This window comes from Actinopolyspora lacussalsi subsp. righensis, from assembly GCF_900116555.1.
In the GTDB taxonomy this organism is placed as follows: Bacteria; Actinomycetota; Actinomycetes; order Mycobacteriales; family Pseudonocardiaceae; genus Actinopolyspora; species Actinopolyspora lacussalsi.
On sequence record NZ_FPAT01000007.1, the window covers coordinates 172,291 to 228,698 of the forward strand.

Sequence of the window (56,408 nt, forward strand, 5' to 3'; positions counted from 1 at the left end):
CACCGGGCAGCAGGCCCGCTACGGGCGGAATCCCGACGGCAGCTACGCCACCCCCTCCGGCCGCACCGCCACGCTGGTGCGCACCGAATCGGACGGTTGGACGCTGCGCACCCAGGGCGGCCAACGCTACGAGTTCGACTCGAACGGACGGCTGAGCCGGATCGTCGACGCGCAGGGGCGCGAGCAGCACCTCTCCTACGACGACTCGGGCAACCTCGCCACGGTCACCGACGCCACCTCGGGGCGCTCGCTGAACCTGACCTTCTCCGGCGGGCACGTCACCGAGGTCAGCACCGCGCCGGATCCGGTGTCGACCTGGTACTACCACTACGACGGCGATCGGCTCACCAGGGTCTGCGACCCCACCGGGGCCTGTGACAACTACACCTACACCGACAGCTCGCACTACCGCTCGGTCACGCTCGACGCCAACCCGCACGCCTACTGGCGACTGTCCGAACAGTCCGGCACCGCCGTGACCAGCGAGGTACCCGGCTACTGGGAGTCCAAGGAAGCCACCTCCCACAACCTCACCCACGGCAGGCCCGGCCCGATCGCGGGCGGCTCCACCACCGCCGCCGGTTTCGACGGCTCGTCCAGCTACGTCCAGCTGCCCGACGACATGGTGCGCAACTCGCAGTACCTGGCCGTGGAGATGTGGTTCAAGACCAGCAGTTCCAACGGTGAGATCCTGTTCTCCACGGGCTACGACCGGCCGGGCACCTCGAACCCGAGCGACGCCGCCATGCCGGTGCTCTACGTGGGCACCGACGGCAAGCTGCACGGCCACTTCTGGAACGGCAAGACGGCCGGGATCGCCACCGGTTCCACCGTCAACGACGGTGAGTGGCACCACGTGGTGCTCTCCGGCGCCCGCGACACCCAGACGCTGTTCCTCGACGGGCGGACCGTGGGCAGCCAGAGCGGAGAACTCGCCAACGTCGACCCGCTCAACCACGTCGGCGCGGGCTGGTTCAACTCCCGCGACTGGCCCGCCGCCCCCAACGCGACGTGGGACTACTTCGACGGCGACATCGCCGAGGTGGCGATGTACCACCAGCCGATGGGCCGAACCGTCGCCGCCGAGCACCACGCTGCCCGCACCGCCACCGAACAGCTGACCTCCATCAAGCGCGCTGGCGGTGCCTACGCGGCCGAGATCTCCTACGATTCGTCCACCGCCAGGGTGACCAGCTACACCGACTCGGACGGCGGCACCTGGCAGGTCGGTGAGTCCACCACCGAGGGCGACGGGTTCCGCTACGGCGAAGCCGTGACCGGATCGCGCCCGAACGCCCACTGGCGACTGCGGGAGAACGAGGGAACCACCGCGCGCGGCGATCCCGCGCTGCGGCGCGCCGAGTACCACTCGGTCTCGCGCACCTCCGGCCCGTTCCCGGACACCGCGGCGCGTTCCTTCGACGGGCAGCGCTCCTACGTCCAGCTACCGGACGACGCGCTCACCGGCAGGAAACGACTGGCGGTCGAACTGTGGTTCAAGACCTCCAGCACCGACGGCGGCGTGCTGTTCTCCACGGGCAACAACCGCCCGGACGACGAGAACCCCACCGGCGGTGCCATGCCGGTGCTCTACGTGGGCACCGACGGCAAGCTGCACGGCCACTTCTGGAACGCCAAGACCGAGGGCGCCGTCTCGGCGAACAAGGTCAACGACGGCCAGTGGCACCAGGTGATGCTGTCCGGCAAGCCCGAGCAGCAGACGCTGTACCTGGACGGTAACGCCGTCCAGACGCTGCAGGGCGAGCTGCAGAACGTCGACCCCTACGGCTACGTCGGAACCGGGCTGCTCAACGGCCTGAACTGGCCCGCCAAACCCGAGGGCACCTGGGGCTACTTCGAGGGCTCGATCGGACAGGTCGCGCTGTACCCCTACGGAGTCTCAGCCTCCGACGCCCAGGAGCACTACGCGGCGCGCGGCGACGCGGCCGACTACCGGGCGGCCGTGCGCGAGGAGAACGTCCACACCCTCTGGACACTGGGCGATCCGGCGGGCAGCACGCACGCCGAATCGGTGCACGCGCTGACCGACGCCACCTACCACGGTGTCGACAAGGACGTTTCCCCGCCGATGCGCGGCGCGGGAGCCGTCGGTTTCGACGGGCAGAGCTCGTACGTGCGACTGCCCAACAGCCAGGCGCGCGGCCGCGGCCGACTATCCGTGGAGATGTGGTTCAAGACCTCCAGCTCGGCCGGCGGGGTGCTTTACGCCACCGGCTACTTCGGGCCGAACGTCTCCCAACCGTCCACCGGTGCCGTGCCGGTGCTCTACGTGGGCACCGACGGCAAGCTGCGCGGGCACTTCCGCAACGGCAAGGTTTCGGGGATCACCACCGACTCGGCCGTCAACGACGGTGAGTGGCACCACGTGGCGCTGTCGGCCGCCGGCGACTCGCAGCGGCTCTACCTGGACGGCGACATGGTGGGATCGCAATCGGGCGAGGTCGACAACTTCTTCCGCTACGACTTCCTCGGCATCGGACAGGTCGACTCGAAGGACTGGCCCGCCCTGCCCGACCAGGTGTGGAACCACTTCGAGGGCTCCATCGGCGAGGTGGCCCTCTACCACCGGCCGCTGGACAGCGCCAGCGTGGCCGACCACTACTCGGCCAGGAACGCGGCCACGGCCGTGGACATCACCGGCCCGGACGGCGGGGTCCGCACCTACACCTACGACCCCAACGCCGGTGGCCGGACCATCTCGGTGACCAACTCGGACGGCGCCACCAAGGTGTACGGCTACGACACCGGCGGGTTCGTCAACCGGATCACCGACGCCAACGGCAACACCACCAGGATCTCCAACGACGAACGCGGCAACCAGCTGTCCCGCACCCGATGCCGCACCGACGGCACCGAGAAGTGCTACACCAGCTACCGCTCCTACTACCACAACCCCGACGACCCGCTGGACCCGCGCAACGGCAAGGTCACCGAGTTCCGGGACGCCCGTTCGGACTCCGAAACCGACGACACCTACCTGACCACCTACTCCTACAACGCCGCGGGCAAGCTCACCAGCACCTCGGAGCCGGGTGAGACCGGCGGTGCCCAGCGCACCACCACCAACACCTACACCACCGGCGACGAACCGGCTCCGGACGGCGGAACCCAGCCACCGGGGCTGCTGGCCTCCGAGACCGACCCGGCGGGCAACGAGACCAGCCACACCTACACCAGCGCCGGTGACCTGGCCAGCGTCACCGACCCGGCCGGGCTGGTCACCGAGTACGACTACGACGGACTCGGGCGCAAGACCACCGAGACCCAGGTCTCCGACAGCGAACCGGACGGGCTGACCACCACCTTCGACTACGACCAGGCCTCCAGGCTGGTCGAGAAGGTCGGCCCCGAGACCGAGAACGCCGTCACCGGCGAGCTCCACCAGCGCCGGGTGCGCAACACCTACAACGGCGACGGCAGCATCGCCGAGACCACGGTGGACGACGCGCTGGGCAACGACCCGGCCCGCACCACCTCCTACACCTACGACAACCGGGGCCGTCGCCTGGAGGTCACCGGCCCGGAGGGCGGGGTCACCCGCACCGAGTACGACGAGTTCGGCGAGGTAGTGCGCCGGGTGACTCCCACCGGGACCGAGTACACCTACACCTACACCGCCGCCCGGCACCAGCTGGCCACCATGACGGTGACCGGGTTCAGCGGTGACGGTTCCGAACCGCACGACGTGGTGCTTGAGTCCCGCGCCTACGACCCGGCGGGTCGGCTGGCCAGCGTCACCGACGCGATGGGCCGCACCACCACCCGCACCTACTACGACGACGGGCAGCTCGCGGCCGAGCGACTGCTGGACTATCAGGACCCGGAAAGCGGCGAGACCCGCGACCTGCTGCTGCGGCGCTACGAGTACCTGGGCAACGGCTCCGAGTCGCTGGTGGTCCGCGGTGACGGGCAGTACAGCACCAGCACCGAGTACGACCCCGCCGGACGCCCGGTGCGCAGCACCGACCGCGAGGGCGAGCGGGTGCTGCGCTCCACCGAGACCAGCTACGACGCGGTCGGCAACCCGGTCGAGGTCATCGACCGGAACCCCCAGGGCGAGACCGTCCGGCACGCCGAGAGCGACTACGACCCGATGGGGCGGCGCCTCTCGCACACCGTCCACACCGGCGGGGAAACCCTGGTGTCGAAGAGCCACCGCGACCAGCGCGGGCTCGTGACGTCCACCGTGGACCCGCGCGGCACCGCGCAGGGGGCTGATCCGGCCGAGTTCACCACCGAGTACGGCTACGACGAGCTCGGCAGGCGCGTCACCGTGACGCGACCGGAGGTGCGGGCCGAATCCGGCGGCAACCCGGCCGAGCCCGTCTCGCCGGTGGTCACCAACGGCTACAACACCTTCGGCGAAGCGGTGGCGCGGCGCGGCCCGAACGGCAACGTGACCACCAGCGCCTACGACAAGGCCGGGCGGCAGGTGAGCACCACCAGGCCCGACTACACCCCGCCGGGCGCGAGCGAGCCGATCACCGCCACCAGCACCAAGAGCTACGACGCGGCCGGTCGCGTGGTCGAGAGCACCGACGCGCTGGGCGACACCACCACGTTCGGCTACGACGAACTGGGCAACCTGGTGCGGCGCACCAATCCCGCACGCGAGGGTGAGCAGTCCGGCGGCGTGTGGCGCGCCACCTACGACCCGCTGGGCGAGCGGCTCTCGGTCACCGACGTGACCGGCGCCGAGCGGCACTACACCTACGACGAGCTCGGCAGGACGATCACCTCCACCGTGGTGGAGCGCGTGCCGGAACCGACCAGGAACCTGACCACCCGCTACACCTACGACGCGCTGGGCAACCCGGCCTCGGTCAGCACGCCCACCGGCTTGACCACCACCTACGAGCACGACGACCTCGGCAACCCGGTGAGCATGACCGACCCGGCGGGCAACACCACCACGTCGGTCTACAACGCGCAGGGCAAACCGGTCTCGATCACCGAGCCGTCCGGGGTGACCACCAACTACGAGTACGACCTCGCGGGCAGGCTGCTGCGCACGTCCGACCTGGACGCCTCCGGCGACGAGGTGCGCGACCGCGCCTTCGGCTACGACCGGGCGGGCAACCAGGTCAGCAGCACCGACGCGCACGGGGTGACCACCACCCGCTCGTTCGACCCGCTGAACCGGCTGCGCTCGGTCACCCGCCCGGTCGCCGACGGCGAGGAGATCACCACCAGCTACGGCTACGACGCGGCGGGCAACGTCACCAGGGCCACCGACGGCAACGGCAACAACACCGTCTACACCGTCAACTCGTGGAACACGACCGAGTCCACGATCGAGCCCGCCACCGAGCGGCACCCGGACGCCGCCGACCGCACCTACACCACCGCCTACGACGCGCTGGGACGGGTGAAGCGGGAGATCCAACCGGGCGGGGTGACCGTCAGCAAGTCCTACGACGCGCTGGGCAACCTCGTCGGCGAGAGCGGCTCCGGTGCGGAGGCGTCCACCCCGGACCGGAGCTTCGGCTACGACAAGGCCGGGCGGATGACCTCGGCCACGGTGTCCGGCAAGACCAACACCTTCGGCTACGACGACCGCGGCAACCTGGTCTCGGCCGCCGGGCCCTCCGGTGACTCCACCTTCGCCTACGACGACGAGGGCAGGATCAGCACCACCACCACGGCGGCGGGCGAGGCGTCGTTCGGCTACGACGCGGCCGGACGACTGGCCACGGCGGTGGACCCGCTCACCGGCATCACCGCCACGTACGGCTACGACGACGCCGGGCGCCGCGCCCAAGTGGAGTACGGCGGTCAGGGGACCTACCGCGAGTACGGCTACGACGAGCTCAGCAGGCTCTCCTCCGACACGGTGCACCGGGCCGACGATTCGGTCAGCACGGAGCTGTCCTACGACTACGACGTCGCCGACCGGCTGATCAGCAAGCAGAACTCGACGGCCTCGGCCACCACGACCTCGGACTACACCTACGACAAGGCGGGCAGGCTCACCTCCTGGGACAACGGTGACCAGGTCACCCAGTACTCCTGGGACGCGGCGGGCAACCTCGTCGGCTCCGGCGGCGAGACGGCCACCTACGACGAACGCAACCGGCTGCTCTCGCGGGGCGGCACCGAGTTCGAGTACTCGGCGCGCGGCACCGTGACCGCCCGGAGCGCGGGCGGGACCACCACCGACGTGCGGTTCAACGCCTACGGCGAGATGACCGCCGACGGCGGCAAGTCCTACGGCTACGACGCGCTGAACCGGCTGGTCTCGTCCGGGTCGCGTTCACTGTCCTACGCGGGCGACTCGCTGAAGGTGACCTCGGACGGGCAGAGCGAGTACTCCTACACGCCGGAGGGTGGTGCGCTCGGGGTCGGCAACGGCGACTCGGCCGGGATCGCGGTGACCAACCAGCACACCGACCTGGTGGGCACGGTCTCGCCGGGTGACGGTTCGGTGTCGGGGTGGCGCTCGTACTCGCCGTTCGGCCAGGTGAGCGAGCAGGAGGGCTCGCAGCCCTCGCTGGGCTACCAGGGGCAGTTCACCGATTCCGACAGCGGCAAGGTGAACATGGGCTCGCGCTGGTACCGGCCCGGCACGGGTACGTTCACCTCGCGCGACTCGGCGAACCTGGATCCGACCAGCACGACCGATGCCAACCGGTACGCCTATGCGGGTGGTAATCCGCTGACGCGGATCGATCCGCGGGGCTACTTCTGGGGCAAGGCGCTCGACGTCGTCAAGGAGGTGTCGGGCTACAACGACGCCAAGCGGTGTTTGCAGGGCTCCTGGGCGGGGTGTGCCTGGACGGCGGCGAACTTCACGCCGGTCGGCAAGATCGCCAAGGGAGTCAAGACCGCCTACAAGGGCTACAAGACCTGGAGTCGGGGCCGCAAGGCGGGCAAGGCGGCCGACGACGTGCCGTCCAGTGGTAGGAAGTTCAATCGCGGGGGCGGTAGCAAGGCCAAGAGCAAGGGTAAGAGTCGCGGTGGTGGTAAGGCCCGTGGTAGGGCCGGTACTCGGGTCGGTAAGACCGTGGGGCACGTCGGTGGGCGTGTGGCCGTTTCCGCTGGTGGTTCGGCGGCCGGTAGCACCATGTCGCGGGCGGCGATCGCTCAGGCCCGGGAGGCGGCGCGTGAGGCGGCCCGGTTGGCGGCGCGGCGTAAGCGGGTGCGTGACGATGCGATGACGCATCACCCCAAGCCGAAGCCGTCGAACACGGTCTCCAAGCAGGTGCAGAACAGGCTGAATCGGCTGGACAACCAGGAGCCGATCGAGCTGGGCGTGCTGGCCGCGGATGCGGCGTCGGCGGGGTCTGCGGAGGATGCCGGTGGGTTCGTGCCGGATGCGTTGGGGGCTGTGGGTGGTCTCCGGCGTGGTGGCGGCATGTCCCGTCCGGGGTCGGCGCCGGAGCTGCCCGGTGGTGGTTCGGCGCGGTCGTCGGGCTCTGGCGGTTCGTCGGGTGCTGGTGGGTCGTGCACGCCGAACAGTTTCGTGCCGGGTACCGAGGTGGTGTTGGCCGATGGGTCGCGGAAGGCGATCGAGGAGGTCGAGCTCGGGGATCGGGTGTTGGCCACCGACCCGCAGAGCGGGGAGACCGAGCCGGAGCGGGTGACGGCCACCATCACCGGCGAGGGTGAGAAGCACTTGGTGGAGGTCACCGTCGACACCGATGGTGACCGAGGATCCGCGACCGAGTCGGTGACCGCGACGGGTGAGCACCCGTTCTGGGTGCCCAATCGGGATGAGTGGGTCGACGCGGCCGATCTCCAGGCTGGGGATCGGGTGCGTACCGCTGAGGGTGAGCAGCGGCTGGTCACCAGTATCCGCACCTGGACCGCGCTGCAGCGGGTCCACAACCTCACCATCAACGACACCCACACCTACTACGTCGACCTCAACGGCCACGACGAAACACTCGTCCACAACTCGAATTGTTCCACTCAGTCGAAGAAGCTCAAAAGAAATTTAGAGGCTATAGGAGAATTTCCGCCTGCGGCTGGGCATCAGGCACATCATATTGTGCCAAGTGGATCACCTAAGGTGGCTGGAGCGCGTGCTGCTCTGGAAAAATTTGGAATCAGTATCAATGATCCCAGGAACGGGATATTTCTTCCGCAGACGGAAAGAGGGGAAAATCCTGAAGGTCGCACTACGCATAACAAAACTTTTAGAAACGAATACTACTTCGCTGTTGAGCGAGAGTTTTCGAGAGCGGGTTCGGCCGAGGAAGTGCTAGAATCTCTTTCGAGATTCAAAGATGTTTTGCATGCTGGAGAGTGGCCGTGATTAGGAGAGATCGTGCGGGTATATCATCCGATGCCTCCTGAGGGAGTCGAGTGGGTAACCCCTGCGGACGAGGGAAAACTGCCGCTGTTCTTGCTTAGTGGGAAGTCGCAGGCGGATCACTGGAAGCCTGTAGACATGGAGTACATCCATGATGACGAGGGGATTCCTTGCGGCGCCTATTCGGACTTCCCGTGGTACAGTGCCGATGCGTTCGTTATGCGTGAACGAGCATACGAGGTGCTGTATCCATGGCTGGCGCCTTATGGGGAATTTCTGAGGATTCGTTGCGACCATGACAACTTGTTTGTTTTTAATTGTACTTATTTTGTTTCGGGTTTGAATTATGAAGAATCTAAAATAGATGTGCGTTCTTCTGGTTCCGTAATAGGGGTTAGGAAATATTCATTCAGGGATGATGTATCTTTACCATGCGTTTTTCGGCTGGCCGATGATCCTCATGTGGTTCTTTTTACTGATGAATTTGTGCAGATCGTTACGAAGTTCGGGCTTACGGGGATCGAGTTTCGTGCGGTCTGGGATGGCGAAATGGGTTCTCTCGGGGATATATATCGCGTTCGCCGTGAAGGATTGCTCGATGAGGATGTCGTCCTGTAGGCAAGGAACCAGTTTATTTAGAGCACCTAACACATTGGTGGCACCGGGGTGAGATGATCTTGTTTGATGGTTGCGCCGTGGGTGGTCTCGGACGGGTTGTGGGAGCGGGTTGAGCCGCTGTTGCCGGTCGTTCGGTGAGTCGGACGGGTTCGAAGCCGTTGTCGGATCGGCAGGTGTTGCTGGCCGAGCTCAATGCCGTTGGTGAGATCGACCGGTCGTGGGCGTGTGTGGATGCCTCCCACATCCGCGCGAAAAGGGGGGCGGCCACAGGGTCGAGTCCCGTCAACCGGGGCACAACCGGCTCGAAACATCACCTGATCTGTGACGGTGGTGGTGTGCCGCTGGCCATCACGCTTACCGGCGGCAACCGGAACGACATGACCCAACTGCTGCCGGTGGTCGAGGTCGTCGTTGCCGACCGTGACTACGATGACGAGCTCTACCGAGACCAGCTCCGCCAACGCGGAATCACTCCCTGATCAGCCAAAAACGTACCCACGACACCAACCAATCCGTGCGCTTGGTCGTCGAATACACCCTCGCACTGCTGCACTGGTTTCGACACCTGGTCACCCGCTGGGAACGCCGCGCCGATCTCCACCACAGCTTCCTGGACCTGGCCACCAGCCTCATCTGCTGGTATCGAGTCCCCAGACGGATACGTTAGGGGCTCTTATGAAACAAGATGAGGAGAAAGTGCGGCGTTTTTGATCCAGGCTCATCCGAATTCGGGTGAATTCGGGTCTGCTGGGTAGCGAGGTATCATTACTTACTTGGCTCCATGGTAGTGGGATGGAGATTCAATAGATGCCAGGTTATCCGTGTCCGTGCTGTGGTCGTCTTGTGCACGATCAGCCTCCTGGATCGTACTTGATTTGTCCTGTGTGTGGCTGGGAAGATGACTTGATCCAGCTCCGGTGGCCTCACCGTACAAGAGGAGCTAATCGGTCCTCGCTCGTCGAGGCGCAGTATAGCCAGGAGGTAAAAAGTGCATGCAATTTTTGCCTCGGAGTAAAGGGTTGCGATCCTGATCGCTGTTGGCCGTCTGATCCTGGTTTTCGTTTTATCGACTTGGATGTCGATAATTTCGAATCGCTGGAAACCGTAGAAAACGAATGGCCAAAAGATCGGACACGGCTTTACTGGTGGAGGAGAACTTTCTGGAGAGGCTCTCAACCGTAGATCAAATTCCTTTGATTGGTGGATTACCTCAGTGGTGTTGCGGCAACCCTGTAAGGCTGGCAAGGCCGCTGATGTTGTATCGTCCAGTGGTAGGAAGTTCCACCGTGGCGACGGTCGCGCGGGCCAAGGCGGCGGCGCGTGAGGCCGCGCGGCGCAAGCGGGTATGCTTAGTGCGGGATGTTGGAGTTACTGGGGCATGTCGTGGTGGCGATCGACTCGTGGGTTCGTTGCGGGAGCCGAAGGCATTTCATCTCGTCCCTTTCACAGCAGGAATAATAGGGCTTATGCAAGGAAGGATCAGGAAGTTTTGATCTTTCGACGTGTGTCGGTCGATGCCATCGTGAGGCGTTGGTGAGGAGATTGCTGATGGAGGACGATCTGCTGGAGGCGTTGGAATACGCATGGAACGGCGAGTCTGGTTTTTTGAGAAAGCTCCGATCAGGCCTGTTTGATCCCGAAGCGGGGGAAGCCTACGTGGCGCTGTTGTCAAGGATCCCACCGATCGATAATATCGTTGATTCGAGGCTGATTCAGTTAATTTGGTTTGCCCCTACATTTATGGAGTGGCGGATCGAGAGGGCCACCAAAAGTCCTGATGAAGCGGACAAGTTGAGGAGGATCGCGAGCCGAGCTCACGAAGCATTGGTTGCTATTCTAGGTGTTCCCTAGAGTGGTCGAACACGTAGTCTGCGCTTGGCTGCTTGTCGGTGAAGCTGTGTTAAAGCCGGGGCTTTAGCGGTTGAAGTGGGTAATGCGCGTCACTGCTAGTGTCCAGCTTCTTTCATGGGGGTTTTCTTCGTTGCCGCGGTCGTAGGGAACACAGTGAGGAGTTGGTGTCGGGTGTCTGTGGACTGGAAAATTGAGATCGTCGAGTGCGGTGAGATCGTCCAGGATGAGGATGAGACTGTTCCGCAGGATGAAGCCGAGCGGCAGTGGAATCGCTATGTGGAGCTGGCTGACTCCGTGAGCGGTGATGAAGGTTCGGAGGCGGTTGTTCCGATCGTTTCTTCGTTGAAAGTCCGATACGATTACGGTGCTTATCAAGCCGCGTATGGTGCTCTGGAGCGTTTTCCTCCCGCGGATCTCGGGAAGGGTGTCGCTTGGGCGGCTGAGGAGCTCACTCGAATTCCGTATGATCAAAGTGGAGTTGTTCTTGTGACTGTGGCCAGGTCTCCCGCCGGTGCGGTGGAGGCGTTCAACGAGGCGGTCAAGTCCGTTCCGGGGGATGTTCGGAGCAGGCTTCGCGATGTTGTCGATTTCCACGAGTCGAACGAGTGGCTCGCCGAGGACGAGGACAAAGGCATCATCAAGGTGCCCCGCGAGTAAGGAACGCTCGATGCGGGTCACTGAGACTCGCATGTGACCGCGCAGCTTGCCTGGTAGCTGAGGCCGAACCGTTGAGGGTGAGGGACCTCGAACAACGGTGTCGTCCCTGGAGTCGGTGTTGGCGTCGGATGCGGCGTCGGCGTCGTCGGAGGGGGATGCCGGTGGGTTCGTGCCGGATGCGTTGGGGGCTGTGGGTGGTCTCCGGCGTGGTGGCGGCATGTCGCGTCCGGGGTCGACGCCGGATCTGCCCGGTGTTGGTTCGGTGCGGCTGTCGGGTGCTGGTGGCGGGTGTGCACAGCCACTTCCGTGGCTGTCGGGCTTTCGCTGCCTGGTAGCTCGTTATGAACGTTGCGGTAGCCTCTTCCTCCTGCTTGCCGTGAGAAAATCCCCGAGTGAGACTTGGCCATGTAGAGTTGGATAATTGTGTGTGCGAAAATCTCGCGGATGTGCTTTTCTGCGAAAAACTGTCGATCGAGCGAATGCGTGAGCGAGTCAGAGATATGCCTGATTGTGTGGAGCAAGTGATGGGTGGACTTGAAGTTTCCCTCGCCCGGCGGGATTGGGATAGTTTCGAGGCGTACTTGCTGGCGGCTCACGAGTTTCCTGCTTTTTCCTATAGCGATGCGCTGATCGGTGCGCTCGAGATGCGAAGTGAGCTTGTTCCGAATGAGGACGTGTTGCAAGTCCTCTCCTATATCGGAGATCCAGAGACGCTGCCTGTTCTTCGTGAGACACTTTGGTGGAGACCCGTTTGGGACGAGTTCGATCAAGTTGCCGTGAAATGCATATGGGCTATCGGTTCAATCAGAAACAGATCAGCGAGGGATGTTCTCCTGGAAGTCATTGAGTATGGATCCGAGCCGATGCGGGACTGGGCACGAAGTAAGCTTTCCTGGGCGATCTAGAAGCATCGAACGTGTGGTAGTCGTGGGTGCTTGATGGTGGATTGGCTGTCACGGCGATTGATGCCGGATGAGTTGTGGGATTTGATCCGCCCGTTGATTCCGCTGCTTCGCGGCGACCGCAGGGTAGTGGGACGGCTCCTGCTGAATGATCGATCGGTGTTTACCTCCCCGCGCAAGAGCTGACCAAGGGGTATGTCCGGCGGTATCTGTCGCTCCTCTTCGGAGCCACTGCTTCCACAGTGCATCGGCGGGGTCGCGCGATGGTTGACGCGGCCGAGATTCGTGCCATGAAGGGGTTCGAGGACCGGTCTCAGCCCCGTCGGTCGCGGCAAGTCCGGCTCAACGATCCACCTGCTGTCCGACCGGACCGGACTCCCCCCCCCCCGGAGTCGGCGGTCTCGACAGCCAACATCTAAGACAGCGAGGACTCGCACTACGGATCACTCGGATCGGCGTCCACTCCTGCGAGAGGCTCGGCCGCTGCCGATGGCTCGTCGAGCGCGGTTTGGCCTGTTCGTCCGGTTACTGTCGCCTGAGCCAGTGCTACGAACGCACAGCCCGCCACTTCATTGCCTTCCCCAACCTCGCAACAAGCCTCATCCGTTTGGCCGCCGACACCGCTCCCCAGCGAACCTGTTGGGAACTCTCACAGCCGGGAGGTTCGGGAGGTTCTGGTCTGTCAGTGTGTCGAGTGAGGCTATCGTGCGCCGGTGAATAGGAGGTTGGTGATGGACGAAGAGCTGCTGGAGGCGTTGGACGAGGTGTGGGACATTGACACCGGCTTTTTGGGAAGGCTCCGTGCGGGCCATTTCGATCCCGAGGCGGGGGAGGAGTATGTAGCGTTGTTGTCGCGGATTCCTCCGGTCGGGGACACCGTTGACTACAGGCTGGTCCAACGGATCTGGTTCGCCCCCACGTTCATCGAGTGGCAGATCGAGAGGGCCACCAAAAGCCCTGGGGACGAGGTCAGGTTGCGGCGGATCGAGAGCCAGGTCCGCGAAGCCGTGGTTGCTGTTCTGGGTGTTCCCTAGAGGCACGGTCATGCTCGGACTCCTGATGACGAAGCTGTGTCGGAGCCAGGGGATCACCCGGCCCAAGCGAGTAAGGCCCTGGTCTTGTGGCGGCCCGCCGGACACCGACGATCCGCTTCTCAACCGGGACCGGGACAGGTTTCAGCCCGAGGAACTCACCGGCCGCGTCCTGAGATCCGGGAGGAGCCAGAGGTGAGGTACGTCAAGGTCGCATGGGAACACGACTTCGTCGATGAGCCCGTGCTGTATCTCAGCGAGCTCGGCGGCGACGGCTACGAGATTCGGAAGGTGCAGTTCTACCGTGATGGTCGGTCCGAGTGGGCCGACGAAAGCCACGAAACCGCGAACTCCGGACTCGCTGAAATCCCGTTTCCACCGCTCGAGGAAATCTCCGGTCAGGAAGGACTCAGCGCCGAGTGGATCGACCGGGAAGAGTTCGAGCGTGCGTGGGGCGAGGCACAGATCGATTATTGATGGAGCGTTGATTCGTAGCGCGTGGTGCCTGGTTCGTACTGCTCGCTGCTTTCGACTCTCCTCGGAGAGACTCCGGTCCGCGGGTGTTTCAGTTCGACTGGTCACTTCCGCCCAACAGGCCCTCCAGATCCGGGCCGGAGCGTGGACCAAGCACTCGATCCCGTGCTGCCGTTCGAACGGCGGCGGAATCGCGGTCACCACGGAACAGCTGGTCCGGCAGCTATCCGCGAGACGTAACCACTCGTCCCGAAGCCGTCGACCCGGCTCCGGAACAAGCGTGCTCGAGATGGGACCGACCGGGTACTGGAGATCGACAGCGTGCGGGGTGGTTACCAGTAGCTGTCCTGGCCCCAGGGGTGGAACTCGGCGAATTCGACCGGATCGTCGTCCTCGTCGAACCGGGGAAGCCCCTCGGTTCCGAACTTACCGCGCTGCCACTCCAATAGTGTGGCGATAAGGCCCCGCTCCAGCGGCGGGCCCTGATCGTCATGCCGCGGATGGACTATCAGCGGCCACTCGTCGGGATTCGTGCTGTTGGCCAGCCAGCCGACCTCGTCCTCGTCCAGGGAAGTGGCGAACGGCAGGAACCCACCGGGCTCCGGCCATACGGGCAGCGGAAAGCCTTCCGGGAACTCATCCCGCAGGTACCGGTACCCGTCGTTGATCTCCCGAACGTGGTCGGTGAAACCGTTCTCCCCGGTGCGCAGCGGTGTGTGGAAGCGGAGCCACCTGGTCCAGCAGCCCGAGCCGTACGTTTCCATGAGTTCCATGTACTCGGCCGGCAGACGGGTGCCCAGCTCGGTGAAAAGCTCTTCCCAGGAAGAGCCTCCCAGGTGCGGTGCCCGCGGCGGCGGACACAGCAATCGTAGCGCTTTCAGGCCGGAGCCGGTTTCGAGCGCGACCCGGCGCTCCGCGTCGGTGAGTCGTGGGCCGGTGTCCTCCGGTGGTTCCCAGGGGCGTGGGGACACCAGGAAGCGAGTGCGGGAGATGGTGGGTGGAAGCCGCCCGAAGAACGGATCGGGGGTCTGTTCGTCATCGGTGAGGTACTTGAGGTACTCGGTGAAACCGAGACCGTACTCACGCCACTCGGTGTGCCGTTCCGCTTCCGGGTGCGACGGGCTCTTGTGGATGACCTCCCATCCGTGGCACACGACTACAGGCCACTCGTCCGGATCGGAGGAAGCGGAAGTGTCCCAGAACAGGATGTCGCTGTGACGACCGAATCCCCAGGCGAGCAACCCACCGACAGTCGGGTGGAAGACGGGGCGGTCCGACTCCGGTAGCTCGTCGCGGGCCATGATGCGTGCCCAGCGGTGAGTATCGTGCAGCCAGCTTCCGTAGTCGAAGTCCTGCTGACCTCGTTCGATGTCACCATCCTGAAAACAGGGGACATGAATCCAGATGTATTCACCGAACAGTACCGGGCCGTGTGCACTGGCAAGTCTCTTGTAATCGGTGGGTAACCTCAGACCGAGCCATTCCTCCACCCCGTCCAAGTCGACGGGGAGTGGCTCTGTGGGGGTTCCGTATCCGTGTGGACGAACTCCAGTAGTCGCTGGGGCGTTCGGACACGTCAAGGCACGTCCCGGAAGGGATTCGATCCAGGGAAAAAGCAAGAGAAATGATATGGACTCGTGACGAATCGGAGGTGAGGAGACCGTAGTTTCTGTGGGGTCGCGAGGCCGTCGTGGGTCGTTGGTGAGGAGGTTGGCGATGGACGACGAGCTGTTGGAGGCGTTGGAAGAGGCCTGGGACTCCGAGTCCGGGTTTTTGGGAAAGCTTCGTTCGGGCCGGTTTGATCCCGATGCTGGGGAGGCCTACGTGGCGCTGTTGTCGACGGTTCCGCCGATCGGGGATACCGTCGATTCGAGACTGGTTCAGCTGATCTGGTTCGCTCCCACACTCATTGAATGGCAGACCGAGAGGGCCACCAAAAGTGCCGCAGAGGTGAAAAAGTTGGAGCGCATAGGGGATCTAGTTCGGGAAGTGTTGATCGCCCGTCTGGGCCTTCCCTAGAGTCGCCGAACACGTAGTCATGCTTGGCCGCTTGACGGCGGAACTTTGATCGAAGTCAGGCATGGTCGAAATGCGTGAGTTCCGGTACCAGTAGTACCAAGTCCCTTCATGTTCGGGCTGCTTGGTTGTCGAGATCGTAGGGTATAGCGAGAGGAGTTGGTGTCGGGTGTCTGTGGACTGGGAGGTTGAGATCGTCGAGTGCGGTGACATCGTCCAGGATGAGGATGAGACTGTTCCGCAGGATGAAGTCGAGCGTCGCTGGAACCGTTATGTGGAGCTGGCTGACTCCGTGACCGGTGATGAAGGTCCGGAGGCGGTTGTTCCGATCGTTTCTTCGTTGCGAGCCGAAGACGATTACGGTGCTTATCAAGCCGCGTATCGTGCTCTGCAGCGTTTCCCGCTCGCTGATCTCGGGAAGGGTGTCGCTGGGGCGGCCGACGAGCTCACTCGAATTCCGTATGATCAAAGTGGCGATGTACTTCTGATTGTGGCCAGATTGCCTGCCGAGGCGGCGGAGGCGTTCAACCAGGAGATAAAGTCCGTTCCGGGGGATGTTCGGAGCAGGCTCCGCGATGTTGTCGATTTCCACGAAGCGAACGAGTGGCTCGCCGAGGAGGAGGACAGCGGCATCATCAAGGTGCCGCGTGAATGAACGCGTGAGTACAGGGGCGTCATGAATCGAGAACAGTGGGATGTGCCTCGTGAAGCTTGGCTTTTTGGACGTCTGTTGACGAATAGGTGGGAAATCAGTGGCGAACTTGCTGAGTCCTGAATGTCTTCCGGAAGGATTTACCTATCCTCGGGAGTTCGTTCGTGTGGTGGAGCTCGGGCTCACGGACCTGGAGCCGTGGTCGATTCTGGAGGGGAGAAGGCTTGTGGAACACTTTGCCGGTCTGCGAAAACGCTATCCGGACAGGAATGTGATCCCGTTCGCTCATAGGATCGACAACGATGATGTCGCTTGTTGGGATCTCGATCGCGATGCCCGCGTGGTGATCGTCCACGATTTCGCTTCGCCGGGGTGGGAGCGGCAGGGAGAGTACGAGGGCTTCTACGACTGGCTCCGCCAAGCGGTGGAGGATCTGATCGAGTATGACAACTGACCTGAAGCCGTTCACGCCGGAGTGCTGGGATCTACTGTGCTGATCGGCAGTGGAGTTCGGGTTCGTTAACGTCCTTGTTCCACGTTCTCGTCTAGATTCTTCCAGGTGCGGGGTTCGACTCCGCACATCCGGCCGACACGGACGATTTCTTCATGGAGCTCGCGTGTGAGGACCGCGTCGTACTCGCCGAGCTGCGCGCACATGTTCTCGAAAGCTATCCCCCACTCGGCGTGGACAGCGAGTTCGGTCATGTCTTTTCGGTCCTCGTCGGACAGCGCGGGAACCCGCCTGATCAACGGGATGAGACTGTTCTCGATGCACTCGATCCGTTCGCGGTTGCGCATGTGTTTTCCCCTGAGCTGGTGCGTGAAGCGATCCGAAGAGCGGAAGCTTGGGCTGCGTATCGGTCGCGGACGAGGTTCGGTGTCGGAGTGTATCGTGTCCGGAACGATGGTTGGTGTTGCAGTCATCACGATTTGACTGTGGTTCATTCCTCCCTCGAGGTTTCGATGATATCTTTTAGGTTTTTTCCTCGCGACGAAGACCCCTCGTGGGGAGGTGAGTGGGAGTCGGAAGTTCCGCTTTCCGCGCTGAGAAACAGCAATTTTGTCTTTGACTATTTTTATGCCGATGTATTGATCGGCGACGGCGAGAACGATATTTTGCTGTCGGATCCGGTTGTTTCGGTTGTTGACTTTGTTTTGATGCTTGGCCTGTTGCGGCACGAGGTTAGCAGGTTGGGTGCTTCTATTGTGATGACGTCCATGACTAAGAAGTATGTCTTCGCGACGAAGCAAGGTGGTGATGTCGAGTTGTCCTACAGCTTTTCGCCTGTGGTTTCGTGCGTTTCCGCGGACGACATCGAGCGGGCTCCTGTTGTCGCGGCTCGTGCCGCTTTGGACGTGCTGTACGGGGCTCGTGAGGAGTTGAGGTCGAATCCGTTCCTGGCTGGGCTCGTGGATATGGTCCGGGTCGGTTGACCGGTTGAGGAAGGCTACGCTACGGCGGATGTGCGACACGGGAACGAGCGATTCGTTGGTACGGGATTGCGCGGAGTTGGACGTGACTGTGGTCGCGGTGGAGTCGTACGGTGTCAGGGTCGTTACACGGGACGGTGTCGAGGGAATTGTCGACAAGATCAAGATTCCGTCCTGGTTGGCTTCCGAGGAGCTTCCCGGCGTGGGGGAGTCGCTGACTGTGGTGGTGCTCGACGAGCGGCGCGATCGGTTTCGGGCGAGTCTGCTCGACACTGATTTCGAGATCGCGGGAATGGTACGGCGCGGTGAGTTGGACGAAGAGGCATACGTTCATCCTGCGGACCTTGCTCCGGAACAGCTCAAAGGAAGGTTGTCGTTCAACGACCGCGACTCGGGTGAACGGTGAGATGAGTGATGACTCATGTCGCGGGAATGGAGAGCGAGTTGCCGATGGCGTCCTCATTGGATCGGTTGCGAATGTTGTTACCGCCTCCGGAGGTGGCACCCGCACCGCAACCTTGGCAAGATGTCGAGCGTCGACTCGGCGTGGCGCTGCCGAACGATTACAAGGAGTTCATGGAGGTTTACGGTGACGGAACACTCGAAGATTACTTGCTGTTGGAGCAGCTGATTACTTCGGAGGAGGAGTTTTCGGAGTGGTGGGAAGAGCAGTTGGACGATTTGCGTTCCGCCGCAGAGAGGGTTCCTGAGCGCTACACACTCGAACCCGGTCGGGTTGATCTGCTGCCTTGGGGTTTTACTATCGACGTTGATGTCTGTTACTGGTGGATGGATCCTCGAGAGGATCCGGATCGCTGGTGGATAGTGTCTCGTGATCGAGATGTGTCGCGATGGAGCGTCTTCGAGGGTTCGATGGTGGAATTCTTGGTGGAGGTCGTCTCGGGGCGACGGCGGGAGCCGTGGATGCCGTGTGATTTTCCAGGGGATTCGCCGTGGTTCAAGACGACCGCGCGGTATCTCGCGGATACGGATCCGTACAAATGATCTTTCGGAAGGGTCGTTGGTGGTTGGATGACGTGGAGTTCCGGTAGTTTTCGCGATGCCTTCATCGGGGTTGTCCGAGACTCTGGGCAATGGCGGGATCTGGAGCCGGATGCCTTGCTGGGGCGATGGGACCGTTTCGTTGCGGACTGCGATAAGGGGTATCCCTACGATAGGGAGGACTACTTTAACGATCGAACACTAAGAGATAGTATTGAGGTTGCTTTGAACACCCCTGAGCTGCAGGAGTTCTCGGGAATGGTGGTGTTTCGCACCAGGGTGGAGATCATCGACGCCCGCTTTCGGCCACTGCTGATCCCGGATGTATTTCCCAAGTTCGACGAGGGAAGGTGGTGGGCGCGCGGCTTGGTGCGCTACGCACGACGGAAACTGGTTTCCGAGTTGTGGGAAAGTTTTGGGGTCGAGATTACCGAAGTCGGTTGAACCGGACCCGCTGTCGGGTTCGCGCGGGTTCGCGTGGTGCCCCCGGGGATGGGCGCCTGTCGTGGAACCGCCCGGCAATGTTTTCTTTTCTCGTGTTCGTGATTTTCCGGAGGGGTTTCGATGTATCTGGACAGGCCGCAAATCAAAGAATGGATGCAAGAGCACGACGTGATCGCCCTGGACGAAAGAGTTTCGGGACGCTTCGAGAATTACCTCAACTCCTTCCCGTGGGCCGGAAGTCATGTCGACTGGCGGGTAGTTGAGAACGAAAAGCTGTGTCATCCCGATGACGTGGACGACCATTTCCTGGAAAAATGTCGCGGTACGCCTTGGGGATCTTTCGGGCACGTCTTGGTCGTGTATACCGGCGATGAGCCTTCCCTGCTGTGCGAGCTGGAGGACGTGGCCGAGGACATAGACCTCCTGTACTGCGTTTCCCCGGGTGACAGGTTTTCCTGTGCCGCCTCGCTCGACGGGGATGTAGTGAGGGTGTACTTCTCCAATTTCCTGGAGTACGACGGACACGTCAGAATGCTCGCGGCGAAGAACACCAAGGAGTACTTCGAGGAGTTCGACCTGCGAGAGCACAGTATCGAATTGGATGGTTGATCTAACTGTCGAGGTGCCGGCCGGTGGATGAGCCTTGGCGTGACGGTTGGAACACGACGCATCTCCACCGTGAGGTACTCCCGGCCGGAACCGACCACCACGTACCGGGCACCGCTTCGGGGAAAGAGTGTCAAGTTCTCACACTCGCTCGTTCCCGACCCCGTGAGCACGCCCGATCGTCGCCGCCCGATCGGCCTTCCGGCGCAACTTCGTGTTACTTGATCGATACCGTCTTTACCGTTCAACCTCTCCCCACCAGCATCGTTGTTCGGGTGCACCCGCTCCGTCACCCCCAGCGAGGAGAGTTTCGATGCGTGGACGAAGGAAGCAACTGGTCGGTGGCGCCGCCCTGGCGCTGACCGCCCTGTTGTCGGTATCCGCCACCAGCGCCGCCAGCCCGGCCGACTCCGCGGACACGTCCGCGGTGACCTTCTTCGACGACTTCTCGGGCAACAACCTCGACCGCTCCAAGTGGAAGGTCCTCAAAACCGGCGAGAACTTCGGCACGGTCAACAACGAGCAGCAGGCCTACGTCGACTCCCCGGAGACCATCTACATCGACCAGAACGTCGCCGGTGCCAGCGGCGGCGCGCTCGCGCTGCACCCCCGCTACCGGCCCGGCCACCAGGCCCCCGACGGCCGCAGCTACGACTTCATCTCCGGCCGGGTGAGCACGCAGGACCGCTTCGAGTTCACCTACGGTAGGTACGAGGCCCGCATCAAACTGCCGGAGAACGCCAACGCGGCCGGACTGTGGCCCGCCTGGTGGTCGTTGGGCGCGAAGATCGACGAGGGCGAGCCCTGGCCCACCAACGGTGAGGTCGACGTGATGGAGAACGTCGGCGAGCCGTGGACCAGCGTCGCGCTGCACGGGCCCGAGTACCACGGCGACACCCCGGTCAACGCCAGCCAGTCCTTCCCCAACGGCGATCCGGGCGGCTGGCACACCTACCGCGCCGACTGGTGGAACGGCGGGTTCACCTTCTTCGTCGACGACAGGCAGATCTACCGCATCACCAAGGCCGAGATCGAGCGGAACGGTTGGACCTGGGTCTACGACGACCCGCAGTACATGATCCTCAACTTCGCGCTCGGCGGCTCCTACCCGCAGGGCGTCAACGGGGTCACCCAGCCCTACCCGGGCCTCCCGCAGTCCACCGTGGACAAGGTCGCCTCGGGCAGCTCCCGCTACCTGATCGACTGGGTGCGGGTCTCCCAGTGAGCCACCCCGCCGCGCGGTCGGGAGCACCTCTCCCGGCCGCGCGGCCCGCTCTTCGCGGTCGCACGATCGGAACGTCCGAGTGCTCGGCCCGCGGGATCTCCCACCGCGCGAGGTGGCGACCCCGATCGGGTGTCCCCGGTCCCCGAGCGGGCATCCGCGCGCTCAGTCGCCGCCGATGACGGTGCGGATCCGTTCCGGCAGCGGGTACTCCCGCTCCACCGGCAGCAGCCGCCGCATCGCCTCGTGATCGCCGTCCCGGTGGTGCCGGTGGAGCTCGCCCGCCAGCTCGGTGCGGTCGTGCACCGACACGATCCACTCGTCGACGTAGCGCCGCACCGCGTCACCGCCCAGCCCCACCTGGATCGCCCGCCGCTCGGTGGGGCGCATGGCGGCGTCGCGCTCGGGATCCCACTGCACCCGCACCGGGCTCTCGGCCAGATGGGCGCGCCAGTGCTCGTGGTCGCGATAGCGCCTCGGGTCGAACGAGCTCGCGCAGGAGTGGGCCAGCGCCCACTCGAAACCCTCCCGCCACAGCCGCACGGCCAGCACCCGCTCCTGGTCGGGTTTGGTGCCGAAGCCGCAGCGATACATCATCCAAAGCAGCGAGGGTTTGATCCAGGTCATGCGGTCGCGTTTGAACGGTGCGACGAACGTTCCCGCCCGCAGCGCGGGGTCGGCTATCTCCGGGCGGTACGCCTGGTAGACGGTGACGGTCCGCTCGTCGAACTCGGCTCGAACGGTTCTGGTCATCGGTGAACGTCCTCGTGGCAGTGGTCGGGTCGGCGGAACCTGCCGCGGCCTATCGCTCCGGCAGGACCGACGTCGAGCGAGTACTACACCACGTCGGTCCTTTCCGGCGAGTCGTTTCTCTCCCACGAGAACCGGGTCCGGCCCTGGTTCGTCCGGTTCGCGCCGGATTTCTCGTGGTGCACCGACCCCGGTGCACCACGCCCCGACGAATCGATCGGCCGCGCCGTCCGGTGAGCCCGGACCGGGATCAGGCGAACGCGCTGATGAGCAGCACCAGGAGGAAACCGGTGCCGCCGACCAGCGTGGCCATCACGGTCCACGTCTTGAGCGTGGTGCTCACATCGAGGCCGAGGAAACGTCCCACCAGCCAGAACCCCGAGTCGTTGACGTGCGACAGCACCATCGATCCGCACGCGATCGCCAGCACGAGCAGCGCCAGGTACAGCGCGGAGAGCCCCTCGACAGCCGCGACCGTCGGCGCGAGAAGCCCGGCGGTGGTGGTCAGCGCCACCGTGGCCGAACCCTGTGCCACGCGCAGCCCGGTCGCGATCACGAACGCGGCCACTATCAGCGGGAATCCGGCCGCGTTGAGCGTTTCGGCGAGCGCGTCGCCGATTCCGCTGGCCTGGAGCACGCTTCCGAACATCCCACCGGCGCCGGTGATGAGGATGATCGCGCACACCGGCCCGAGCGCTCCGTTGACGATCCGCTCCACGTTCGTCCGGGATCGTCCGCGTCCGAACACGACGATGCTGACGATCGCGGTGGTCAACAGCGCGATCGGTGTCTCCCCGAGCAGCAGCAGCGGACGCGCCCACGCCGCGTCCGAGTCGACCGCTCCCACCGTTCGAAGTGTCTCCAGCCCAGTGTGCAGGAAGATCATCACCAGCGGCAGCAGCAGTACCGCGAGGACGGTGCCGAACCGGGGGAGCGGAGCGGCCTCCTCCGAACCCGCCGTGTCCTGGTCCACTTCGGATGAAGCGCCCAGCACCGGCACCGGCACGTCGATACGGGGACCGATGAACTTGGAGAAGACGTACGAGCCCACGTACCAGGACGGCACGGCCACGAGCAGACCGAGCAGCAGCACGAGGCCGACGTCGGCTCCGAGGAGCTCGGAAGCCGCCACCGGGCCGGGGTGTGGTGGGACCAGGGCGTGCATCGCCAGGAAACCCCCGGCCGTGGGGAGGGCGTACAGCAGCAACGAGCCGCCGAACCGTCGCGCCACGCTGAATACGATCGGGAGGAGCACCACGAAGGCGGCGTCGAAGAAGATGGGGAAACCGAACAGCAGGGAGGCGAACCCCAGAGCGAGCGGAGCCCGTCGCGGGCCGAACCGGTTGATCAACGTGTCGGCCAGGACCCGTGCACCGCCGCTGATCTCCAGCAGTCGCCCGATCATGGCTCCCAGGCCGACCAGCAGCCCCACGTTCGCCAGCGTGTCGCCGAATCCGGTGAGCAGCGTGTCCACCAGTTCGTCGAAAGGTATCCGTGTCGCCAGCCCGACGAGCAGACTGACCAGCACCAACGAGATGAAGGCGTGCAGTTTGAACCGCACGATCAGTAACAGCAGCAGGGCCACCGCGGCGACCGCTATCGCCAGCAGCGGGATGATTCCGTAGACGGGCTCCGTCGTCGTTTCCACGGGAAGCTCCTCGATGCGGGTTTCCTCGAAACCGGTGGCGGCGCGCATCGCCGGAAGCGGTTTCAAAAGGGGTGGGGATGCGGCGCGCGAGCCGCCGAGGGTGCTCGCGCGCGGTTGAACGCGGGACGGGGGCGTCCCGGGGCCGTCAGTGGGACTGCCGCGCCACCGTCGGGCCGCTGGAGCCGACCAGGAAGTCGAGATCACAGCCTTGGTCGGCCTGCAGGACGTGCTCGGTGTAGAGCTTCACCCAGCCGCGCTCCTCCTGCCGCGGGGTGGGGTGCCGCTCGGAACGCCGACGGGCGAGTTCCTCGTCGGGTACGTCGAGGTGCAGCCGCCGGGAGGCCACGTCGAGTTCGATCCAGTCACCGCTCCGCACCAGCGCGAGCGGTCCGCCCACGGCGGACTCGGGGCATACGTGCAGTATCACGGTTCCGTAGGCGGTTCCGCTCATGCGTGCGTCGGAGATGCGCACCATGTCGTCCACGCCCCGCTCGGCGAGTTTGCGGGGAACGGTGAGGTTGCCGACCTCGGGCATTCCGGGGTAGCCGCGTGGTCCGGAGTTCCGCAGCACGAGCACCGTGTCCGCGTCCACGTCCAGCTCGGGGTCGTCGACGACGGCGTCGTACTCCTCGATGCTGTCGAACACCAGCGCCCTGCCCCGGTGGTTCGCGAGCTCGGGGGAGACCGCGGACTGCTTGACGACCGCTCCGTTCGGGGCGAGGTTGCCGTGCAGCACCGCGGTCCCCGCGCCGAGACCGAGCGGCTCCGCACGCGGGTGGATGACTTCGGTGCCGGGCACCCGCTCCCCGCCGGACGCAGCCTCGACGAGCCCGCGCCCGGTGACCGTGATCGCCCGTTCGTCCAGCAGATCGGTCAGCTCGGCCAGGACGGCGGGCAGCCCACCCGCGTAGTAGAAGTCCTCCATCAGGTACTCGCCCGAGGGCTGCAGGTTCGCCAACCACGGCACGTCGCGACTGATCGCGTCCAGGTCGTCCAGCGTCAGCGGGAGTCCCACCCTGCCCGCGATGGCCAGCAGGTGGACCACGGCGTTGGTGGATCCGCCCAGCGCCGCGTTGGCGACCACCGCGTTGCGCATCGCGGGTTCGGTCACGACTCTGCTGAGTCGCAGGTCCTCGCCGACCATCTCGACGATCCGCTGTCCGGCGCGCTGCGCGGTGGCGTAGCGGCGGGAGTCCACGGCCGGTATCGCGGCGGACCCCGGGAGCGAGAGGCCCATAGCCTCGGTCAGGCAGGCCATGGTGGATGCGGTGCCCATCGTCATGCAGTGCCCGTTGCTCCGGGACATGCCCGACTCGGCGGCCAGGTAGTCCTGTTTGCTCATCCTGCCCGCGTTGACGTCCTGCGTGAACTGCCACACGGCCGTTCCCGAACCGATGTCGCAGCCTCGGAACTTGCCGTTGAGCATGGGGCCGCCCGTGACCACCAGGCTGGGCAGGTCCACGCTGGCCGCTCCCATGATCGACCCGGGGGTCGTCTTGTCGCACCCGGTCAGCAGCACCGTTCCGTCCATGGGGTTGCCGCGCAGCGACTCCTCCACGTCCATCGACAGCAGGTTGCGGAAGAGCATGGCCGTGGGGCGCAGCAGTGTCTCGCCGAGCGACATCGTCGGGAACTCCACGGGAAATCCGCCCGCCTGCCAGACTCCCTGCTTGACGCTCTCGGCCAGCCTTCGCAGGTGCGCGTTGCACGGTGTGAACTCCGAGAAGGTGTTGCAGATCCCGATGACCGGACGTCCGTCGAAGACCTCGTCGGTGAACCCCTGGGCCCGCATCCACGAGCGGTGGAGGAAACCGCCCCTGCCGCTCTCGCCGAACCAGTGCCTGCTGCGGTTGTCCTCGTCGTTCATAACGGCCTCCTGACCGGGGACGTGCTCCGCTCACCGTCGACGAGGCGGGGCAGCCCGAGCGGGTTGTGGTCCGCCAGCTCCTCCGGGAGCAGTGGTTGGGGGGTGGACTGGAAGCACACCGGACGCAGGAACCGCCGCAGCGCCGTGGTGCCGACGGAGGTGTGCACCGAACCGGTGGTGGCGGGGTGGGGGCCGCCGTGGTGCATGGCCGCCGTGACCGCGACCCCGGTCGGCCAGCCGTTGAACACCACCCGGCCGACCCGTTCGCGCAGCACTTCCAGCAGCGGAGGAACCACCTCGTTGTCCGGGTCGGACAGTTGTTCGGCCTCGCAGTGGAGGGTGGCGGTGAGGTTTCCCGTGAACGCCTCGGCGGCCTCTCGCAGTTCCGCGAGGTTCTCGTAGGTCACCACGATCGAGGTGGGGCCGAAGCATTCGGTGAGCGCGGAGTCGGAATTGGCCAGCAGTTCCGGCACGGTGGTTTCGAGCAGCGTGGCGGGTACCCGCTCGTCCGCCGGAGCGCCGGTGGCCAGCACTCGCATTCCGGGGACGGTGGTCAACCGCTCGCGTTCGGCGGCGTACGCGTCCCTGATCCGCTCGTTGAGCATCGCGGCGGGAGCCGACCGCTCCACCGCGTCGACGATGCGCTGCCGTTCGCCGTGCCCCGAGGGCAGGAACAGCAGACCGGGTTTGGTGCAGAACTGTCCCGCGCCGAGGGTGAAGGACGCCACGTACCCGTCGACGATCTCGGGGCCGCGTGCGCGCAGCGCGGCGGGGGTGACGAACACGGGGTTGAGGCTGCCCAGCTCGCCGTAGAAGGGGATCGGGTCGGGCCTGGAGTTCACCGCGTCCAGCAGTGCTTTTCCGCCCGCCGCCGAGCCGGTGAACGTGGCCGCCTTGACCCGCGGATCGGTCAACGCGCGCAGGCCGGCGTCTTGCCCGTGCACCACCGCGAGAGCGCCTTCGGGGGCCCCGGAGGCGCGGAGCGCTCCGGCGAGGAGCTCGCCGATGCGTTCGGACAGCCGTGGGTGTCCGGGGTGCGCTTTGACCACGACCGGACATCCCGCTGCCAGCGCCGAGGCGGTGTCACCGCCCGGGACGCTGAAGGCGAACGGGAAGTTGCTCGCGCCGAACACCACGACCGGTCCGAGCGGAACGAGCATCCGCCGCAGATCGGGCCTGCCGTTCTCGGTCGCCGTGTCGATGACGGGTTCCAGGTACCCGCCGTCCTCGAGTGCCGCGGCGAACATCCTGAGTTGTCCGCTGGACCTGCCCACCTCGCCGGTGAGGCGGGGGCGCGGCAGCGCCGTCTCGCTCTCGGCCAGCGAGACGAGCTCCTCGGTCGCGGCGTCCAGCGCGTCCGCCGCCGCCCGGAGCAGCAGGGCCCTTTCGGAGGGACGCAGCGCGGCGAGCGGTCCGGCCGCCTCGCGCGCGGCGCCGAGCGTTCGTTCGAGTTCGGGGAGGTCTGTTTCCTCCGGGGTGGTGGCCGTGGTCATCACGCCCTCGCTTTCGGTTCGGTGGGGGATTCGGTGAACCAGGAGGTGGTTTCCCGTCCCCGAACGACGTGGTTCGACAGCCTCGCCACCTCGTCGATCTCGATCTCGATCAGGTCGTCCGGGGCCAGGGTGAAGTCGAGTTCCGGGATGATCCCGGTGCCGGTGGCGAGCACGGCACCGTCCGGGAAGTCGGTCTCGGCGAACAGCGCGTCCACCAGTTCCCGCGGGGTTCGGTGCAGCTTCGCGGTGGAGGTCTCCCCGCGCCACACCTCGTTCCCGTCCCGTCGCACGGTCATGCTGATGCGCAGGTCGGTGGGGTCCTCCACCTGCCAGATCGGCCTGATGCCCGCGCTGAGTCCGCAGCTGCCGTTGTAGACCTTGGCCTGCGGCAGGTAGAGCGGGTTCTCCCCTTCCAGGGAGCGTGAGCTCATGTCGTTGCACGCGGTCAGACCGACGATCTCGCCGTGGCTGTTGACGACCAGCGCCAGTTCCGGCTCGGGAACGTTGAGTGGCGAGTCCGCGCGGATGGCGACGGGATCACCGTCGGTGACCACGCGCCACGCCGGTGCCTTGAAGAACAGCTCGGGCCGTGGCGCGTCGTAGACGTGCAGGTAGACGGTGCCCGCCTCGCTCTCCTCCACGCGGGCGCCCCGAGACCGTTCGTAGGTCACGCCGCTCGCCCAGACCTCGGTGCGGCCGTCGACGGGAGGAAGTAGCCGAGCGCCCGATTCGGGCGTGGAGTCGGCGGAGGTGTTCCGCTCCAGGAACTCGCGGAACTCGGCCGCGGGCAGGCGTAACAGCTCCGCGATGCTTTCCACCGAGGGCAGGGGGGTGACGCGGTCTCCTTCGTGGCGGCCGATGCGGACCGTGCCCGTCCCGGGATCCACGTAACGAACCAGGTGCACTGCGCCTCTCCTTGAGTTGTTCCGGGCGACCATCACTCGTAATGGTCAATATGCTGAACGGTAGACAGCATGCTGAACGATATGGGCCGCTGTGATCTGTGTCAATCCGAGGTGGGAAATAGGATGCGGCGCAGGGACCGGCTGAGGAGGAGCACGGATCGTGGAGAACGAATCGGGTCAGGGGGACGGAGACCGCTCTCTCGCGCCCGCGGTTACGCGTGCGGTGGCGGTTCTGGACATGCTCGCCGCGAACCGGGAGGAGTCGTTCGGGCCGAGCGAGCTCGGCCGGAGGTTGGGGATCGCGAAGTCCTCCGTGTCCAACGTGTGCCACGCCCTCGCGCAGGGAGGGCTGCTGCGGCAGGTGGACGGGGAGTACTGCCTCGGCCAGCGGCTGGTGGAGTACGGCGAGGCGTATCTCGCGGGTGTCGACCTCGTCCAGCAGTTCCACGCCGCCTGCCTCGAGCTGGCCGAGGACGAGGAGGAGACCCTCCAGCTGGCCGTACTCGACGGTTCCGACGTGGTCTACCTGGCACGCAGGGGTGGAGGCCACCCGATCAGGCTGGTCTCCGAAGTCGGTCGTCACCTGCCCGCGACGTGTACCGCGGTGGGCAAGGCGATGCTCGCCACGCTGAGCGAGCGCGAGCTGGCGGAACGGCTCGGTACGGACCAGGAGCTGCCCCGGCTGACCGCGAACAGCGTGCGCACCCGCGCCGAACTGGATTGGCAGCTTTCCGAGATCCGCGCCAGGGGCTACGCCGTCGACGACGAGGAAGCGGGCGAGGGCATATTCTGCCTGGCCGGCACGGTCTCGACCCGCAGCGGCACGACCGCCGCGGTCAGCGTCACCCTCCTCAAGGCCCGACACAGCCGGGAACGTGAGCAGCGACTCGTCGCACTGCTGCGAACGCTCGTGCGGGACCTGGCGGGGCGGCTCGGTTCGACCGGGGTGCGGGGGTAACGGGATTCGGCGTCCCCACCGGTCGCCGCTCGGGAAGCGACGTCGAGCTCTCGCACTCGTTGGCTACCTGGATTTCACCCCTGGTGTGTTGACGGCCGACAAGCCCGGCACGCTGTGCCGGATTTCATCCGCGCCGCTGTTGCGCGGCGGTTCCGGCTTTGTGACCGTGGATCTCGCCGGGCCGCACGGTTGTCGCCTCGCCTCAGCGGGTAGCCCCGTCGTCCGGCACGGTTCGCCGCTGGTGGGCCGGAACACGACTTCCTCGAGAACCAGGAGCGCACGCGGTGTTCGATTTCTCCGAGCTGCGGCTCCCCGTGATCGCCGCGCCGATGGCGGGCGGACCGTCCACACCGGAACTGGTCGCCGCCGTGGCATCGGCGGGCGGTACCGGTTTCCTGGCGGCGGGCTACAAGACCCCGGAAACCCTGCGGGAGCAGATCGAACGGCTGCGCGGCGAGGTCCCGGTCTTCGGCGTCAACCTGTTCGTGCCGGGGCCGCCGTCCGACCGCGCCGAGGAAGTGGCCGCCTACCTGGCGGAACTGCGCGGCGAGGCCGAGCGCTACGCCGCGAAACTGCCGCAGCCCGACCCGGCCGACCGCGACCGCTTCGAGGAGAAGCTCGACCTGCTGGAACGCGAACCGGTCCCGATCGTCTCCTTCACGTTTGGCCCGCCGCCCGAGGAGGTGGTGCGGCGGCTGCACCGGGTGGGCACGCACGTGGTGGCCAGCGTCACCACGGTCGACGAGGCGCTGCACGCCGAACGCAACGGTGCCGACACCCTCACGGTGCAGGGCACCGAGGCGGGCGGCCACCGCGCGACGTTCCACCCGGACACCCCGGACGACGAGGTGAGCACCCTCGAACTGCTCGTGCGGGTGCGGGCGGCCACCGAGCTGCCGCTGCTCGCGGCCGGTGGGATCTCCGACGGCATCGACATCGCCAACGCGCTGCGGGCGGGGGCCACGGCGGTGCAGCTGGGAACCGCCTTCCTGCGCTGCCCCGAGGCCGGGACGAACGGGCCGCACAAGGACGCGCTGATCGATCCGCGCTTCGCCGAGACCGCCGTGACCAGGGCGTTCTCGGGCAGGAACGCGCGCGGGCTGCGCAACCGGTTCATCGCCGAGCACGACGCCATAGCCCCGGCCGCGTACCCGGAGGTCAACCAGCTCACCAAACCGCTGCGCGCCGCCGCGGCAGCGCAGGCCGACCAGGACGGGCTGGCGCTGTGGGCGGGGACCGGCTACCGCGAAGCGGGTGATGACCCGGCCGGGCGAATCGCCACTCGGCTGTGGGAGGAGGCCGGGAGCCCGGTTCCCGGCGATTTCGCGAGAAATTGACGGCGCCCTCCGGGCCGGGGTGGCTACCGGGGACGCCGTCATGGGCCGTGGTGTTTGGTGGTCAGTGGAAGCGGTTGGTCTTGAGGGCGGTGCGGTTCTTGGTGGCGCGGAGGGCCGCGCCGTGGGCTAGGTGAAGTCGGCGCACGCGCCGATCCAGGTAGGAAGCAGCTGATCACCGCCGCCAAGCTCATCGGGGCTATGCGGCGTTGCGCAGCATGGCTCGGTATTGGTGTGCGTCTACGTACAACCGGCCGAGATCGTCACCGTCCGAGGACCACAGGATGCATTCGGGCCGCTCACCTGTTCCACGGCGGCAGAACTCGCGGATCGCGGCTTCCACGTGGTCGAGTGGGATGGTGTAGGCGGGGTGGAACCAGCGTGGGTATCCCGGGTCACCGATGACTGCGGGGTCCCGGGGAGGACGCGGGTTGACCGAGACCCACCGGTGGCCGTAAAGGGAGTCGGCCACTTGGCGCTCTTCGGTGTGTGTCCAGGTCAGCGCGCCGAAGCCGGTGCGTGGATTCGTCGCGATCTGCAGGTAGTTGTCCGGCCACCAGTCGAAGGTATCCGCATCGTGACGAGCGGTGGCGAAGCTGAAGTAGGCATCTTCGCCGGGGGCCATCGCTTCCCACGGGGTGCCCGGGTCCAGGTCGTACAGGACCTTGTTGATCAGCGCTTCCACCTGCTGGGGGACTCACCGTAGTGGTAGGTCCCGTGGATCACCGCGTTCAAGATCATTGTGGGGCCACTCCCTTCAAGGGCCATTCTCGCTGCGGTTGGTTTTGAGGGCGGTGATGAAAGCCGTCCACTGTGTTCGGGTGGTGGTGAGGTGTCCGGCGTTGCGGTTTTTGGTGTCGCGGATGGCCGCGCCGTCGGTTAACCGGCCGACCTCGACGCAGTTGGTTTGGTTGCCGCTGTAGCTGGACTTGTGCCAGTGGGATGCTGAGCTCATACCGCTTCTTCCCGTTCGTCGATGGTGCCGTCCAGCGGATCCTCCCCCCGCTGCGGTGGAAGGTCGATCCGGAAGTCGGGTGAGACGGCCGAGTGAGAAGACCGTCCCGGTGCGCGCGCACTTTCCGGGACGGTCTGGACGGCTGAACTCATTCGAAGCGGTCGGTCTTGAGGGCGGTGATGAAGGCTGTCCACTGTGTTCGGGTGGTGGTGAGGTGTCCGGCGTTGCGGTTTTTGGTGTCGCGGATGGCCGCGCCGTCGGTTAACCGGCCGACCTCGACGCAGTTGTCGGTGTTAGTGCTGCGGGTTGACTTGCGCCAGCTGTGCGGTGTGGTCATTGTGTGCTCTCCGTTCCGTTGATGGCTTCGTCGATGAGCTCCACGGATTTGGTCGGGCTTATGACGACTTCGAACCCGCATCTGTCAATAAGTTCATATGGAAACGAGCCCCACACGTTCCGCAGTATGGGGCTCGTCGCTGTGGAAATTTTTAGAAGTCGTTCGGGTTCAAAGGAGTTGGGAATGCCTCAGGATTGGATCCGCCAGCCCTCCATCGCAGGGCACGCAACCCTTCACCTTTGATGTGTGCATTCCACGACTTGATGTACAGCGCCAGAATGTGTGCTTGTGAGTAGTTACGTTTTGAGGAAGGCGTGCTAATCAGCCACTCACGCAGCCTGTGCACTGGACTATCTTGTGCTAGCTCGTTGCCATCTGCCAGTTGCGCAAAGAACGAGTCGGCCTCGTCTTCGTCCAATGTGGAAAAAACAAAGTGAGCGACGGCCGCAACTGCTGGTGACATACGGAACTTTTTGATTGGTTGCGACTGCTGCACTGACTTCCGCAGTCCAGGACAGTCTTCCAAGAGAGTCAGGAGTTCCTCGTAGGTAGGCTCAACTTTGAAGTACCGCAGTGTTCCCTGTTCATACCGCCAGTACAACCGCAGAGCGGCAGCCAACTCAGTCACTTGCGATTCGCTTCGCAGTCGCAACACATCAGCAAGGGTGCGTTTTGCGCCGGTGTCCATCGTGACCTGGGCTTCTCCGGAGATCCCCCACGCCACAAAAGTCCTTACAGAGTGACCTGAATGCTGGATGGCTAGCAGCCGGTGCTGACCGTCTCGCAGTCTGTCGTTTTCATCGAAACGGATAGTGTCCCCGTTGACCTGCCACTCGTCGCGTCGGATCGCACCCGCGATCTTTTCTACCAAGCGTTCACGTATGTTGCGGTTGTTGTCGTTGGTTGCCAGCCACTTACCAGCCATTTCCGGTGTGACAGTCATCAACTGGACGGTTGGGTTGAGGTTGTTCTCACGGTGCGCGCGAGAAGCACCGGCGTTAGGGTCTTCCATGGTTGTCCTCTCAGAGCACGTAAACCAGGCAGGGCAACTGTGTCAGCGGTGTTGGTGGCAGCCGCCCGCTGACAGACTGTTTTTACACGGCGTGATCGCCTGCCTCACTAGGGTAGGCGATCACACCGACCTCTGGTGCAGCTCCCCCACACGTAGCGCCGTTCTACGGTGTTCTCTTCTGTCTCATGAGCAGAGCTACCACTGTCGTGTGGTCCTGAGACGTGGTGGTTTTGGGCAGTAAACCGTCTTGATATACCCCTCACATCCAGGCGATTTGGGCGGTGTTCGGCTCTACTCAAAGCGATTGGTCTTGAGGGCGGCGATGAAGGCCGTCCACTGTGCTTGGGTGGTGGTGAGGTGTCCGGCCGTGCGGTTCTTGGTGTCGCGGACGGCCGCGCCGTTGGTTAACCGGCCGACTTCGACGCAGTTCGAGGTGTTCGTACTGCGGGTTGACTTACGCCAGTCGCGTGGTTTTGTCACGGTTTGCTCTCCGTTCCGTTGATGACGTCGCTGATGAGCTCTGCGGACTCGGTCGGGATCATGGCGATTTCGCGGACGGTTTGGCGGGGGTGTGTGCACCACTCTGGCAAGGATTGCCGGGGCCTCGTGAGGGCGCTCATCGGACTTTTGCCGGGCAGGCTATGACTGTCCGATGGGGCGTAACCCTACGTACTCTCACCTCAGATCGAGCCACGTGGCGCACGCACTGGTTAAAACGAAGCGAGAAATTGATGGCGTCCCCGGAGCCCCTGGTGGGTACCGGGGACGCCGTTGTGGGGTCTGGTGGTCAGTGGAAGCGGTTGGTTTTGAGTGCGGTGATGAAGGCTGTCCACTGTGCTCGGCTGGTGGTGAGGTGTCCGGCTGCGCGGTTCTTGGTGTCGCGGATGGCCGCGCCGTCGGCTAACCGCCCGACCTCGACGCAGTTGGTTTGGTTGCCGCTGTAGCTGGACTTGTGCCAGTGGGTTGTTGGGCTCATGTTGCCTCCTTCAGTTCTTCGATGATCTTGGTTATGAGTTGTGTGGTGGTATCGGGGCTCATGGTGGTCTGTCGGAGGCTATCGGCTGCTGTTTGGTAGTCGGCCACGTCTTTGGCGTCGGTGATGGTGGTGCTGGAACGGTAGTGTTCGAGATGGACGACTGGTTTGGTTCGCTCGAATTCGAGGAGCACGAAGGGGCCTTCGAGTGCGGGCGTGTAGCGCTGTTCCAGTGGAATGGCACCAAGGGAGACATTGGGTAGCTCTGTCCAGCTGATCAGGTGGCGTAGTTGTTCCAACATCACGCCTGGTTCGCAGGGTGGGTAGCGGAGTGCGTGTTCGCCGATGACGGCGACGAGTTTGACCGGATCGCGTTGGGTGAGGACGTCTCGACGGCCGAGACGGAAGGTGACTCGCTGATCTGCTTCGCCACGCGTAGCGCCTGCGCCGATCATGATGGATCTGGCGTACTCGGCGGTTTGGAGCAGTCCGGGGATCAGTAGCGGTTGTACATCGACGATGGTGCGTGCTGTCCGTTCGTACTCGGTCAGCGCCGCCAGTTGGCGATCGACACCGGGAGCGACCCAGTTCGGATCTCCCGCGTCGCGTGCCAGTTTGAGCAGTCGATCGCGCTCCTCACCGGTGACACCGAGGATTCCCAGCACCGCGCTCGTGTCCGCTTCGCTCGGCGTGAGCTTGCCGGTCTCCCACCGTGACACGTGGGTGTGTGAGCGGTCGAGTTGCCGTCCTAGCTGGTGAGTGGTCATCCCGGAAGCTTTGCGTGCTTGCCGCAGCTCGGCACCGAGTTGGCGAGAGCGTGGGGTATCAGCGGTGCTGGCCATGCACCGATCCTAGTCAGTCGCCGCGTTGTTTCTGAGTGTCACGCGATCGAAGCATTGCGGATTTGGTGCATGCACTGAAAATCTGTGCATGCACCAAATGGAAGTTAGTGCACTATTCGATAAGGAGTGATCGCTCGTGTCGCATCCGTTCGTGTGGGTGCCGGGTGGTGGTGCTCGGCATGCGAGTGGGGATGTGGTGCCGCTGCCGGGGGTGGAGTTTCCGGAGGGTGTGGTGGTGTCGACGTTGTGCGGCGTGGAGGTGTCGGCGGAGACGGGTGAGGTGGCGTGGTTGTGGGGCACGTGTCGCGATTGTGACGAGCGGACGCGGGAGGTCGTCGGACTGGAGCCGTTGGCCGAGGTCGAGCGGCGCGCCGGAAGGGTGGTGCGGTCGTGACCGGTGAGCGGGCGAAGTTGGCGATCGCGCTCAAGCACGAGGAGTGGGTACTGGATCAGGTGGCCTGCGACCTGGCCGGTGGTCGGGCCACGGCGCGGCGGTGTGCGGAGACGGCGGTGGTGCTGGAGCGGGTGGCGCGGCAGCTGCGGGAGCACGCGGCGGCGGTCTCGTTCGGTGGTGGGGCCGTGGACGGTGTGGTCGATGCGGGTGTGCTGGGTGATGAGGGTGGTGCCCGGTGATGGTGAGTTCGGTGTGGCCGGTGGGGACCGCGTTGGTGCTGGCCGGGGTGGCGGTGGTGCTGCGGTGCTGGTCGCGGCGGGGCGCCTGGCGTCCGCGCCATGCCGGGGGCAGTGGCCCGGCGGCACGCGGGTTGGCGGTGTTGCGGTTGGAACCCTACTTCCGGGAGGAGCGGCCCACGGTGGAGCTGATCGGATGGCCGCTGGTTGATCCGGATGAGCAGCCGCACCTGTTCGCCCCGGCGGTGCCGGGGCCGGTGGTGCCGTCGGTGGTGCCCGCTGCCGCCGAGGCTGCTGCGGCGGCTGGTACCGCGCCCGGTACCGGGGTTGCTGCCGGGGCCGGGGAGGCCGGGAATGTCGAGAGCGGCCTGGGCAGCGCGGCCGAGCAGCCGGACCCGGTCGTCATGGGCCGGGTGCTGGCCGGGCTGCGGCGGCTCCAGAGGCCCTGAACCCTTCCGAGTTCCGGCATCGTCGCCTTGGCGCGGCCCGCAGTCATGGTCCGGGTGTCCCGACCAGCCCCGACACAGTGGCGGGACACCCGGACCACCCCGACCTGGACCTCGTCAATTTCTCGAGAAATCGCCGCGAGGGATGCCGGGGAGAGCGGCGTTGGAAGAGGGCTGGGATCTCGGAAGACGACGAGATTCTAGGGTTTGCGGGCGAGCAGCAGCTGGTGCTGCTCGGTCTCGGTACTGCTCCGTCCGGTGGGGACGAACGGTTCCGAGCTGTCCCGCAGCACCTCCAGGCCCGCCCGCTCCAGCAGCCGCGGCCACTGCTCGGCGGCGAAGCTGGTGGCGTGGATCGGGTATCCCAGGAAGCGCACCACCCGCTGCTCGATGTCGCCGGGCACCGTCAGCAGCGCGAACACGCCACCCGGCGCGAGCCAGTCCCGCACCCGCTCCAGCATGGTGCGGATCTCCGCGCGCGACAGCGTCAGGAACGAGAAGAACGCCACCACCGCGTGCAGCGACCCCGGCGGGAAGTCCCGGTCGCGGATGTCGGTGAGTTCGAACCGCGCCCCCGGCACCCGCTGCCGGGCCAGCTCGATCATGGTGGCCGAGACGTCCAGGCCGGTCACCTCGAACCCGGCGCCGGACAGCCGCTCCGAGACGGGGCGGCCGGTGCCGCTGCCCAGGTCCAGCACCTCGTCACCGGGCCGCAGCCGCGCCAGCAGCTCGTGCAGCCCCTGCCACACCAGCGGCGCCTCGTGGAACGCCGCCTCGTAGTCGGCCCCGAGCTCGTCGAACACCTCTGCCGGGTCCAGCACACCGTCCGAATCCACGTCGACTCCAAGGCGTAGGCGGCGGTTACCGCCTTCGATGCTGCGGCGAAACAGACGCCGCGTCCCGCAGAAACGCCGAGCCCCCACGGAAACACCGGAACCGACGGAGAACGCGGCGGTAACTCGCTGCTCCGAGAGTTCGCGGGGAGCCCCGGTGAACACCGGCGACTCCCCGCGTCCGATTCAGCTCCGCGGGTCGTACCCGCTCCGCGACGGTGCCGCGCTCGTCAGCCCGTGACCACGGACTCCTCGCGCTCCGAGCTCACCTCGCCCGACTCCTCGGCGTGCGAGGCGGGCCGCGCCGCGATCGCCACCGCAAGCGCACCCAGCGCGCCGATGGCCGCGAAGGCGTAGAAGCCCCACGGGTAGGCGATACCGGCCGTGAGCAGCGCACCACCGATCAACGGGCCGCTGATCGCGCCGATGCGCCCCACACCGGTGGTCCAGCCCAGCCCGGTGGCCCTGCTGTCCACCGGGTAGCTGCGCCCCACGAACGCGTAGACCAGCACCTGGGCGCTGAACACGAAGAACCCGGCGAAGAACACCGCCGCGTAGAGCCCGAAAGCGGGCAGCCGGACGCTGAGCAGCGCCAACATCACGGCGGCCGCACCGAACCAGGCCACCGTGGAGCCCTTCACGCCCGCCTTGTCCGCCACGCGACCGGCCACGACCAGGCCGACCACCGCACCGGCGTTGAGCGTCAGCAGCAGCCCCAGCGAGGTCCCCAGCGGGTACCCGGCGCTGCGCATGATCTCCGGCAGCCAGGTGTTGAGCCCGTACACCAGGATCAGCCCCAGGAACGAGGTGATCCAGAAGGCCAGCGTGGAGCGGGCCATGCCGTCGCGGAACAGCAGCGTGATGCTCTGCCGCGCCGAGGCGCCGTGCGACTCGGTGGACCTCTCGGCCTTGGCCCGGAAGACCTCGGACTCGGGCAGGTAGCGCCACATCAGCGGCACCAGAACCACGGCGGGCAGCGCCCCCGCCACGAACATGGCGTGCCACCCGAAGTTCGGGATCAGCGCGATACCCAGCAGCGCGGTCAGCACCGCGCCCACGTGGTAGCCCGTCATGATCGTGGTGGTGGCGCTGCTGCGCCACGAGCCCCGCGCGTACTCGGTGGTCAACGTGATCGCGGTCGGCAGGCAGCCCCCCAGGCCCAGCCCCGCCAGGAACCGCAGCAGCCCGAACACGAACACCGAGGGAGCCACCGCGCACAGCAGCGTGAACAGCGAGAAGGTGGTCACCGCCACCAGCAGCACCTTGCGGCGCCCGATCAGGTCCGTGACCGTTCCGATCGTCAGCGCGCCGACCATCATGCCGATCAGTCCGACCGTGGAGACCACCGACGCGCTCGCGGGCGTCAGTCCCCACACGTCGTTCTCGAGCATCACGGGCAGCACCGATCCGAGCACCACCAGATCGAAGCCGTCCAGCAGCACCGCCGCCCAACACAGCGGCAGCACCCAAGCGGCGCCCGCGCGACTCGTCGTCTCAACACCCGACACAGCACTCTCCTAGCTGGGTTGGACGTGGTTGGAAGTTCCGGCCGGTCACACCGTCTCCCCGCCCGGTCGGCGTCGCGTGGTCGCGGTGTCGCGCGGCGTGTCATGGGGTCCGGGCGGGGTGGTGACCGTCGGGTAGCAGCCTGACTTTGACGTAAGTCATATGTCCAATACCATCTCGTGACGGTAGTCATACGATCAAAATATGCGGCACGGCTGTGCTGCGACGGATGGCGGAAGTGGAACTACGACACCTGCGGTATTTCGTGACCATCGCGGAGGAGCAGAGCCTCACCCGCGCGGCAGCGCGATTGCACATCGCGCAACCTCCGTTGAGCGCGCAGCTGCGCAAGCTCGAAACGGAGCTGGGAACCAACCTCGTGCACCGCACCGCGCGCGGCGCGCAGCTCACCGAGGCGGGCAAGGTGCTGCTGGAGGAGGCGCGGCGCATCCTGCACGAGGTGGAACAGGCGGGCCGGATGACCCGGGAGGTGGGCAGCGGGCTGGTGGGCAGGCTGGCGCTCGGGTTCATCCCCTCCGCGTCGAACGCGGTGCTGCCGCCCATGCTGCGCCGGTTCAAGGCCGAGTACCCCGACGTGACGCTGCACCTGCAGGAGATGCGCCCCGACGAGATCGTGGACCGGCTGCACGACCGGCGGATCGACGCCGGGCTGTTCTACCTCCCGTTCGAGGACCCCGCGCTGCACGTCCGGCCGGTGGCCGAGGAGTCGCTGCTGCTCGCGCTGCCCGCCACGCACCGGCTGGCCGACCGGGAGCGGGTGCGGCTCGACGAGGTCTCCGACGAACCGTTCATCCTGCCCGCCCGACACGGCAGCATGCCGGGGCTTTACGCGATCGTGGTCGAGGCCTGCGAACGCGCCGGTTTCACCCCTCGGGTGGTGCAGCGCGACGTCTGGCTGATGCAGACCATCGTCGGGCTCGTGGCCGGTGGCATGGGGGTGGCGGTGGTGCCCGCCTCGATGCGTAGCCTGCAGCGCGCCGGTGCCGTCTTCCTGACGCTGAGCGACGTCGGGGAGCGGGCCCAGACCGCGATCTCGTGGCGGCGCGGCAGCACACCGCCGGTGCTGCGGTCCTTCCTGGACATCGTCACGGGATCGTCCAGCGGGGTCGGCCCCGACGAGTAGCTCCCCGGACGAGTAGCTCCCGAAGCGGTTGCGCGCCCGCGGTTTTCCCGAGGGGACGACGCTGCTCCGATCGGCTCGTGTTCCCGCCGTGCTGTGGACCACGGCGGGAACCTGATCTATACGTTGTGCCATGCGTGCCGACTGGCGGGTGGAGTTCACTGGGCGAATCCTGCTGCTCGGCTGCGGCGCGGTTTCACGGTGTCTGCAACCGCTGCTGCTGCGTCATGTCGCCATGAACTTCGGCGAACTGACCATCATGGACCGGGTCGATTCACGCACCGGGGCCGAATCGGCTCTGGCACGTGGTGCCCGCTTCGTCAGGCACCGGCTCACCAGGCAGAACTACCCGCACACCCTGGCCCGTGAGCTTGGGCCCGGTGACGTGCTGATCAATCTGACCTGGGACGTCGACTCCCGCGACCTGCTGTGGTGGTGCCACCGCAACGGGGTGCGCTATCTCGACACCTCGCTGGAGACCTGGGCGTCCGAGGGCGACTCCACCACGACCGCGGCAGACCGAACCACCTACCGCAGACACGGCAAGCTGTACGAGCTGGGGGCTCGGCTCGACCCGGCCGGTCCGACGGCGGTGGTCGAACACGGCGCCAACCCGGGCCTGGTCAGCCACCTGACCAAACGCGCACTGCACGACGTCGCCACCGCCGTGCTCGCCGATCGGGACGCGGGATCCGGCCCGGCGGTCGATGACGACGGTGCGCTGGAGTCGGCGCTGGCGGACGGCGATCACGCCCGCATCGCCATGACGACCGGCACGCGGGCCATCCACATCTCCGAACGGGACACCCAGCGCGGCGAGATCCCGAAGGACGTGGACGAGTTCGTGAACACCTGGTCGGTCAAGGGCTTCTACGAGGAGGCGACCGCGCCTGCCGAACTCGGGTGGGGCACCCACGAGCGCGAGCTGCCGCCGCTGGCCGTCACCCACGAGACCGGCCCCCGCAACCAGATCTACCTCGCCCGCACCGGGATGAGCACCTGGGTCCGCTCCTGGGTGCCCTCCACCGGGCCGATGCTGGGAATGATGATCAGCCACGGGGAGACCTTCACCATCAGCGACGGTCTCACCGTCCGTGATCCGAGTGGGCTGCCGATCTACCGCCCGACAGTGCATTTCGCCTACCTGCCCAGCGACGCGGCTCTGGCCTCGCTGCACGAGTTCCGGATGCGGGGCTACCGGACGCAGTCGCGGCAGCGGATCGTCGACGACGAGATCGTGGCGGGTTCCGACGAGCTCGGCGTGCTGCTGCTCGGCCACGGCCGCAACGGGTGGTGGACCGGTACGAGTCTGGACATCCACGAGGCGCGTTCCCTGGTGCCGGGGCAGAACGCCACCACGCTGCAGGTCGCGGCTTCGGCGCTCGGTGCGCTGCGCTGGATGCTGCTGCACCCGAATCGGGGGCTGCGCGTACCCGACGATCTCGATCACGAGGAGGTGCTGGCCGCGGCGGAGCCTTACCTCGGCGAGTGCCCCTCCGTGCCGACGGGCTGGACACCGTTCGACGGGGCCGACGATCGGCTCGACGCGCCGGTGCGGAGCTCGGACGAGGACGATCCCTGGCAGTTCGGCAACGTCCTGGTGCGCTGAAACGTCCTGGTGCGTTCAAACGCCGCTCCGGTTCGGAGAACCTCCCGCCCGCGTGTACCCCGATTCCGGATCGGACACCCCCGCATGGCACGGGTTCCGGTGCCGCGGTTCGGTGTCCCAGCCACCGGACGCGCGGCGAATCGTGTCCACCGACACGTGGTCGATCTCCGCTACACCCGGCATGGTGGCGGAAGTCGTACGCGGTGTATCGAGAAGGTGTGAACGAGTATGACCGTTCCGACCAGCCCCACCTCCGTCGAGGACGAGGTCGTCGAGGAGCTCTGCTCGGCCGCTTTCGCGGCGTTGCGCAGGAGGGACCAGCGGCGTCGCGGTGAGCAGTACGTCCGTGGCCTGCTGTCCAGCACCGGTCGTCGCTCCATCCGCAACATCGCGACGAGCGTCGGTGGCGCGGCCGCGGCGCAGAACCTGCACCACTTCGTGCACAGCTCCACCTGGGACTGGAACGCGGTGCGCGAACTGCTGCTGAGCCACCTGCGGGAGCGGATCACCCCGGCCGCCTGGGTGGTGAGTCCTCTGTCCATACCGAAGAACGGGGACCACTCGGTCGGCGTGCTCTCGTGTGCCAACAAACAGCAGGCGTTCGGGCTGTGGTTGACCGACGAGGGTTCCGCCTTCCCGGTCGATTGGCGGCTCTACCTGACCACGGAGTGGCTGGCGGACCGGAACCGCCGCAGCAGGGCGGCGATTCCCAGCGGGGCGGGCGCGGAGACGCTGGGGCAGTCCGTGGCCAATGTCGCTTTCGAGGCCGCCCGACGCTGGGGACCGCTGGACGCCCCGGTGGTGTTCGACAACGACTCCGTCGACCTCGACCTGTTCGGCACCGGGCTCGCCGCCGCTCCGTTCCCCTTCCTGATGCGGGTGCGTGCGGACAACCGTTTCGTGGTCACCGACCCGACACTGCCCGGCTACGGTTCCGTTCCCACGACGGCGCGGCGACTGCTCGAAGCCGTGCGGGGGCTGCGCGGCGACGTGGAGTGGACCGATCCCGTGACCCGCCGTCGACACACCAGCGCGGCGGTGACCGTTCCGGTGGAGCCGATCCCACGACGACCGGACAACGGCCCCGATACCGGCAAGCGGCGGATGCTGCGTCTGGTCGGGGAGTGGTCGGATCCGCGAAACCCACCGGAGCGGATGTGGCTGACGAACGCACGCACCCCGTCGGTCGATGCTCTGCTGCGGAGCGGCAAGCTTCCCCGGCGGGTCGCCCGCGACAGCGAGGAGATCGGCGGGACCGTCGGCATTCGCGACTTCGAGGGGCGTACCTATCCCGGTTGGCACCGCCACATCACGCTGGCCTCGCTGGCCCACACGGCTCGTGTGCTGTCACGGGACAGGACGGCGGACTACTGATCCCGACCTCCGGTCCCGCGGAGTGTCCACAGTGCCACCGCCGCCGTGCCGAGCAGGACCAGCGCGGCCGTGTCGAACGCGAAGGAGTACCCGGACGTCTCGGCGACACGCGGCGCTGCCCCCTCGGCGAGCAGTGAGTCGGTGTGGGCGGTGGCCAGCGAGACCAACAGTGCCAACCCGGCGGTCGGACCGGTCTCCATGGCGGTGTTGACCAGGCTGCCCGCGAGGCCGGCCCGCTCCTCGCGCCCCGGCGAGAAGACCCGGACCGTCGCACCGGAGAACATCATGCTGATCCCGACCGGCAGGACCAGCAGCCCGGCCAGCAAAGCACCCGCGTACGGTCCGTCCGCCGTCGTGCCACCGAGCAGTGCCGCTCCTCCGGCGGCGAGCAGCGAACCGACGACCGCGACGACGCGCGGCCCGAACCGGTTGACCAGCCGCGTCACGATGAGCCCGGCGAGCAACAACAGCAGGCTGAACGGCAGGAACGCGGCAGCCGTGCCGAGCGGAGACATTCCCTTCACCTGTTGGAAGTACAACGACAACAGCATGAGAACGGTCGAGATCGCGGTGGCACCGACCAGGATCACCCACAGGGCGCCGAGTCGGCGCCCCGAGCCCAGAAACGCCGGCGGCAGCAACGGGTCGGCCGCTTTCCGCTCCGCGAGGATGAAGGACGTAACCAACACCACACCCGCCGCGAGCGGGCCGAGCACCGGCAGCGAGAACCAGGATCGCTCCGCCGCGTGGACCAGGCCGTAGCTGAGCGCGGTCAGCCCCGCCGTCGCCAGAACCGCGCCCCCGACGTCGAGCCCACCCCGCACGGTCCGCCCGTCGGCGGGTAGTAACGAGCTGGTCAGCGCCAACACCAGTACGGCGGCGACCACCGGCACCGCGAACACCCAACGCCACGACACCCAGCCGGCGATCACGCCGGAGGACAGCACGCCCGCCGCCGCTCCGAGCGGGGAAAGCCCACCCCACGCCGCCAAGGCCCGGGCACGGCGACGCGGTTCGGGGAACACGACCCCGACCAGCGCCACCGCTGCCGGTGCCGCCAGTGCCGCGCCCGTTCCCTGCAGGAATCTGCTGATCGCCAGTGTCCAGAACCCGGGCGCCACACCAGCCGTGATGGAGGCGGTACCGAACAGCACGAGCCCCGTGGTGAACAGTCGCCGAGGGCCGTAGAGATCCGCGGCCCGGCCTCCCAGCAGCAACAGCCCGCTGAAGGAGAGGCCGTAGGCGGCGTTGACCAGGGTCAGGCGGCCCGCCGAGAGCCCCAGTTCCGCCTCGACGCGCGGTAGCACCACCGCGAGCATGGTGATCGCCATGATGAGCACGAGCTGCGTCGCGGCCAGCAGCGAAAAGGCCGCTCTCGTACGTGGCGTACGGCATTCCGCTCGGCCCGCCGCGGGCGCGTCCTCGTGCCCGGATCCGATGGTCATCAAAAACTCCGAAGAATCGGAAAGTCGTTTCCGTCCGGAGTTTGCGCGTCTTTTCCGGGAGGAACAACCGAGATTTCGGACTTTGTCATGTTCCGGGGGCGGCGCTCGACATGACGAAGTGTGTGGTGCGGCTTGCCCTGGTGTCCGTTGCTTCGGAGGATGTGCGGCGGATCCTCGGTAGATGTGTTCACCCGGATTTCGGGGGATCCGAGGAGTCGCTCGACCCTTTTCGGGGAGCGATTATTTCGGTTTTCACGGGCAGGCGGAGAACGGTAAGTCGGAATCAGGAGAACGAATCATGAATTCGCGTTTCGAGGGAAAAGTGGTTTTCATCACCGGAGCCGGCTCCGGTCTCGGCCGGAGGAGCGCTCTTTCCTTCGCGGCGGAGGGGGCCACAGTGGTCGCCGCGGGTCGTGACGACGAGAAGACCGCGCGGACCGTCGAGATGATCGAGGAAAACGGGGGCGAGGCCAGTGCGGTCAACGTCGACGTCACCGATTCCGCGTCGGTGAGCGACGGGCTGGAAACCGTGGTGCGGCGGCACGGATCCCTGGACATCGCGCACAACAACGCGGGGGTCTTCCCGGAACCGGGAGCGTTCGCCGACACGGCGGAAAGCACCTGGCACTCCGCGATCGCCGTCAACCTCACCGGTGTGGCGCTGTGCATGAAGCACGAGATCAACCACATGCGGGAGCACGGTGGCGGCGCCATCGTCAACGTCGGATCGAACATCGGTGACCACGCCAGGTTCGGTGGTGTCGGTCCCTACGTGGCCTCCAAGGCCGGAGTCAGCAACATGAGCCGCTCCGCCGCGCGGGACCACATTCGGGACGGCATCCGGATCAACGTCGTCAGCCCCGGTGCCTCCGACACCGACATGACGTTCCTACCGGGAGAGACGGCGGAGCAGCGTTCGGCCAGGCTCACCGGTGGTATCCCGGCGGGCAGGTTGGCCGATCCCGGCGAGATCGTCGCGGCGGTACTGTGGCTGGCCTCGGAGGAAGCGAGTTTCGTGGTCGGTCACGACCTGGTCGTCGACGGTGGGGCGAGCGCCTGACCGCGAATCAGTGCGGGCTGGTCTCGGCCAGGGTGCGCCCGGCCGGGACCGTCGCGCTCGCTTCCCGGGCCGTGGGGCGTGCCCGCTCCGTGCCGTCCCGCAGCTCCAGCGTCCAGGACCACTCGCCCGGCTCGTCCGCGCCGACGTGCTTGAACCCGGCCGAACGCAACGTGCGCGCCATCGCGGTGTTGTCCAGCTGGGTCAGCGCGCTCACCCGGGCGAGTCCGAACTCGCGGGCACGTGTCAGCAGTGCGTCCCGCAGCGCCGACCCCACGCCCAGCCCCTGCCAGTCGTCGCGCACCAGCAGTGCCAACTCACCGGCGGTGCCGTCGTGGTCGAGGTCGCCCATCGCCACCACCTCGCCCTCGGGCGAAGTCGCCAGCAGCGAGCTACCCAACCGTGAATCCCCCAGCCGCGAATCCACTCGTGCCGGAGTCGGCGACAGCTCCGGCCGTCGGTCAGCGGGGATTCCCGCCACGAAGTAGCGCCGGTGCCTGCTCGCGTTCGAGCACCGCTCGTGCAGCTCGCGCACCAGCGGCAGGTCCGCGTCCTCGGCGCCGCGTACCGCGAACTCGGAGCCGTCGCGTGCCGTATGGCCCTCGGAGGGACGTCCCGCGTGCGCCTTCCGGCTCGCCGCCAGCCCCGTCATCGCGCGGGCCCTGGCGAACTCGGCCGGGGTGAACTCCCCCGCCCTCCGGCGCAGCAGCAGCACACCGCCGCCGGGGTGGTCCAGGCAGATCGACTGCCCGAGCAGTTCATCGGTGCCCATGCCCAGACCCTCGGTCGAGGCCAACCAGCTCACCTCGACGTCGCCCAGCAGCGCCCGCAGCGCGCCGCGCGGTTCGTCGGTGCCCTCCACCAGTTCGGTCGCCAGCCGCAGTGCCCTGGTGGGGACGTCGTCCAGCTCGCGCGGGCCGGTGCGTTCGGCGGTCACGTCACGGCCACCGGCGCTGGTCACCGCCTCGACCAGTTCGGGGTGGCCGACCTCGCCGGGCAAGTGCAGCAGGAACTCGTCCACCGCCGCGTCGGCGACCGGGTGCACCTGCATGGTCCGAATGTCACCGTCCAACAGGGCCAGTTGGCCGGCCAGTGCGGCCAGGCCGCCCGGTTCGTCGCTGACCGAGGCGCGCACCCGCCACAGCTCCCGGTCCGCCCGCTCGCCGAGCTCCACAGTGGTGGGTTCGCCCGCGAACCGTCGTTGCTCGGTTCTCCGACCGCCGAGCCGGGCGAGCGCGGGCAGCATCCGACCGATCGCGGTCGCGCACAGCCACGCCACACCCGCGACTGTCAGGACCCACGCGGCGAGCCGTCCGGCCCCCAGTTGGAACAGCACGAGCTGCGTCGTGCCGACAGCCACCGCGGCAGGGGCGAACCACGCCGAGGGACGCGCGGCGGTCGGACGCCGGGTCACGGTGCCGCGGTCGGTTGCCGCGAAGTCTCGCTCGGTCATGTCCGCCATACTGGTTCCCGGTTGTTACCTCGGAGCCCGTCAGCGATGACGTGCGAGTTAAATCCGCCGCTCCCGCCCGTCGCGCGGTGGAGTGGCACCGGGCTCCGGTTCTGGAAGGCATCGGAGCCTTCCCGGGGCAACGGATCTCCCTGGGGCATCGGATCGCGCCGTGGCGCCGGTGCGCGGGTTTCGGCGTCCTCAGGAGCCGGGGTTGACCACGCCGATCACGTGCCCCTCCGGATCGGCGAACAGCCCGATCTCCAGCTGCTCCATCACCTTCTCCGGGCCCATCACCCGGCTGCCGCCGAGGGTCTCGGCCTGGGACAGCGCCTGCTCCACGTCGTCGACGCCCACGTAGAACGTCACCATTCCCTCGTAGCCCTCCGGAACGGCGGCGATGCCGCCGCCGATGCCCACGGTCTCACCGTCGTCCTCGACCGTCTCGCGCTCGACCATGCCGTAGTCCAACTGGTTGTCCGTGTCGATCTTCCAGCCGAACAGCCGTGAGTAGTAGTCGCGGAGCTTCGCCGCGTCCTTGCCGAGAATCTCGAAGTGCACCACCGGGTTGCCCATGATTCGCTCCCTTCCCCGCGCATCGCCGGAATCCGTTCGCGCGATGCTTGTCGAAAGCACTCCCACCACGAGTAAAGAACCGTCCGAGACCGGGTCGCAAGCTCTCGGCGACATCGGTGACTTCGGTCCTTCGAACCCGGGCAGGAGGCCCATGCGGGTCGGCACCTGTCCGTGGAGCCGCGTACGTGGTCTCGTGGTGAGCGTGCGACGGCGTGATCGGACCCTCGTGATCACGCGCACGGTCTCGTGAGAGGTTTCCCGGTATGGACGTCAACGCTGACCTGGCCGAGGGGTTCGGGCGCTGGGAACTGGGCGACGACACCGCGCTGCTGGACATCGTCAGCAGCGCCAACGTCGCCTGCGGGTTCCACGCGGGTGATCCGAGGACGCTGCGCGCGGCCTGCTCCGGAGCGGCGATGCGCGGGGTCGCCGTGGGGGCCCAGGTCGGTTACCGGGACCTGGCCGGATTCGGCCGCCGGTTCATCGACATGGACCCGGCCGAACTCGTGGACGAGGTGATCTACCAGATCGGCGCGCTCGACGCGCTGGCCAGGGTGGCGGGCACCGCGGTCACCTACGTCAAGCCGCACGGCGCGCTGTACAACACCATCGTCTCGCACACCGAGCAGGCCGAGGCCGTGGTGGAAGCGGTGCGCCGGTTCCGTCCCGGCATGGCCGTGCTGGGCCTGGCCGGTTCGGAGTGGTTGCGGCTGGCGGGGGAGTCGGGGTTGAAGCCCCATCGGGAGGCGTTCGCCGATCGCGCCTATACCCCGGAGGGAACCCTCGTGCCGCGTGGTCGTCCCGGCGCGGTGCTGCACGACCCCGAGGCGATAGCCGACCGCTGCCTGCGGATCGTCCGGGGGCAACCGATCGAGGCGGCGGACGGGACCCCGCTGTCGCTGTCGCCGGACTCGATCTGCGTGCACGGCGACACCCCCGACGCGGTGGGGATCGCCCGCACCGTGCGGCGGAAACTGACCGAGCAGGGGACGTCGATCGAGCCGTTCGCCCCGCCGCCCGCACTCGTGGCGGACTGAGAACCGTTTTCCGGTGTTCCTCCTCGATGTCGGTCCTCCCGGAGCGAGAGCCAGCGGGAGGTTCCGCCAAGCGAGCACCCCGGCAAGTTCGAACGGAAGACTCCAAGGAGGTGCGGTGCGGATCCTGCCCTGCGCGGACGCGGGTTTGCTCGTGGAACTGGACGAGCTGGAACAGGTGCTGGCGCTGCACGCCGCGCTGTCCGAACGGAGCCTGCCCGGCGTCCTCGACCTGATCCCCGCGGCACGGACACTGCTCGTCTCGCTGGATCCCGAGCACGCCGACCGGCGCGCGCTCGCCGATGAGATCCGCCGAGTGCCGTTGACCGGAGCCCTGTCCGCCGGAACCGGATCGGCCGGAACCGGGGCGGCCGGGGGAGAACGCGCCGACCGGGGGTCGCTCACGGTGCCGGTGATCTACGACGGTGCGGATCTCGACGCGGTGGCCGAGCTGACCGGGCTCACACCCCGCGAGGTGGTGCTCGCCCACACCGGAACCGAGTGGCGGGTGGCCTTCGGCGGATTCGCACCGGGATTCGGTTACCTGGTGGGAGGTGACCCCCGACTGGAGGTCCCACGCCGCGTGGAGTCCCGAACCGGTGTGCCCGCCGGTTCGGTCGGGTTGGCGGGCAGGTTCAGCGGTGTCTACCCGCGAACCTCGCCGGGCGGTTGGCAGCTGATCGGCCGCACCGAGCTGGAGATGTGGCGCACCGACCGTGATCCGCCCGCACTGCTGCGTCCCGGGGTGCGGGTGCGGTTCGAGGAGGTGTCATGAGCGAACCGGACACCGGTACCGCCGGGCTCGACAAGGGGTCGCCGGCCACCCGACGGCTGGAGGTGCTGCGCCCCGGTCCGCTGTCGACCGTGCAGGATCTGGGCCGGACCGGACTGGCCGGGATGGGGGTGGGAGTCTCCGGGGCCGCCGATCGGAGCTCGCTGCGGCTGGCCAACCGCCTCGTCGGCAACGCGGAGTCGGAAGCCGCCGTGGAGATCACGCTGGGTGGGCTGTGGTTGCGCGCCCGCGGTGTGCTCACCGTCGCGCTGACCGGCGCCTCGTTTCCGGTCACGCTGGACGGGCGTGCGGCGGCGAGCCACACCGTGCTCACGCTGCCCACCGGTTCGGTACTGCGCGTCGGGCAGTGTCGCACGGGGATGCGGGGGTACCTGGCGGTGCGCGGCGGTATCGACGTCCCGGCCGTGCTGGGGTCACGCGCCACCGACACGCTCTCGGGGCTGGGGCCGGAGCCGCTCGCGGTGGGCACCGTGCTCCCCGTCGGGCGAGCCCACGGCGAGTTCCCGCGCGTGGACGCCGCGCCGATCATCCCGCCGTCCGGCGGGGAACTGACGCTACCCGTGCTGCCCGGGCCGAGACAGGACTGGTTCAGCGCCGAAGCGCTGCGTCACCTGCTGCACGAGCCGTTCGAGGTCACCCGGGACAGCGACCGGGTCGGCATGCGCCTGTCCGGACCGCCGCTGCCCCGGAACGAGACCGGTGAACTTCCCAGCGAGGGGATGGTCAGCGGGGCGCTGCAGGTACCGCCCGCTGGGCAGCCCACCCTGTTCCTGGCGGACCACCCGGTGACCGGGGGATACCCCGTGATCGCGGTCGTGCTGTCGGCCCACGTGGCCGTGGCCGCACAGGCACGACCCGGCCAGCGGTTGCGCTTCCGCGCCGTGCGGGAGCCGTCGGAGTACTGATCGCGCGGCGGCACGATCGACCGACACCAGGGCCGACGTGTGCTGGTCCGGCGGGTACCGGTCCGACGGGTGTTGCCGCGTCGCGCCCGGGCGATCTCGCCGCGCCGGAAGGGCCGCGGCAGCGGAGCCCTCGGGACGGCACGACGGCGCGGGCGGCCCGGAAGTTCCCACCGGCCCGCCCGCGGGAGTCATCGGGTTCGGGTCAGCTCGACTGCACGGTTCGCCGGTCGCGGACCGAGCCGTCGATGCCGTGGATGAGGATCTCTCCTCCGTCGGAGTTCTCCAGCTGCCTGCGTGCCTCGTCGATGGCGTCCGCCTGGGTGTTGGTGCTCGACTCGGTGGATCCGGTGGCCGCGCCGACCACCTTCCAGCCGCCGCCACCGCCTCCGGGAACGACGTGTCGCTGGCCCATGGTTACCTTTCCGGAAGGGGAAACGTCCTGCTCCGGCGTACCCGTGTCGGAACGCGCTCACACCACTCGGGTGATCCCTCCGAGCCGATCAACTCCCCACCCCGCTCGTCAATGCCGCAACGCCCGTGGCCCGCTCCGGAAACCGGGGTGAGGCCCCGGTCGGTGGGAGAGTCCTCGTCAGAGGTGCACCTTGTCCATCGCTCCCTCGCCGTAGCGTTCGCCCGCCGCCACGCCGCGCGGCGCCACCCGTTCGAGGGCGGCCAGGTCCTCGGCGGTGAGGGTGACGTCCACGGCGCCCACGTTCTCCTCCAGGTACTTGCGCTTCTTGGTGCCGGGGATGGCCACGATGTCCTCGCCCTGCGCCGTCACCCACGCCAGGGCCAGCTGGGAGGCGGATACGCCCTTCTGCCGCGCCAGTTCGTGCACCTGGTCGACCACGTCCAGGTTGCGCTGGAAGTTCTCCCCCTGGAACCGCGGTGCGGTCCGCCGGTAGTCGTCGGCGGGAAGGTCCTCGAACGAGCGGATCGCGCCGGAGAGGAACCCGCGTCCGAGCGGTGAGTAGGCCACGAAACCGATGCCCAGCTCGCGGCAGGTCGCCAGTACCCCGTTGTCCTCCGGATCACGGCTGAACAGCGAGTACTCGGTCTGCACCGCGCTGACCGGGTGGGTGGCGTGGGCTTTCCGGATCGTTTCCGGAGCGGCCTCCGAGATCCCCAGGTGGCGCACCTTGCCCTGCCGCACCAGCTCGGACAGTGCTCCCCAGGTCTCGTCGATCGGCACGTCCGGGTCCACGCGGTGCTGGTAGTACAGGTCGACGTGGTCGATTCCCAGCCGCCGCAACGAGCCGTCGATGGCGGCACGCAGGTACTCCGGCCTGCCGTTGACCTCGCCCGTGAGTTCGCCGTTCTCGTCCACCTCGTTGCCGAACTTGGTGGCGAGCACCACCTCGTCCCGGCGGCCCGCCAGGGTTCGCCCCAGTAGCCGCTCGTTGCTCCACGGCCCGTACATGTCGGCCGTGTCCAGGAAGTCCACCCCGAGCTCCAGGGCTCGCCGGATCGTGGCGGCCGACTCCTCGTCGTCCCGCCCCGAGTACCCGAAGGTCATTCCCATGCAGCCCAGGCCCTGTTCACTGACCCGCGGACCCTGACTGCCGAGAGCGCGTTGCCGCATTCGCCCACTCCGTGTCGGTGAGTTCGATCGATTCCGTCGTCGAGTATGCCCGCGTGATCAGCGAACGGCAGTCCCACGCCGGATATTCCCGCGTTCGCGCGGCGAGGAAACGGGCACGGGAACCGGGCGCGGTGGGGGATTCCCGGTTTCCCGGCGAGGGGACTCGTCGGGCGCGTTACACGAATCGGTGGTGTCCCCGCGTTGCGGCCTCCGTTGGCGGGCACCGCGTGCGAGGGTGGTCGCGATTCGCGGTCGTTCGAGACACGGAGGTCGGGAGTGGACCGCAGGAGTGTGCTCGTTCTGGTGACATTCGCGGCGATCGCGGTCGGTTATCTGGTGGTGCGCGACCCGGTCGCCGCCGCCGGAGCTGTACGGCAGGGATCGCTGGTGCTCTTCGACAGCGTCGCTTTCGTGTTCCAGTCGCTGGTCACCTTCGTACGACACCTCTTCGAGGGGTAGCCAATGGGGGAGTGGCTCCGAACCGGGTCTCCTCTCGTCCATCCGATGCGTTTCGAATCACATGTGTCTCTTGTCACGTAGGCTTGGGTCGTGCAGAGTCTTCCGGTGACCGGATCGGGAACGCGAGGTGGTGCGAATGTCCTCGACAGCTGAACTGGGTGACGTGCTTCGTGCGCTGTCCCAGCTGCGTACCGGTGTCGACGAGCTCTACACCAGATACGGCGACGTCGCCGTTGTGCGGCGTATCGAGAACGACCTCCAGCGACTGGAGATCGACGTCTCCGAGCTGTCGACCGCCGCCCCGGGGCCACCGCGCCAGCGTTCCGGCGGTGCCGCCGCGACGGCTCGCGGCGGTGGCGCGACCGCGCACCGCGAGGTAGGGGAGAGCGACATCATCGAGGTTCCCGACACACCCTACGACCCCTCCTGGTGGCAGGGCGTGGACGACGAGGGAGTGGGAGGCCAGTCATCGCGCGAGGACTGATTCCGCCCGTGGTCGCGGCACCGGACCCCTCGTGGTCGCCCCCGGTCCGGTGCGAACCGGGCCGGGGCCCGTGACGACCGGGCGACCACCGCGACAACCGTCATTCTCGCTACCACCAGAGGTCGAGCATGTCAGCTCCCACAACTTCATCGTCCCTCCGGCGCGGGCGCACGCTGCGAACCGATCGATGGTGGTTGCCGCCACTGGGCACCGCGCTGGGACTCGGTGCCTTCGTCGTCTACGGCCTGATACGGACCTTCATGAACCAGTGGTACTGGGTGCCCGAGTACCACTACCTCGCCCCGTTCTTCTCGCCCTGCCTCAGCGACGCCTGCGTGCCCGGGGCGAGCCACTTCGGATCGCCGTTCCCGGACCTGGCGCCGTGGATTCCCCCACCGGTGTTCGTGCTGCCGTTCGTGCTCGGCTTCCGACTGACCTGCTACTACTACCGAAAGGCCTACTACCGGTCCTTCTGGGCCGCGCCGCCCGCCTGCGCGGTGACCGAACCCCACCGCCGCTACACCGGTGAGACGCGGTTCCCGCTGATCATGCAGAACGTGCACCGCTACTTCTTCTACGCCGCGCTGTTGGTGGCCGCGGTGCTGACCTACGACACCGTGATCGCCTTCCGTGGTCCGGGCGGCGGCTTCGGCGTCGGAATCGGGACGCTGCTCATGGTGGTCAACGTCGTGCTGCTGTGGGCCTACACGCTGTCCTGCCACTCCTGCAGGCATCTGATAGGCGGACGCATCAACCACTTCTCCCGCCACCCGGTGCGCTATCGAATGTGGACGCTGGTGAGCAGGATGAACGGTCACCACATGGGGCTCGCCTGGGCATCGCTGGTGTCGGTCGCGCTGGTGGACCTCTACGTGATGCTCGTGGCCGCGGGCGCCTTCCCGGATCCGCGGCTGTTCAACTGACCCCCGGCGCGCCGCGGCCGTGCGCGCACGCGGTCGAGCGGCAGCGCCGCGAAACCATTTCGGACGAGAAATCGGAAACGTCACATGGCCGAGATCGAGAGTCACGACTACGACGTGATCGTCATCGGGGCGGGCGGTGCCGGCCTGCGTGCCGCCATCGAGGCCCGCTCGCGCGGACTGCGCACGGCGGTGCTGTGCAAGTCGCTGTTCGGCAAGGCGCACACCGTCATGGCCGAGGGCGGTATCGCCGCCGCGATGGGCAACGTCAACTCGGGGGACAACTGGCAGGTGCACTTCCGCGACACCATGCGCGGCGGCAAGTTCCTGAACAACTGGCGCATGGCCGAGCTGCACGCCACCGAGGCCCCGCAGCGCGTCTGGGAGCTGGAGACCTACGGCGCACTGTTCGACCGCACCGCCGACGGTCGGATCAGCCAGCGCAACTTCGGCGGGCACGAGTACCCCAGGCTCGCGCACGTGGGTGACCGCACCGGACTGGAACTGATCCGCACGCTGCAGCAGCAGGTGGTCTCGCTGCAGCAGTCCGACCACGCCGAGCACGGCGACTACGAGGCCGGGCTGCGGATCTTCGCCGAGTTCACGGTGACCGACCTGCTGCTGGACGGGGACCGCATCGCCGGGACGCTCGGGTACTGGCGGGAGAACGGTCGGTTCGTGCGGCTGCGGGCACCAGCGGTGGTGCTGGCGACCGGTGGGATCGGCAAGTCCTTCAAAGTGACCTCCAACTCCTGGGAGTACACCGGCGACGGGCACGCCCTCGCGCTGCGGGCGGGCGCCCGGCTGATCAACATGGAGTTCGTGCAGTTCCACCCCACCGGCATGGTCTGGCCGCCCAGCGTGAAGGGGATCCTGGTCACCGAATCCGTGCGCGGTGACGGTGGTGTGCTGCGCGACGCCTCGGGAAGACGCTTCATGTTCGACTACATTCCCGAGGTCTTCAAGGAGTCCTACGCGGACAGCCCGGAGGAGGCCGACCGGTGGTACTCCGATCCGGACAACAACCGCAGGCCACCGGAACTGCTGCCGCGCGACGAAGTGGCACGCGCGATCAACAACGAGGTCAAGGAGGGCAGGGGAACCCCGCACGGTGGGGTCTACCTCGACGTGGCCAGCAGGCTCTCCGCCGAGGAGATCATGCGCAGGCTGCCCTCGATGCACCACCAGTTCAAGGAACTGGCCGATGTGGACATCACCAGTGAGCGCATGGAGGTCGGGCCGACCTGCCACTACGTGATGGGTGGTGTGGAGGTCGACCCCGACACCGCGGCCTCCTCGGTGCCCGGGCTGTTCGCCGCGGGGGAGGTGGCGGGCGGTATGCACGGTTCCAACCGGCTCGGGGGCAACTCGCTCTCCGACCTGCTGGTCTTCGGCAGGCGGGCCGGAGCGGGCGCCGCCGAGCACGTCGCCGCCGCGCGGCACGCCCGCCCCGACGTCTCGGAGGAGGTGGTGACCGAGGCGGTGAACTCCGCACTCGCCCCGTTCGAGGTCACCGACGTGCGGGGCCAGGAGAACCCCTACTCGTTGCAGGCGGAGCTGCAGCAGGTGATGAACCGGCTGGTCGGGATCATCCGGGACGGGGCCGAGATGTGTGCCGCGTTGGAACAGCTCGCCGAGATCAAACAGCGTGCCGTCCGGCTGGCCGTTCCGGAGGGCAACCGCCACTTCAACCCCGGCTGGCACCTGGCGCTGGACCTGCGCAACATGTTGGTCGTCAGCGAGTGCGTGGCTGCGGCGGCGCTGCGCCGCACCGAGAGCAGGGGCGGGCACACTCGCGACGACCACCCGGGCATGAACTCGAAGTGGCGCGGCACGCTGCTCGGCTGCGAGCTGCGGGACGGTTCGATCGAGATCACCGAGCACGAGCAGCCGCCGATGCGGGAGGACCTGTTGCGGCTGTTCTCCGTGGCGGAGCTGGGCAAGTACTTCACCGAGGAGGAGCTGGCCATCGTAAGAACGCCTTCTTAGCGGAACCGTCGGTTCGGTTTTCGTGGGGCGTGGCGGAACCTCTCGCACGGTTCTCGTCCCGGTCCGAGCATGCTGCGAGTGCGGGCTTTCGGTGAGCGTCGTGGAAGGGACTGTGGAAATGGGATACCGGGCGCGACTGCGCGTGTGGCGCGGTGACGCCGATTCCGGCGAGCTGCGGGACTACGAGGTCGACGCGGAGGAAGGCGAGGTGGTGCTCGACCTGCTGCACCGACTACAGGCCACCCAGTGTGCGGACCTGGCGGTGCGCTGGAACTGCAAGGCGGGCAAGTGCGGTTCCTGCTCGGCCGAGGTCAACGGCAGGCCGCGGTTGACCTGCATGACCAGGCTGTCGCTGTTCGACACCGACGAGACCATAACGGTCACCCCGATGCGGGCCTTTCCGGTGATCAAGGATCTCGTCTGTGACGTCTCGTACAACTACGTCAAGGCACGCGAGGTGCCCGCCTTCAGCCCACCCGAGGGGTTGGAGCCGGGGGAGTACCGGATGCAACAGCGGGACGTGGAGCGTTCCCAGGAGTTCCGCAAGTGCATCGAGTGCTTCCTGTGCCAGGACACCTGCCACGTGATCCGCGATCACTCGGAGAACAAGGAGGCGTTCTCGGGGCCGAGGTTCCTGATGCGGGTCGCCGAGCTGGAGATGCACCCGCTGGACTCGCACCAGGAGAAGGGCGGCGACCGCCCGGAGGAGGCGAGGGGCGACCACGGGCTCGGGCTCTGCAACATCACCAAGTGCTGCACCGAAGTGTGCCCGGAGCACATCGGGATCACCGACAACGCGCTCATCCCGCTCAAGGAACGCCTGGCCGACCGGAGGTACGACCCGCTGACCATGCTGTTCCGGCGTAAGAACCGCTAGCCCGGTGTTTTGCGTTGTACGGTGGTCCCGCCCGCCTGCGTAGCTGGTCGCTTGGCGGAACCGCCGGGTCGCTTCGGTGCAGGGCGCACCCCGACCACCCTCGCAGCCGGCACCGCCGCGGGTTCTCCCGTGTGGCTCTCGTGAGGAAGGCCCGACGTGGCGTAGTACCTACTCGATGTCGGGCCTCGCCGCAGCGAGAGCCGCGCGAGAGGTTCCGCCACCCGACCCCTACGACGAGTGGACACGTCCTGTCGGTTCATCACTTCCGCTGGAGTTTGTCGTTGCGGGAGCTGAAACCCCGTCCCAACTCGGCGACCTCCGCCTCCATCTGCGGCAGCAGCTTCCGCACCATCGGCAACATCAGCCGTTCCACCAGCCGCGAGGAGGGCAGGTTCCGCAACCAGTGCATCAGCATGACCGACCTGGGAACGTAGACGCGCCTGGCGCGGCGTTCCATGCCCGCCACGAGTGCCCGGGAGCAGTCGGCGACGTTGGTGGTCGAATGCATCGGCCAGGGCAGTTTCGCCCGCATGGCGCGGAAACTCGGCAGATCCGTCGAGGCATCGCGAACCAGGTCCGTGTCGATCCAGGAGGGATGCGCGCTTCCCACGGCGACTCCCAGGTGACCGACTTCGGAGCTCAGGGCGCTGGCCAGTGCCTCGGAACCGGCCTTGCTCGCGGTGTAGGCGGCCATGCCGCCGATCGGGGCGAACGCCGACAGCGAGGAGACCACCAGCAGGTACCCCCGCCGTTCCACCAGGTGGGGTAAGGCCGCACGAGCGGTGTGGAACACCCCGTTGAGGTTCACATCCACCGTCTTGGTGAACGCCCGGGGATCGTGGTCGCGCACGGTCCCGAAGGGAGCCACACCCGCGTTGGCCATGACCACGTCGATGCCGCCCAGCTGTCGTGCGCTCTCGTCGATGGCCGTCTTGATCGACTCGGGGTCGGTGACGTCGGCCTCGAACCACGGGTGGCCGGTGCCGAGCTCGTCGGCCACCGAAGCCAGCTCGTCGGGTTCCAGTCCGATCAGGGCCACTCGC

General features: G+C 66.7%; 56 protein-coding genes and 1 pseudogene (2 of these 57 only partly in view). 35 read left to right on the top strand and 22 right to left on the bottom strand.

Annotated features, from left to right (window positions below):
- The 9 genes and pseudogenes from BM394_RS23525 to BM394_RS14265 all read left to right on the top strand — a co-directional run.
- Positions 1 to 8,278, top strand: the 3' portion of a protein-coding gene (locus BM394_RS23525; RefSeq protein WP_139235224.1) for a LamG-like jellyroll fold domain-containing protein. It extends 2,498 nt beyond the left edge of the window; 8,278 of the gene's 10,776 nt are visible here — the last part of the coding sequence; its start codon lies beyond the left edge, outside the window; it ends in the stop codon at positions 8,276 to 8,278.
- Positions 8,279 to 8,290: 12 nt separating this feature from the next.
- Complete coding sequence (locus BM394_RS22470) at positions 8,291 to 8,893, top strand: hypothetical protein (RefSeq protein ID WP_139235225.1); 603 nt, start codon at positions 8,291 to 8,293, stop codon at positions 8,891 to 8,893.
- 66 nt (positions 8,894 to 8,959) lie between these two features.
- A pseudogene (locus BM394_RS23720) lies at positions 8,960 to 9,560 on the top strand (transposase).
- Between the two features lie 140 nt (positions 9,561 to 9,700).
- Complete coding sequence (locus BM394_RS23725; protein WP_092978661.1) at positions 9,701 to 10,075, top strand: CPCC family cysteine-rich protein; 375 nt, start codon at positions 9,701 to 9,703, stop codon at positions 10,073 to 10,075.
- 366 nt (positions 10,076 to 10,441) lie between these two features.
- Positions 10,442 to 10,744: a hypothetical protein gene (locus BM394_RS14240; protein WP_092978663.1), complete on the top strand. Its 303-nt coding sequence runs from the start codon at positions 10,442 to 10,444 to the stop codon at positions 10,742 to 10,744.
- Positions 10,745 to 10,915: 171 nt separating this feature from the next.
- Positions 10,916 to 11,401, top strand: coding sequence for a hypothetical protein (locus BM394_RS14245; protein WP_092978665.1), 486 nt, complete (start codon positions 10,916 to 10,918; stop codon positions 11,399 to 11,401).
- Between the two features lie 392 nt (positions 11,402 to 11,793).
- Positions 11,794 to 12,306: a HEAT repeat domain-containing protein gene (locus BM394_RS14250; protein ID WP_139235226.1), complete on the top strand. Its 513-nt coding sequence runs from the start codon at positions 11,794 to 11,796 to the stop codon at positions 12,304 to 12,306.
- Between the two features lie 728 nt (positions 12,307 to 13,034).
- Positions 13,035 to 13,337, top strand: coding sequence for a hypothetical protein (locus tag BM394_RS14255; RefSeq protein ID WP_092929369.1), 303 nt, complete (start codon positions 13,035 to 13,037; stop codon positions 13,335 to 13,337).
- A 192-nt stretch (positions 13,338 to 13,529) separates the two neighbouring features.
- Complete coding sequence (locus BM394_RS14265; protein ID WP_092978670.1) at positions 13,530 to 13,811, top strand: DUF6881 domain-containing protein; 282 nt, start codon at positions 13,530 to 13,532, stop codon at positions 13,809 to 13,811.
- A 329-nt stretch (positions 13,812 to 14,140) separates the two neighbouring features.
- Here BM394_RS14265 and BM394_RS14270 read toward each other — a convergent pair whose 3' ends face one another.
- Positions 14,141 to 15,298, bottom strand: a complete 1,158-nt coding sequence (locus BM394_RS14270) for an SMI1/KNR4 family protein (RefSeq protein ID WP_175530107.1) — start codon at positions 15,296 to 15,298, stop codon at positions 14,141 to 14,143.
- A 226-nt stretch (positions 15,299 to 15,524) separates the two neighbouring features.
- On the opposite strand from BM394_RS14270, the gene BM394_RS14275 reads away from it, so the two are divergent.
- From BM394_RS14275 to BM394_RS14285, 3 genes are all read left to right on the top strand, one after another.
- Positions 15,525 to 15,827 (top strand): hypothetical protein, encoded by a 303-nt coding sequence (locus BM394_RS14275; protein WP_092978671.1) that lies wholly within the window; start codon positions 15,525 to 15,527, stop codon positions 15,825 to 15,827.
- 166 nt (positions 15,828 to 15,993) lie between these two features.
- Entirely contained in the window at positions 15,994 to 16,479 is a 486-nt protein-coding gene (locus BM394_RS14280) for a hypothetical protein (RefSeq protein WP_092978673.1), read from the top strand.
- Positions 16,480 to 16,576: 97 nt separating this feature from the next.
- The gene (locus BM394_RS14285) at positions 16,577 to 16,930 is read left to right on the top strand and encodes a hypothetical protein (RefSeq protein WP_092978674.1); all 354 of its coding nucleotides are present in this window, start codon (positions 16,577 to 16,579) and stop codon (positions 16,928 to 16,930) included.
- Between the two features lie 65 nt (positions 16,931 to 16,995).
- On the opposite strand, the gene BM394_RS14290 is transcribed toward BM394_RS14285, so the two are convergent.
- A complete protein-coding gene (locus BM394_RS14290; protein WP_092978676.1) occupies positions 16,996 to 17,274 on the bottom strand; it encodes a MafI family immunity protein in 279 nt (92 codons plus the stop codon).
- Between the two features lie 138 nt (positions 17,275 to 17,412).
- Between BM394_RS14290 and BM394_RS14295 the strand changes: the two genes are divergently transcribed.
- The 6 genes from BM394_RS14295 to BM394_RS14320 all read left to right on the top strand — a co-directional run bounded on the left by BM394_RS14295 (position 17,413) and on the right by BM394_RS14320 (position 21,184).
- The gene (locus BM394_RS14295) at positions 17,413 to 17,910 is read left to right on the top strand and encodes a hypothetical protein (RefSeq protein ID WP_139235228.1); all 498 of its coding nucleotides are present in this window, start codon (positions 17,413 to 17,415) and stop codon (positions 17,908 to 17,910) included.
- Positions 17,911 to 17,992: 82 nt separating this feature from the next.
- Positions 17,993 to 18,313 (top strand): hypothetical protein, encoded by a 321-nt coding sequence (locus BM394_RS14300; RefSeq protein WP_139235229.1) that lies wholly within the window; start codon positions 17,993 to 17,995, stop codon positions 18,311 to 18,313.
- A gap of 8 nt (positions 18,314 to 18,321) precedes the next feature.
- Positions 18,322 to 18,912 carry an SMI1/KNR4 family protein gene (locus tag BM394_RS14305; RefSeq protein WP_092978681.1) on the top strand — a complete coding sequence of 197 codons (591 nt, stop codon included), beginning with the start codon at positions 18,322 to 18,324 and terminating at the stop codon, positions 18,910 to 18,912.
- Positions 18,913 to 18,939: 27 nt separating this feature from the next.
- A complete protein-coding gene (locus BM394_RS14310) occupies positions 18,940 to 19,353 on the top strand; it encodes a hypothetical protein (RefSeq protein ID WP_217641811.1) in 414 nt (137 codons plus the stop codon).
- 120 nt (positions 19,354 to 19,473) lie between these two features.
- On the top strand, positions 19,474 to 19,962 hold the full coding sequence (locus tag BM394_RS14315; protein ID WP_092978683.1) for a hypothetical protein: 489 nt from the start codon (positions 19,474 to 19,476) through the stop codon (positions 19,960 to 19,962).
- Between the two features lie 310 nt (positions 19,963 to 20,272).
- Positions 20,273 to 21,184: a glycoside hydrolase family 16 protein gene (locus BM394_RS14320; protein ID WP_092978686.1), complete on the top strand. Its 912-nt coding sequence runs from the start codon at positions 20,273 to 20,275 to the stop codon at positions 21,182 to 21,184.
- 162 nt (positions 21,185 to 21,346) lie between these two features.
- Here BM394_RS14320 and BM394_RS14325 read toward each other — a convergent pair whose 3' ends face one another.
- From BM394_RS14325 to BM394_RS14345, 5 genes are all read right to left on the bottom strand, one after another.
- A complete protein-coding gene (locus tag BM394_RS14325) occupies positions 21,347 to 21,934 on the bottom strand; it encodes a DUF4291 domain-containing protein (RefSeq protein ID WP_092978690.1) in 588 nt (195 codons plus the stop codon).
- A 247-nt stretch (positions 21,935 to 22,181) separates the two neighbouring features.
- Positions 22,182 to 23,579, bottom strand: coding sequence for a GntP family permease (locus BM394_RS14330; protein WP_245780195.1), 1,398 nt, complete (start codon positions 23,577 to 23,579; stop codon positions 22,182 to 22,184).
- A 145-nt stretch (positions 23,580 to 23,724) separates the two neighbouring features.
- Positions 23,725 to 25,446 (bottom strand): IlvD/Edd family dehydratase, encoded by a 1,722-nt coding sequence (locus tag BM394_RS14335; protein WP_092978694.1) that lies wholly within the window; start codon positions 25,444 to 25,446, stop codon positions 23,725 to 23,727.
- A complete protein-coding gene (locus tag BM394_RS14340) occupies positions 25,443 to 26,939 on the bottom strand; it encodes an aldehyde dehydrogenase (NADP(+)) (protein WP_092978696.1) in 1,497 nt (498 codons plus the stop codon). The genes BM394_RS14335 and BM394_RS14340 overlap by 4 nt, the downstream gene beginning before the upstream one ends.
- Complete coding sequence (locus tag BM394_RS14345; protein WP_217643511.1) at positions 26,939 to 27,844, bottom strand: fumarylacetoacetate hydrolase family protein; 906 nt, start codon at positions 27,842 to 27,844, stop codon at positions 26,939 to 26,941. The genes BM394_RS14340 and BM394_RS14345 overlap by 1 nt, the downstream gene beginning before the upstream one ends.
- A 160-nt stretch (positions 27,845 to 28,004) precedes the next feature.
- On the opposite strand from BM394_RS14345, the gene BM394_RS14350 reads away from it, so the two are divergent.
- Both BM394_RS14350 and BM394_RS14355 read left to right on the top strand, forming a co-directional pair.
- Positions 28,005 to 28,802, top strand: coding sequence for an IclR family transcriptional regulator (locus BM394_RS14350; protein ID WP_139235231.1), 798 nt, complete (start codon positions 28,005 to 28,007; stop codon positions 28,800 to 28,802).
- 284 nt (positions 28,803 to 29,086) lie between these two features.
- On the top strand, positions 29,087 to 30,139 hold the full coding sequence (locus BM394_RS14355) for an NAD(P)H-dependent flavin oxidoreductase (RefSeq protein ID WP_092978702.1): 1,053 nt from the start codon (positions 29,087 to 29,089) through the stop codon (positions 30,137 to 30,139).
- A gap of 196 nt (positions 30,140 to 30,335) precedes the next feature.
- On the opposite strand, the gene BM394_RS14360 is transcribed toward BM394_RS14355, so the two are convergent.
- From BM394_RS14360 to BM394_RS14385, 7 genes are all read right to left on the bottom strand, one after another.
- Positions 30,336 to 30,821: an Imm1 family immunity protein gene (locus tag BM394_RS14360; protein ID WP_092978704.1), complete on the bottom strand. Its 486-nt coding sequence runs from the start codon at positions 30,819 to 30,821 to the stop codon at positions 30,336 to 30,338.
- A 72-nt stretch (positions 30,822 to 30,893) separates the two neighbouring features.
- The gene (locus BM394_RS14365; RefSeq protein WP_092978709.1) at positions 30,894 to 31,091 is read right to left on the bottom strand and encodes a DUF397 domain-containing protein; all 198 of its coding nucleotides are present in this window, start codon (positions 31,089 to 31,091) and stop codon (positions 30,894 to 30,896) included.
- 148 nt (positions 31,092 to 31,239) lie between these two features.
- Complete coding sequence (locus BM394_RS14370) at positions 31,240 to 31,428, bottom strand: DUF397 domain-containing protein (protein WP_092978713.1); 189 nt, start codon at positions 31,426 to 31,428, stop codon at positions 31,240 to 31,242.
- 151 nt (positions 31,429 to 31,579) lie between these two features.
- Positions 31,580 to 32,440, bottom strand: a complete 861-nt coding sequence (locus BM394_RS22475) for a hypothetical protein (protein WP_139235232.1) — start codon at positions 32,438 to 32,440, stop codon at positions 31,580 to 31,582.
- A gap of 291 nt (positions 32,441 to 32,731) precedes the next feature.
- Positions 32,732 to 32,920, bottom strand: a complete 189-nt coding sequence (locus tag BM394_RS14375; protein ID WP_092978715.1) for a DUF397 domain-containing protein — start codon at positions 32,918 to 32,920, stop codon at positions 32,732 to 32,734.
- Positions 32,921 to 33,227: 307 nt separating this feature from the next.
- Positions 33,228 to 33,416 (bottom strand): DUF397 domain-containing protein, encoded by a 189-nt coding sequence (locus tag BM394_RS14380; RefSeq protein WP_092978716.1) that lies wholly within the window; start codon positions 33,414 to 33,416, stop codon positions 33,228 to 33,230.
- Positions 33,413 to 34,255 (bottom strand): helix-turn-helix domain-containing protein, encoded by an 843-nt coding sequence (locus tag BM394_RS14385; RefSeq protein ID WP_092978718.1) that lies wholly within the window; start codon positions 34,253 to 34,255, stop codon positions 33,413 to 33,415. Before BM394_RS14385 ends, BM394_RS14380 begins: the two co-directional genes overlap by 4 nt.
- 136 nt (positions 34,256 to 34,391) lie before the next feature.
- On the opposite strand from BM394_RS14385, the gene BM394_RS14390 reads away from it, so the two are divergent.
- From BM394_RS14390 to BM394_RS14400, 3 genes are read left to right on the top strand one after another with little or no spacing between them, the layout of a single operon-like run.
- Positions 34,392 to 34,649 (top strand): HC3 family zinc finger protein, encoded by a 258-nt coding sequence (locus BM394_RS14390; RefSeq protein WP_092978720.1) that lies wholly within the window; start codon positions 34,392 to 34,394, stop codon positions 34,647 to 34,649.
- The gene (locus BM394_RS14395) at positions 34,646 to 34,888 is read left to right on the top strand and encodes a hypothetical protein (RefSeq protein WP_092978722.1); all 243 of its coding nucleotides are present in this window, start codon (positions 34,646 to 34,648) and stop codon (positions 34,886 to 34,888) included. Before BM394_RS14390 ends, BM394_RS14395 begins: the two co-directional genes overlap by 4 nt.
- Complete coding sequence (locus tag BM394_RS14400; RefSeq protein ID WP_139235233.1) at positions 34,888 to 35,334, top strand: hypothetical protein; 447 nt, start codon at positions 34,888 to 34,890, stop codon at positions 35,332 to 35,334. The genes BM394_RS14395 and BM394_RS14400 overlap by 1 nt, the downstream gene beginning before the upstream one ends.
- Positions 35,335 to 35,531: 197 nt before the next feature.
- On the opposite strand, the gene BM394_RS14405 is transcribed toward BM394_RS14400, so the two are convergent.
- Entirely contained in the window at positions 35,532 to 36,167 is a 636-nt protein-coding gene (locus BM394_RS14405) for a class I SAM-dependent DNA methyltransferase (protein ID WP_175530109.1), read from the bottom strand.
- Between the two features lie 227 nt (positions 36,168 to 36,394).
- The gene (locus BM394_RS14410) at positions 36,395 to 37,672 is read right to left on the bottom strand and encodes an MFS transporter (protein WP_092978731.1); all 1,278 of its coding nucleotides are present in this window, start codon (positions 37,670 to 37,672) and stop codon (positions 36,395 to 36,397) included.
- Positions 37,673 to 37,899: 227 nt separating this feature from the next.
- Between BM394_RS14410 and BM394_RS14415 the strand changes: the two genes are divergently transcribed.
- From BM394_RS14415 to BM394_RS14425, 3 genes are all read left to right on the top strand, one after another.
- Entirely contained in the window at positions 37,900 to 38,814 is a 915-nt protein-coding gene (locus BM394_RS14415) for a LysR family transcriptional regulator (RefSeq protein ID WP_245780196.1), read from the top strand.
- A gap of 130 nt (positions 38,815 to 38,944) precedes the next feature.
- Positions 38,945 to 40,420 (top strand): saccharopine dehydrogenase NADP-binding domain-containing protein, encoded by a 1,476-nt coding sequence (locus BM394_RS14420; RefSeq protein WP_092978733.1) that lies wholly within the window; start codon positions 38,945 to 38,947, stop codon positions 40,418 to 40,420.
- Between the two features lie 228 nt (positions 40,421 to 40,648).
- Positions 40,649 to 41,794 (top strand): IS701 family transposase, encoded by a 1,146-nt coding sequence (locus tag BM394_RS14425; protein WP_092978735.1) that lies wholly within the window; start codon positions 40,649 to 40,651, stop codon positions 41,792 to 41,794.
- Here the strand turns inward: BM394_RS14425 and BM394_RS14430 are convergent.
- Positions 41,788 to 43,239 carry an MFS transporter gene (locus tag BM394_RS14430; RefSeq protein ID WP_092978738.1) on the bottom strand — a complete coding sequence of 484 codons (1,452 nt, stop codon included), beginning with the start codon at positions 43,237 to 43,239 and terminating at the stop codon, positions 41,788 to 41,790. The genes BM394_RS14425 and BM394_RS14430 overlap by 7 nt on opposite strands.
- Before the next feature lie 298 nt (positions 43,240 to 43,537).
- Here BM394_RS14430 and BM394_RS14435 point away from each other — a divergent pair, with 298 nt between their 5' ends.
- Positions 43,538 to 44,299 carry an SDR family NAD(P)-dependent oxidoreductase gene (locus BM394_RS14435; RefSeq protein ID WP_092978740.1) on the top strand — a complete coding sequence of 254 codons (762 nt, stop codon included), beginning with the start codon at positions 43,538 to 43,540 and terminating at the stop codon, positions 44,297 to 44,299.
- A 7-nt stretch (positions 44,300 to 44,306) separates the two neighbouring features.
- On the opposite strand, the gene BM394_RS14440 is transcribed toward BM394_RS14435, so the two are convergent.
- Positions 44,307 to 45,749, bottom strand: a complete 1,443-nt coding sequence (locus BM394_RS14440) for a GNAT family N-acetyltransferase (RefSeq protein WP_175530110.1) — start codon at positions 45,747 to 45,749, stop codon at positions 44,307 to 44,309.
- A 198-nt stretch (positions 45,750 to 45,947) separates the two neighbouring features.
- Positions 45,948 to 46,322, bottom strand: coding sequence for a VOC family protein (locus BM394_RS14445; protein WP_092978744.1), 375 nt, complete (start codon positions 46,320 to 46,322; stop codon positions 45,948 to 45,950).
- 263 nt (positions 46,323 to 46,585) lie between these two features.
- On the opposite strand from BM394_RS14445, the gene BM394_RS14450 reads away from it, so the two are divergent.
- The 3 genes from BM394_RS14450 (at position 46,586) to BM394_RS14460 (ending at position 49,054) form a co-directional block, all read left to right on the top strand.
- The gene (locus tag BM394_RS14450) at positions 46,586 to 47,359 is read left to right on the top strand and encodes a LamB/YcsF family protein (protein WP_092978749.1); all 774 of its coding nucleotides are present in this window, start codon (positions 46,586 to 46,588) and stop codon (positions 47,357 to 47,359) included.
- Between the two features lie 115 nt (positions 47,360 to 47,474).
- Positions 47,475 to 48,131: a 5-oxoprolinase subunit B family protein gene (locus tag BM394_RS14455; protein WP_092978751.1), complete on the top strand. Its 657-nt coding sequence runs from the start codon at positions 47,475 to 47,477 to the stop codon at positions 48,129 to 48,131.
- A complete protein-coding gene (locus tag BM394_RS14460; RefSeq protein WP_092978753.1) occupies positions 48,128 to 49,054 on the top strand; it encodes a 5-oxoprolinase subunit C family protein in 927 nt (308 codons plus the stop codon). The genes BM394_RS14455 and BM394_RS14460 overlap by 4 nt, the downstream gene beginning before the upstream one ends.
- Before the next feature lie 202 nt (positions 49,055 to 49,256).
- Here BM394_RS14460 and BM394_RS14465 read toward each other — a convergent pair whose 3' ends face one another.
- The gene (locus BM394_RS14465; protein ID WP_092978756.1) at positions 49,257 to 49,466 is read right to left on the bottom strand and encodes a DUF2188 domain-containing protein; all 210 of its coding nucleotides are present in this window, start codon (positions 49,464 to 49,466) and stop codon (positions 49,257 to 49,259) included.
- A gap of 177 nt (positions 49,467 to 49,643) precedes the next feature.
- On the bottom strand, positions 49,644 to 50,636 hold the full coding sequence (locus tag BM394_RS14470) for an aldo/keto reductase (RefSeq protein ID WP_092978758.1): 993 nt from the start codon (positions 50,634 to 50,636) through the stop codon (positions 49,644 to 49,646).
- A 276-nt stretch (positions 50,637 to 50,912) separates the two neighbouring features.
- Here BM394_RS14470 and BM394_RS14475 point away from each other — a divergent pair, with 276 nt between their 5' ends.
- The 5 genes from BM394_RS14475 to BM394_RS14495 all read left to right on the top strand — a co-directional run bounded on the left by BM394_RS14475 (position 50,913) and on the right by BM394_RS14495 (position 55,365).
- A complete protein-coding gene (locus BM394_RS14475; RefSeq protein ID WP_139235234.1) occupies positions 50,913 to 51,095 on the top strand; it encodes a hypothetical protein in 183 nt (60 codons plus the stop codon).
- Between the two features lie 136 nt (positions 51,096 to 51,231).
- On the top strand, positions 51,232 to 51,579 hold the full coding sequence (locus tag BM394_RS14480) for a thioesterase (RefSeq protein WP_092978763.1): 348 nt from the start codon (positions 51,232 to 51,234) through the stop codon (positions 51,577 to 51,579).
- Between the two features lie 128 nt (positions 51,580 to 51,707).
- The gene (locus BM394_RS14485) at positions 51,708 to 52,502 is read left to right on the top strand and encodes a hypothetical protein (RefSeq protein ID WP_092978765.1); all 795 of its coding nucleotides are present in this window, start codon (positions 51,708 to 51,710) and stop codon (positions 52,500 to 52,502) included.
- Positions 52,503 to 52,586: 84 nt separating this feature from the next.
- A complete protein-coding gene (locus BM394_RS14490; RefSeq protein WP_092978767.1) occupies positions 52,587 to 54,488 on the top strand; it encodes a fumarate reductase/succinate dehydrogenase flavoprotein subunit in 1,902 nt (633 codons plus the stop codon).
- A 118-nt stretch (positions 54,489 to 54,606) separates the two neighbouring features.
- Entirely contained in the window at positions 54,607 to 55,365 is a 759-nt protein-coding gene (locus tag BM394_RS14495) for a succinate dehydrogenase/fumarate reductase iron-sulfur subunit (protein ID WP_092978770.1), read from the top strand.
- A 259-nt stretch (positions 55,366 to 55,624) separates the two neighbouring features.
- Here BM394_RS14495 and BM394_RS14500 read toward each other — a convergent pair whose 3' ends face one another.
- Positions 55,625 to 56,408, bottom strand: the 3' portion of a protein-coding gene (locus BM394_RS14500; protein WP_207227670.1) for an SDR family oxidoreductase. 89 nt of this gene lie beyond the right edge of the window; the window shows 784 of its 873 coding nt (coding positions 90-873); the start codon falls outside the window, past its right edge; the stop codon is at positions 55,625 to 55,627.

What these genes read in the sequence shown, in the direction of transcription:
- BM394_RS23725 (WP_092978661.1), top strand. Translation starts at nt 9,701, where the DNA reads ATGCCAGGTTATCCGTGTCCGTGCTGTGGTCGTCTTGTGCACGATCAG.
- BM394_RS14240 (WP_092978663.1), top strand. Translation starts at nt 10,442, where the DNA reads ATGGAGGACGATCTGCTGGAGGCGTTGGAATACGCATGGAACGGCGAG.
- BM394_RS14255 (WP_092929369.1), top strand. Translation starts at nt 13,035, where the DNA reads ATGGACGAAGAGCTGCTGGAGGCGTTGGACGAGGTGTGGGACATTGAC.
- BM394_RS14275 (WP_092978671.1), top strand. Translation starts at nt 15,525, where the DNA reads ATGGACGACGAGCTGTTGGAGGCGTTGGAAGAGGCCTGGGACTCCGAG.
- BM394_RS14290 (WP_092978676.1), bottom strand. Translation starts at nt 17,274, where the DNA reads ATGCGCAACCGCGAACGGATCGAGTGCATCGAGAACAGTCTCATCCCG.
- BM394_RS14305 (WP_092978681.1), top strand. Translation starts at nt 18,322, where the DNA reads ATGACTCATGTCGCGGGAATGGAGAGCGAGTTGCCGATGGCGTCCTCA.
- BM394_RS14310 (WP_217641811.1), top strand. Translation starts at nt 18,940, where the DNA reads ATGACGTGGAGTTCCGGTAGTTTTCGCGATGCCTTCATCGGGGTTGTC.
- BM394_RS14315 (WP_092978683.1), top strand. Translation starts at nt 19,474, where the DNA reads ATGTATCTGGACAGGCCGCAAATCAAAGAATGGATGCAAGAGCACGAC.
- BM394_RS14320 (WP_092978686.1), top strand. Translation starts at nt 20,273, where the DNA reads ATGCGTGGACGAAGGAAGCAACTGGTCGGTGGCGCCGCCCTGGCGCTG.
- BM394_RS14325 (WP_092978690.1), bottom strand. Translation starts at nt 21,934, where the DNA reads ATGACCAGAACCGTTCGAGCCGAGTTCGACGAGCGGACCGTCACCGTC.
- BM394_RS14335 (WP_092978694.1), bottom strand. Translation starts at nt 25,446, where the DNA reads ATGAACGACGAGGACAACCGCAGCAGGCACTGGTTCGGCGAGAGCGGC.
- BM394_RS14340 (WP_092978696.1), bottom strand. Translation starts at nt 26,939, where the DNA reads ATGACCACGGCCACCACCCCGGAGGAAACAGACCTCCCCGAACTCGAA.
- BM394_RS14365 (WP_092978709.1), bottom strand. Translation starts at nt 31,091, where the DNA reads ATGAGCTCAGCATCCCACTGGCACAAGTCCAGCTACAGCGGCAACCAA.
- BM394_RS14370 (WP_092978713.1), bottom strand. Translation starts at nt 31,428, where the DNA reads ATGACCACACCGCACAGCTGGCGCAAGTCAACCCGCAGCACTAACACC.
- BM394_RS22475 (WP_139235232.1), bottom strand. Translation starts at nt 32,440, where the DNA reads ATGGAAGACCCTAACGCCGGTGCTTCTCGCGCGCACCGTGAGAACAAC.
- BM394_RS14380 (WP_092978716.1), bottom strand. Translation starts at nt 33,416, where the DNA reads ATGAGCCCAACAACCCACTGGCACAAGTCCAGCTACAGCGGCAACCAA.
- BM394_RS14385 (WP_092978718.1), bottom strand. Translation starts at nt 34,255, where the DNA reads ATGGCCAGCACCGCTGATACCCCACGCTCTCGCCAACTCGGTGCCGAG.
- BM394_RS14400 (WP_139235233.1), top strand. Translation starts at nt 34,888, where the DNA reads ATGGTGAGTTCGGTGTGGCCGGTGGGGACCGCGTTGGTGCTGGCCGGG.
- BM394_RS14415 (WP_245780196.1), top strand. Translation starts at nt 37,900, where the DNA reads ATGGCGGAAGTGGAACTACGACACCTGCGGTATTTCGTGACCATCGCG.
- BM394_RS14420 (WP_092978733.1), top strand. Translation starts at nt 38,945, where the DNA reads ATGCGTGCCGACTGGCGGGTGGAGTTCACTGGGCGAATCCTGCTGCTC.
- BM394_RS14425 (WP_092978735.1), top strand. Translation starts at nt 40,649, where the DNA reads ATGACCGTTCCGACCAGCCCCACCTCCGTCGAGGACGAGGTCGTCGAG.
- BM394_RS14430 (WP_092978738.1), bottom strand. Translation starts at nt 43,239, where the DNA reads ATGACCATCGGATCCGGGCACGAGGACGCGCCCGCGGCGGGCCGAGCG.
- BM394_RS14435 (WP_092978740.1), top strand. Translation starts at nt 43,538, where the DNA reads ATGAATTCGCGTTTCGAGGGAAAAGTGGTTTTCATCACCGGAGCCGGC.
- BM394_RS14440 (WP_175530110.1), bottom strand. Translation starts at nt 45,749, where the DNA reads ATGACCGAGCGAGACTTCGCGGCAACCGACCGCGGCACCGTGACCCGG.
- BM394_RS14445 (WP_092978744.1), bottom strand. Translation starts at nt 46,322, where the DNA reads ATGGGCAACCCGGTGGTGCACTTCGAGATTCTCGGCAAGGACGCGGCG.
- BM394_RS14450 (WP_092978749.1), top strand. Translation starts at nt 46,586, where the DNA reads ATGGACGTCAACGCTGACCTGGCCGAGGGGTTCGGGCGCTGGGAACTG.
- BM394_RS14460 (WP_092978753.1), top strand. Translation starts at nt 48,128, where the DNA reads ATGAGCGAACCGGACACCGGTACCGCCGGGCTCGACAAGGGGTCGCCG.
- BM394_RS14465 (WP_092978756.1), bottom strand. Translation starts at nt 49,466, where the DNA reads ATGGGCCAGCGACACGTCGTTCCCGGAGGCGGTGGCGGCGGCTGGAAG.
- BM394_RS14470 (WP_092978758.1), bottom strand. Translation starts at nt 50,636, where the DNA reads ATGCGGCAACGCGCTCTCGGCAGTCAGGGTCCGCGGGTCAGTGAACAG.
- BM394_RS14480 (WP_092978763.1), top strand. Translation starts at nt 51,232, where the DNA reads ATGTCCTCGACAGCTGAACTGGGTGACGTGCTTCGTGCGCTGTCCCAG.
- BM394_RS14485 (WP_092978765.1), top strand. Translation starts at nt 51,708, where the DNA reads ATGTCAGCTCCCACAACTTCATCGTCCCTCCGGCGCGGGCGCACGCTG.
- BM394_RS14490 (WP_092978767.1), top strand. Translation starts at nt 52,587, where the DNA reads ATGGCCGAGATCGAGAGTCACGACTACGACGTGATCGTCATCGGGGCG.
- BM394_RS14495 (WP_092978770.1), top strand. Translation starts at nt 54,607, where the DNA reads ATGGGATACCGGGCGCGACTGCGCGTGTGGCGCGGTGACGCCGATTCC.